At 50.6% G+C, this 57671-nt stretch carries 47 protein-coding genes (1 of these 47 cut by a window edge); 39 read left to right on the top strand and 8 right to left on the bottom strand.

All coding sequences use genetic code 11. From position 1 onward, the window contains the following. Positions 1 to 27 precede the first annotated feature (27 nt). The 18 genes from rnpA to ACJJII_RS06200 all read left to right on the top strand — a co-directional run bounded on the left by rnpA (position 28) and on the right by ACJJII_RS06200 (position 17611). Positions 28 to 414, top strand: a complete 387-nt coding sequence (gene rnpA / locus ACJJII_RS06285; protein ID WP_413663877.1) for a ribonuclease P protein component — start codon at positions 28 to 30, stop codon at positions 412 to 414. Then, positions 411 to 644 (top strand): membrane protein insertion efficiency factor YidD, encoded by a 234-nt coding sequence (gene yidD, locus ACJJII_RS06280; protein WP_108735100.1) that lies wholly within the window; start codon positions 411 to 413, stop codon positions 642 to 644. The genes rnpA and yidD overlap by 4 nt, the downstream gene beginning before the upstream one ends. Before the next feature lie 8 nt (positions 645 to 652). Then, complete coding sequence (gene yidC, locus ACJJII_RS06275) at positions 653 to 2323, top strand: membrane protein insertase YidC (RefSeq protein WP_444918643.1); 1671 nt, start codon at positions 653 to 655, stop codon at positions 2321 to 2323. 79 nt (positions 2324 to 2402) lie between these two features. Then, positions 2403 to 3779, top strand: a complete 1377-nt coding sequence (gene mnmE, locus ACJJII_RS06270) for a tRNA uridine-5-carboxymethylaminomethyl(34) synthesis GTPase MnmE (RefSeq protein WP_444918642.1) — start codon at positions 2403 to 2405, stop codon at positions 3777 to 3779. Between the two features lie 866 nt (positions 3780 to 4645). Next, positions 4646 to 6535, top strand: a complete 1890-nt coding sequence (gene mnmG / locus ACJJII_RS06265; RefSeq protein WP_444918641.1) for a tRNA uridine-5-carboxymethylaminomethyl(34) synthesis enzyme MnmG — start codon at positions 4646 to 4648, stop codon at positions 6533 to 6535. 85 nt (positions 6536 to 6620) lie between these two features. Further along, positions 6621 to 7250, top strand: a complete 630-nt coding sequence (gene rsmG / locus ACJJII_RS06260) for a 16S rRNA (guanine(527)-N(7))-methyltransferase RsmG (protein WP_444895609.1) — start codon at positions 6621 to 6623, stop codon at positions 7248 to 7250. 126 nt (positions 7251 to 7376) lie between these two features. Continuing rightward, a complete protein-coding gene (locus ACJJII_RS06255; protein ID WP_444895610.1) occupies positions 7377 to 8186 on the top strand; it encodes a ParA family protein in 810 nt (269 codons plus the stop codon). A 12-nt stretch (positions 8187 to 8198) separates the two neighbouring features. After that, positions 8199 to 9101, top strand: a complete 903-nt coding sequence (locus tag ACJJII_RS06250; protein ID WP_444906807.1) for a ParB/RepB/Spo0J family partition protein — start codon at positions 8199 to 8201, stop codon at positions 9099 to 9101. Positions 9102 to 9303: 202 nt separating this feature from the next. Beyond that, the gene (locus ACJJII_RS06245) at positions 9304 to 9666 is read left to right on the top strand and encodes an ATP synthase subunit I (protein ID WP_282930569.1); all 363 of its coding nucleotides are present in this window, start codon (positions 9304 to 9306) and stop codon (positions 9664 to 9666) included. A gap of 49 nt (positions 9667 to 9715) precedes the next feature. Continuing rightward, complete coding sequence (atpB, locus tag ACJJII_RS06240) at positions 9716 to 10642, top strand: F0F1 ATP synthase subunit A (RefSeq protein ID WP_282930570.1); 927 nt, start codon at positions 9716 to 9718, stop codon at positions 10640 to 10642. A gap of 59 nt (positions 10643 to 10701) precedes the next feature. Then, positions 10702 to 10947, top strand: a complete 246-nt coding sequence (atpE, locus tag ACJJII_RS06235) for a F0F1 ATP synthase subunit C (protein WP_020413895.1) — start codon at positions 10702 to 10704, stop codon at positions 10945 to 10947. Between the two features lie 52 nt (positions 10948 to 10999). Next, complete coding sequence (locus ACJJII_RS06230; protein ID WP_282930571.1) at positions 11000 to 11470, top strand: F0F1 ATP synthase subunit B; 471 nt, start codon at positions 11000 to 11002, stop codon at positions 11468 to 11470. A 12-nt stretch (positions 11471 to 11482) separates the two neighbouring features. Continuing rightward, entirely contained in the window at positions 11483 to 12019 is a 537-nt protein-coding gene (locus ACJJII_RS06225) for a F0F1 ATP synthase subunit delta (protein ID WP_108735091.1), read from the top strand. Between the two features lie 48 nt (positions 12020 to 12067). Beyond that, positions 12068 to 13612, top strand: a complete 1545-nt coding sequence (gene atpA / locus ACJJII_RS06220) for a F0F1 ATP synthase subunit alpha (protein WP_108735090.1) — start codon at positions 12068 to 12070, stop codon at positions 13610 to 13612. A gap of 77 nt (positions 13613 to 13689) precedes the next feature. Next, positions 13690 to 14550 (top strand): F0F1 ATP synthase subunit gamma, encoded by an 861-nt coding sequence (atpG, locus tag ACJJII_RS06215; RefSeq protein WP_282930573.1) that lies wholly within the window; start codon positions 13690 to 13692, stop codon positions 14548 to 14550. 53 nt (positions 14551 to 14603) lie between these two features. Continuing rightward, positions 14604 to 16007: a F0F1 ATP synthase subunit beta gene (gene atpD, locus ACJJII_RS06210; RefSeq protein ID WP_282930574.1), complete on the top strand. Its 1404-nt coding sequence runs from the start codon at positions 14604 to 14606 to the stop codon at positions 16005 to 16007. Positions 16008 to 16025: 18 nt separating this feature from the next. Continuing rightward, complete coding sequence (locus ACJJII_RS06205) at positions 16026 to 16445, top strand: F0F1 ATP synthase subunit epsilon (protein WP_108735087.1); 420 nt, start codon at positions 16026 to 16028, stop codon at positions 16443 to 16445. 179 nt (positions 16446 to 16624) lie between these two features. After that, on the top strand, positions 16625 to 17611 hold the full coding sequence (locus ACJJII_RS06200) for a hypothetical protein (protein ID WP_444918640.1): 987 nt from the start codon (positions 16625 to 16627) through the stop codon (positions 17609 to 17611). A 1-nt stretch (position 17612) separates the two neighbouring features. Here the strand turns inward: ACJJII_RS06200 and guaD are convergent, their stop codons facing one another. Next, positions 17613 to 19007: a guanine deaminase gene (guaD, locus tag ACJJII_RS06195; protein WP_444918639.1), complete on the bottom strand. Its 1395-nt coding sequence runs from the start codon at positions 19005 to 19007 to the stop codon at positions 17613 to 17615. A 239-nt stretch (positions 19008 to 19246) separates the two neighbouring features. On the opposite strand from guaD, the gene ACJJII_RS06190 reads away from it, so the two are divergent. After that, positions 19247 to 19675 (top strand): VOC family protein, encoded by a 429-nt coding sequence (locus ACJJII_RS06190; RefSeq protein ID WP_444918638.1) that lies wholly within the window; start codon positions 19247 to 19249, stop codon positions 19673 to 19675. A gap of 115 nt (positions 19676 to 19790) precedes the next feature. Further along, the gene (locus ACJJII_RS06185; RefSeq protein ID WP_444918637.1) at positions 19791 to 20429 is read left to right on the top strand and encodes a glutathione S-transferase family protein; all 639 of its coding nucleotides are present in this window, start codon (positions 19791 to 19793) and stop codon (positions 20427 to 20429) included. A 78-nt stretch (positions 20430 to 20507) separates the two neighbouring features. Here the strand turns inward: ACJJII_RS06185 and ACJJII_RS06180 are convergent, their stop codons facing one another. Together ACJJII_RS06180 and ACJJII_RS06175 are read right to left on the bottom strand one after the other, a co-directional pair. Further along, positions 20508 to 21506 (bottom strand): hypothetical protein, encoded by a 999-nt coding sequence (locus tag ACJJII_RS06180; protein WP_413663867.1) that lies wholly within the window; start codon positions 21504 to 21506, stop codon positions 20508 to 20510. A 23-nt stretch (positions 21507 to 21529) separates the two neighbouring features. Beyond that, on the bottom strand, positions 21530 to 22876 hold the full coding sequence (locus ACJJII_RS06175) for a methyltransferase (RefSeq protein WP_413663866.1): 1347 nt from the start codon (positions 22874 to 22876) through the stop codon (positions 21530 to 21532). Between the two features lie 409 nt (positions 22877 to 23285). On the opposite strand from ACJJII_RS06175, the gene ACJJII_RS06170 reads away from it, so the two are divergent. The 5 genes from ACJJII_RS06170 to ACJJII_RS06150 are packed head-to-tail and all read left to right on the top strand — an operon-like array spanning position 23286 to position 31980. Continuing rightward, positions 23286 to 24515: an NAD-dependent epimerase/dehydratase family protein gene (locus tag ACJJII_RS06170; RefSeq protein WP_444918636.1), complete on the top strand. Its 1230-nt coding sequence runs from the start codon at positions 23286 to 23288 to the stop codon at positions 24513 to 24515. Positions 24516 to 24530: 15 nt separating this feature from the next. Then, positions 24531 to 25508: an SDR family NAD(P)-dependent oxidoreductase gene (locus ACJJII_RS06165; protein WP_444918635.1), complete on the top strand. Its 978-nt coding sequence runs from the start codon at positions 24531 to 24533 to the stop codon at positions 25506 to 25508. Then, positions 25498 to 28629, top strand: coding sequence for a glycosyltransferase family 4 protein (locus ACJJII_RS06160; RefSeq protein WP_444918634.1), 3132 nt, complete (start codon positions 25498 to 25500; stop codon positions 28627 to 28629). The genes ACJJII_RS06165 and ACJJII_RS06160 overlap by 11 nt, the downstream gene beginning before the upstream one ends. Positions 28630 to 28642: 13 nt before the next feature. Further along, positions 28643 to 30745, top strand: a complete 2103-nt coding sequence (locus tag ACJJII_RS06155) for a glycosyltransferase (protein ID WP_413663862.1) — start codon at positions 28643 to 28645, stop codon at positions 30743 to 30745. Continuing rightward, positions 30742 to 31980 (top strand): glycosyltransferase family 2 protein, encoded by a 1239-nt coding sequence (locus ACJJII_RS06150; RefSeq protein ID WP_444918633.1) that lies wholly within the window; start codon positions 30742 to 30744, stop codon positions 31978 to 31980. Before ACJJII_RS06155 ends, ACJJII_RS06150 begins: the two co-directional genes overlap by 4 nt. Positions 31981 to 32050: 70 nt before the next feature. Here the strand turns inward: ACJJII_RS06150 and ACJJII_RS06145 are convergent, their stop codons facing one another. Then, positions 32051 to 35404, bottom strand: coding sequence for an amidohydrolase family protein (locus tag ACJJII_RS06145; protein WP_444918632.1), 3354 nt, complete (start codon positions 35402 to 35404; stop codon positions 32051 to 32053). A gap of 226 nt (positions 35405 to 35630) precedes the next feature. Between ACJJII_RS06145 and glmU the strand changes: the two genes are divergently transcribed. From glmU to ACJJII_RS06090, 11 genes are all read left to right on the top strand, one after another. After that, entirely contained in the window at positions 35631 to 36992 is a 1362-nt protein-coding gene (gene glmU, locus ACJJII_RS06140) for a bifunctional UDP-N-acetylglucosamine diphosphorylase/glucosamine-1-phosphate N-acetyltransferase GlmU (RefSeq protein WP_444918631.1), read from the top strand. Between the two features lie 125 nt (positions 36993 to 37117). After that, positions 37118 to 38209 (top strand): pyruvate dehydrogenase (acetyl-transferring) E1 component subunit alpha, encoded by a 1092-nt coding sequence (gene pdhA / locus ACJJII_RS06135; RefSeq protein WP_444918630.1) that lies wholly within the window; start codon positions 37118 to 37120, stop codon positions 38207 to 38209. Further along, positions 38209 to 39204, top strand: coding sequence for an alpha-ketoacid dehydrogenase subunit beta (locus ACJJII_RS06130; protein ID WP_444918629.1), 996 nt, complete (start codon positions 38209 to 38211; stop codon positions 39202 to 39204). Before pdhA ends, ACJJII_RS06130 begins: the two co-directional genes overlap by 1 nt. Further along, complete coding sequence (locus ACJJII_RS06125) at positions 39201 to 40418, top strand: dihydrolipoamide acetyltransferase family protein (protein WP_444918628.1); 1218 nt, start codon at positions 39201 to 39203, stop codon at positions 40416 to 40418. The genes ACJJII_RS06130 and ACJJII_RS06125 overlap by 4 nt, the downstream gene beginning before the upstream one ends. Before the next feature lie 123 nt (positions 40419 to 40541). Next, the gene (locus ACJJII_RS06120; protein ID WP_444918627.1) at positions 40542 to 41366 is read left to right on the top strand and encodes a DeoR/GlpR family DNA-binding transcription regulator; all 825 of its coding nucleotides are present in this window, start codon (positions 40542 to 40544) and stop codon (positions 41364 to 41366) included. Between the two features lie 2 nt (positions 41367 to 41368). Continuing rightward, the gene (gene glmS / locus ACJJII_RS06115) at positions 41369 to 43198 is read left to right on the top strand and encodes a glutamine--fructose-6-phosphate transaminase (isomerizing) (protein ID WP_444915136.1); all 1830 of its coding nucleotides are present in this window, start codon (positions 41369 to 41371) and stop codon (positions 43196 to 43198) included. Positions 43199 to 43222: 24 nt separating this feature from the next. Then, positions 43223 to 44101, top strand: a complete 879-nt coding sequence (locus ACJJII_RS06110; protein ID WP_444911820.1) for an alpha/beta fold hydrolase — start codon at positions 43223 to 43225, stop codon at positions 44099 to 44101. A 157-nt stretch (positions 44102 to 44258) separates the two neighbouring features. After that, complete coding sequence (locus ACJJII_RS06105) at positions 44259 to 45275, top strand: zinc-binding alcohol dehydrogenase family protein (protein ID WP_444918626.1); 1017 nt, start codon at positions 44259 to 44261, stop codon at positions 45273 to 45275. 310 nt (positions 45276 to 45585) lie between these two features. Continuing rightward, the gene (locus tag ACJJII_RS06100; protein ID WP_413663852.1) at positions 45586 to 46401 is read left to right on the top strand and encodes a class II aldolase/adducin family protein; all 816 of its coding nucleotides are present in this window, start codon (positions 45586 to 45588) and stop codon (positions 46399 to 46401) included. Between the two features lie 188 nt (positions 46402 to 46589). Further along, the gene (locus ACJJII_RS06095; RefSeq protein ID WP_444918625.1) at positions 46590 to 48209 is read left to right on the top strand and encodes a Na+/H+ antiporter; all 1620 of its coding nucleotides are present in this window, start codon (positions 46590 to 46592) and stop codon (positions 48207 to 48209) included. Between the two features lie 44 nt (positions 48210 to 48253). Continuing rightward, positions 48254 to 48604, top strand: coding sequence for an AraC family ligand binding domain-containing protein (locus tag ACJJII_RS06090; RefSeq protein ID WP_444918624.1), 351 nt, complete (start codon positions 48254 to 48256; stop codon positions 48602 to 48604). A 14-nt stretch (positions 48605 to 48618) separates the two neighbouring features. Here the strand turns inward: ACJJII_RS06090 and ACJJII_RS06085 are convergent, their stop codons facing one another. Next, on the bottom strand, positions 48619 to 50475 hold the full coding sequence (locus ACJJII_RS06085) for a monovalent cation:proton antiporter-2 (CPA2) family protein (protein ID WP_444918623.1): 1857 nt from the start codon (positions 50473 to 50475) through the stop codon (positions 48619 to 48621). Between the two features lie 13 nt (positions 50476 to 50488). Then, the gene (locus ACJJII_RS06080; RefSeq protein WP_282930598.1) at positions 50489 to 51790 is read right to left on the bottom strand and encodes a cation:proton antiporter; all 1302 of its coding nucleotides are present in this window, start codon (positions 51788 to 51790) and stop codon (positions 50489 to 50491) included. A gap of 519 nt (positions 51791 to 52309) precedes the next feature. Here ACJJII_RS06080 and ACJJII_RS06075 point away from each other — a divergent pair. Both ACJJII_RS06075 and gstA read left to right on the top strand, forming a co-directional pair. Further along, on the top strand, positions 52310 to 52705 hold the full coding sequence (locus tag ACJJII_RS06075; RefSeq protein ID WP_413663848.1) for a DoxX family protein: 396 nt from the start codon (positions 52310 to 52312) through the stop codon (positions 52703 to 52705). 114 nt (positions 52706 to 52819) lie between these two features. Then, positions 52820 to 53425 (top strand): glutathione transferase GstA, encoded by a 606-nt coding sequence (gstA, locus tag ACJJII_RS06070; RefSeq protein WP_413663847.1) that lies wholly within the window; start codon positions 52820 to 52822, stop codon positions 53423 to 53425. A gap of 10 nt (positions 53426 to 53435) precedes the next feature. On the opposite strand, the gene ACJJII_RS06065 is transcribed toward gstA, so the two are convergent. Together ACJJII_RS06065 and hexR are read right to left on the bottom strand one after the other, a co-directional pair. After that, entirely contained in the window at positions 53436 to 54695 is a 1260-nt protein-coding gene (locus ACJJII_RS06065; RefSeq protein WP_282930601.1) for a multidrug effflux MFS transporter, read from the bottom strand. 117 nt (positions 54696 to 54812) lie between these two features. Further along, positions 54813 to 55667: a transcriptional regulator HexR gene (gene hexR / locus ACJJII_RS06060; RefSeq protein WP_282930602.1), complete on the bottom strand. Its 855-nt coding sequence runs from the start codon at positions 55665 to 55667 to the stop codon at positions 54813 to 54815. 144 nt (positions 55668 to 55811) lie between these two features. Between hexR and uvrD the strand changes: the two genes are divergently transcribed. Beyond that, a protein-coding gene (gene uvrD / locus ACJJII_RS06055; RefSeq protein WP_444918622.1) for a DNA helicase II crosses the window boundary here: on the top strand, positions 55812 to 57671 show its 5' portion. Its footprint extends 345 nt past the window's final position; only the first 1860 of its 2205 coding nucleotides appear in the window; its start codon is at positions 55812 to 55814; the stop codon falls past the right edge of the window.

The following is a 57671-nucleotide window of genomic DNA, read 5'->3' as shown; positions in this document are numbered from 1 at the left end:
TCTCTTCCCTTTTAGAGATATCTCTTTATGCAGCAGGTGCGCAGCAGCTTCGGATTTGCCAAGACGCTGCGCCTGCTCAATGCGGCGCAGTATCGCTTGGTATTCAATGAAAACCAGGTGCGCGCCGCACACCCTCATCTGTTGATCCTCGCCCGTCCAAACTCCTTGGAACACCCGCGTCTCGGTCTCGTTATTGCTAAAAAGCATGTACGCAACGCCTCCGACCGCAACCAAATCAAGCGTATAACCCGGGAAACCTTCCGTCTGCAGCAATACGATTTGCCGCCGCTGGATGCCGTGGTGCTCGCGCGCCCTGGGGTCGCAGATCTGGATAAGGCCGAGTTGGCGAAACTACTGAATAAACTCTGGCGTAAACTGGCCAAGCGGGCTCGACAGCCGCAACCCCGACCATGAAGTGGATACTGATCAAGCTGATCCATGTATACCGCTACCTGGCCAGCCCCTGGGTAGGCAACCAATGTCGCTTCTACCCCACCTGCTCCCGGTACTCTGAAGAGGCCATTGAAACTCATGGAGCGATAAAAGGGGGTTATTTAACTCTGCGCCGCCTTATAAAATGCCACCCCTGGCACCCTGGTGGATTGGACCCGGTTCCCCCCACCAGACACAAGAACACGCTCTAGGTAATAAGATGGATTGGCAACGCTATACGCTGCTCGGCGGAATTCTCGCGGTTCTCCTGGCACTTATCTTCCAGTGGAACGCATTTCAAGAGCAACACACTCCTGAACTCGACCGCGAAACCGTCGTGCAGACTGGCGGCGAGACTGTCAGCCAAATACCCCCCGAAACACCCGCAAGCACCGGCGACAGTGATGTTCCCCAACTTCGCTCCCAGGTGCCCGCATCCAATGAAGGCAGCAGTACTGAGAGCAAGCTGATCAGTGTCACCACCGACGTTTTTGATCTGCTCATCAATCCTCGTGGCGGCGATATCGTCAAAGTGGCGCTGCGCAAACAGCAAGAGAAGTTGGATACCCCGGACCAACCCCTGATCCTGTTGAACCAGACCCGCAACCATACTTATATTGCCCAGAGTGGTCTTATCGGTAAAAACGGGACCGACAGCGCCGCTGGCCGCCCGGTTTTCAAGGTGGCAAAAACCGAATATGCGATGGTTGAGGGCGACGATACCCTGATAGTAGACCTGACTCTGCAACAGGAAGGCGCCAATATCACCAAGCGCTTCACCTTCAAGCGTGGAGACTACCTGATCCAAGTGGCCTACCTGGTGGATAACACCAGTGACAAACCCTGGTCCGCGGCCATGTTTGGTCAGATTAAGCGCGATGCCAGTGAACCCGCAACCGACACCGGTTTCGGTATGTCGCCTTTCCTCGGCGCTGCCATCCGCACCAACGAAAAGAACTACTTCAAGCAGGACTTCGAGGAGATTGCTGAAAGCCCCACCCGCGAAACCATCGAAGGTGGTTGGGTAGCTATGGTTCAGCACTACTTTATCAGTGCCTGGATTCCCCCCCAGGACGAGCGCAATACTTTTGAATTGAAGGAGCTATCCAACGGCCTCTTCCGCATGGGTTTTACCGCACCTCAAGTGCAAATCCCCGCTGCCACCCAAGGCGAGCTGAGCGCTTCTTTCTACGCTGGCCCCAAAGATGTCTACCGTCTGGAAGAAATCTCTCCCGGCCTCGACCTGACCGTCGATTACGGCTGGCTCTGGTGGATCGCCAAACCGCTGTTCGGTGTTCTGCACTTTATCCAGGAACATATTGTCAGCAACTGGGGCTGGGCGATTATCCTGCTCACCGTATTTATCAAGACGCTGCTTTTGCCTCTGTCCGCCGCTGGCACCAAATCCATGGCGCGTATGCGCAAGTTTGCGCCGCAGATGAAAAAGCTGCAGGAACAGTACAAGGATAACCGGCAAAAGCTGGCGGAAGAGACCATGAAGCTCTACCGCCGCGAGAAGATCAATCCGATGGGTGGCTGCCTGCCGATCCTGTTGCAGATGCCGGTATTTATCGCGCTCTACTGGATGCTCACCGAAACCGTTGAGCTGCGCCACGCGCCCTGGATCTTCTGGATTCACGATCTGTCAGCGAAGGACCCCTACTTTATCCTGCCGGTACTGATGGGCCTGTCTATGTGGTTTATGCAAAAGCTTAACCCGGCTCCCACCGATCCAACCCAAGCCCGCATCATGCAGCTGATGCCGGTAATGATGACAGTGTTCTTCCTGTGGTTCCCAGCGGGTCTGGTTCTGTACTGGATCGCCAACAACCTGATTACCATTGCGCAAACCTGGTATATCAATAAACAGGTGGATGCCGGTAAGTACTAACCAGTACCGATCTGCAGCAACACAATAAACAAGGGCCGCTAATGCGGCCCTTTTCCGTTCTGTCGAGTAAACTCAGCCGATGACACAAGAAAGCCTCAATCGCGACACTATTGCCGCTGTTGCCACCGCGCCCGGGCGCGGCGGCATCGGCGTTATCCGACTGTCGGGCGCAAGAGCCCTGCAAATTGCCCAACAAATCTGCGGGGAAAATTCCCTCCAGCCCCGTTCTGCCCACTACCGGAACTTTACCCACAAAGAGCAGTTAATCGATCAGGGATTGGCACTCTTTTTCCCCGCCCCCAACTCCTTTACCGGGGAGGATGTGGTGGAACTCCAGGGACACGGCGGCCCAGTGATTCTCGATCAGTTACTTCAAGCAACTATCGAGTTGGGCGCTCGACAAGCCCGACCCGGAGAATTTTCCGAGAGGGCTTTCCTCAACGACAAAATGGATTTAACTCAGGCCGAAGCGATCGCCGATTTAATCGACGCCGGCAGTGCCCAGGCAGCGCGTAATGCCATGCGTTCACTACAGGGCGCGTTTTCCGAGAAAATCGAAGACCTGGTGGAAAACCTCACCCACCTGCGTATCTACGTGGAGGCCGCCATTGATTTCCCCGAAGAGGAAATTGACTTCCTCGCCGATGGCAAAGTGGCAGCTGATATAGAAACCTTACTGGCACAAATGGTGGGTGTGGAAACCCAGGCGCGTCAGGGCGCGATAATGCGCGAGGGAATGCGAGTTGCTATCGCAGGCCGCCCTAATGCAGGGAAATCCAGCCTGCTCAACACACTGGCCGGACACGACGCCGCTATTGTCACCGATATCGCCGGTACCACTCGGGATATCCTGCGTGAACATATTCATATCGACGGTATGCCCCTCCAGTTTGCCGATACTGCGGGATTAAGAGATGCCCCGGATAGAGTCGAGCAAATTGGTATCGAACGCGCCTGGGAGGAAATCCACGGCGCAGATAGGGTACTACTTGTCATGGATGCAGAGCAGCTCCACTCCCTGGACCCCACACAAGTTTGGCCAGAATTTACCAGTCAGCTGAGAGATCTCAACAAACTGACATTAGTACTGAATAAGATTGACCTCACCGACTACAGCGCTGGACTTCAGGCACACACTGAAGGCGTGCCAGTGATTGCCATCAGTGCAAAAACAGGTGCCGGGCTCGATGCGTTAAAAGAGCATTTAAAACAGAGTATTGGTTTCAGCGGCGCTGGAGAGGGAACATTCAGTGCCAGGCGCCGACACCTGGACGCACTGGGCCGGGCACAAGCTTTTATACATCAGGGCCAGCGGCAACTTCACACTAGCGGTGCAGGCGAACTGCTCGCCGAAGACTTACGCCAAGCCCAGCAGGCTCTGGGAGAAATTACAGGCACCGTCAGTGCCGATGAATTACTCGGCAAGATCTTCGGCAGTTTTTGTATCGGTAAGTAAACGCTCCATCCCAACTTCCAAGTTATCCCAAGGGGGAGGCTACTTTATCCTCCCTCGCTTCTCTCCTTCCAGCTTCCCAACATATTTCTCACTTCTTTTACACAGGCTTAACCCCGACTTTCAGGGCGGGTAAATTAAATCCCCAATTTTTCCCGATCTTATTAAATAGATTCGCGAAAAAATCTGGCAAAAAACTCTGCAAAATAAGATATGGCGCCGATCGAGTTATACATGTCCACGGGGATTTCCCGTGGATATCTTTTCACTTGCTTCAATCACCTATAAATCACATAGATACAGCAACAAAACTCACAGACTTATACAATATTCACTCTTACGCACAATTAACCCCCAAGTCTTATCACCCTCTACGCACAAGCTAAAACCTGAAATTGCCAGGTGTGAGTAAAAAAGGGGATAAACACCTGCGTAAGCAACGAATGCTATGATGATAACTTTCCCGCCAGCACGAGGCGCGCAAAGTTGTCCCGGCTTTCCACAATCGTCTACCGGGGTTGCCCCCCCTTCAGCCAAGGGGTTATTGCCCATGTTTTCATTAATGTATCCTATTGATTTATAAGATTTTTTTTTGCTTATACATGATTTGCCGGGCACTAATAAAAACAACTAAATCAAAAACCTCTCTCTAAGAAATACATTTATTCATTTATATAAACTTAAGAGAGTCGAAAAAAATGATTTCCTTAGAAAAAGAGCTCGATATGCAGGGAACTGGATAGTCTCCGTTTTTACAGCTTTACAAGGGTCTACCAACTAGAGTGCAGGAATATGCTTGTAGCCAATTGCTGACTCATACCTACTGCCTATAAAATGTGCGCCCCCAGTTGTAACCAGTAGCACCCACTATGGAATTCCCTAAGACCTATGATGTGATCGTGATCGGCGGAGGCCACGCAGGTACCGAAGCCTCACTGGCAGCGGCACGTATGGGAGCTTCCACTCTGCTGCTGACCCACAATATCGAGACCCTTGGACAAATGTCCTGCAACCCGGCGATCGGCGGTATCGGCAAGAGTCATCTCGTGAAGGAAGTCGATGCCCTCGGTGGCGCTATGGCAACGGCAACAGACCTGGGCGGAATTCAGTTCCGGGTCCTCAATGCCCGCAAAGGCCCCGCAGTAAGGGCAACTCGTGCCCAGGCCGATAGAGCCCTGTATCGCGCCGCTATCCGTTCAATCCTGGAAGCACAGGAAAACCTGGAGATCTTCCAACAAGCGGCGGATGACCTGATTGTCGAAGGTGAACGGGTTGTGGGCGTTGTCACCAATGCGGGGGTGCGCTTTCGCGCCAAGACAGTGGTACTGACCGCAGGGACTTTCCTCGGTGGGCGTATACACATTGGCTTGGATAACCATGCCGGCGGCCGCGCTGGAGACCCGCCCTCGATCGCCCTTGCAGATCGTCTGCGCGAGTTGCCTTTCCGCGTTGATCGCCTCAAAACCGGTACCCCTCCCCGTATTGATGCCCGCTCAGTAGATTTCAGCGAGCTGGAGGAACAGTGGGGAGATAGCCCCACACCGGTAATGTCTTATTTGGGTAGCCGCGATCAACACCCGCGCCAGGTCTGCTGCTGGATTACCCACACCAATGCCCGCACCCACGAAGTTATCCAGGGGGGGCTCGATCGCTCGCCCATGTATTCCGGCGTGATTGAGGGGATTGGCCCGCGCTACTGTCCTTCCATCGAGGACAAGGTGCACCGTTTTGCGGACAAAGACAGCCACCAGGTGTTTATCGAGCCTGAAGGGTTGACCACCAACGAGCTGTACCCCAATGGTATTTCCACCAGCCTGCCCTTCGATGTACAGATTGAGCTGGTGCACTCCATCAAAGGCTTTGAAAAGGCGCATATCACCCGCCCTGGCTATGCAATTGAGTACGATTTCTTCGACCCGCGCGACCTTTTGCCGTCCCTGCAAACCAAATTTATCCAGGGGCTCTACTTTGCCGGCCAGATCAATGGCACCACCGGCTACGAGGAAGCGGCTGCCCAGGGACTCCTGGCTGGCGCCAATGCCGCCCTACAGGCCCAGGAGCGCGAAGCCTGGTCCCCGCGTCGGGATGAAGCCTACCTGGGCGTGCTTGTGGATGATTTGATCACCAGCGGCACTAAAGAGCCCTACCGAATGTTTACCAGCCGCGCGGAATATCGCTTGCTGCTCCGTGAGGACAATGCTGACCTGCGCCTGACCGAAAAAGGTCGCGAATTGGGCCTGGTCGACGATACCCGCTGGGCAGCGTTCAGTGAAAAGCGCGAGGCGATCGCTCGGGAGACCCAGCGACTACAAGATACCTGGGTGCACCCAAAGACGCCCCAGGCCGCCTCTGTAGAAACCAAACTGCCGCAGCCATTGGCGCGGGAATACAGCCTGATGGACCTGCTGCGCCGTCCGGAACTGGGCTATCAGGATGTGGCGGGCCTCAAAGGGGAAGCGGTAACCGACGAGCAGGTTGCCGAACAGGTGGAAATTTCGGCCAAGTACGCCGGTTATATCGATCGCCAGCGCGAGGAAATTGAGCGTTTGCAGGCCTACGAAGATACCCCGATCCCGGCGGACTTCGACTACAGCGATATTTCTGGTCTGTCCAATGAGGTCAAGCAAAAACTGGGAGAGACCCGCCCGGATACCCTGGCGCGGGCCTCGCGGATTCCGGGTGTGACGCCCGCATCCATATCCCTGCTGCTGATCCAGTTGAAAAAGCGCGGGCTGCTGAAGCGCAAAAAAGCGGTATAAATCGGTTTTCCACAGGGTATCCCGCGAGGCCCTGCGGGGTTTGAGTTTCGCGGGACTACTGGGGGATAGACCCATTTCTCACTCAATGGAACAGTTTCGTCCGCGCCTGTTAGAGGCGGCGGCACAGATGTCGGTGGTACTCAGTGACCGGCAGCAGAATCAGCTACTGGAATACCTGGCGCTTTTTGCCCGCTGGAATAGTGCCTACAACCTGTCCGCCATACGCGACCCAGAGCAGATGCTGGAGCGCCATATTATCGACAGCCTCAGTGTGGTAAATCTCTGTGGCGAAGGCTCTTTAATCGATGTGGGTAGCGGTGGCGGCCTGCCTGGAATTCCCCTGGCAATTGTGCATCCGGAGCGCGCCATCACCCTGCTCGACAGCAATGGCAAGAAGACCCGCTTCCTGTTCCAAGTGGCCAGCACCCTGCCCCTGCCCAATATCACGGTAGTCAATGAGCGGGTAGAAGCCTTTGTGCCAGAACAGCCTTTTGCCGGTGTGGTGTCCCGCGCCTTTGCCTCCATCGAAGATATGGTCAATGGCAGTGAGCATATGTTGGCACCCAAGGGTCGTTTTTATGCCATGAAGGGCAAGCTGCCTGAGGATGAGTTGAGCGCTCTGCCAAAAGGCATTAAGGTCGAGCAGGTGCACCGGTTGTCGGTGCCCGGCTGCGACGGTGAGCGACATATGATTCAGCTCTGTCGCACAGAGTAAGATGATAGTTTGGCGGGTTTGTCGCCCGCCTAATCCTGCTCCCCTATCGTGGGGCACAACAGCCGCCGCCCGAAGCCGAGCCGGCGTCGGGGCAAACGCACCCGGAAACAACAAAGGACAAGAATCTTGAGCAAGATATTTGCTGTGGCCAACCAGAAAGGCGGGGTTGGCAAGACCACTACCTGCGTCAACCTGGCCGCATCTTTGGTTGCCAACAAGCGGCGCGTATTGCTGATCGACCTGGACCCCCAGGGTAATGCCACCATGGGCAGTGGTGTGGATAAAAGTGACCTGGAGGTGTCCGGTTACGATGTGCTGGCCGCTGAATTACCCGTTGAGCGGGCCATTGTATCCACAGAGAGCGGTTTTGATTTGATCCCGGGCAACGGTGACCTGTCTGCGGCAGAGGTGGAGTTGCTGAATCTGGAGGGCCGCGAATCCCGCCTGCGCCGCGCCCTGGCTGCGGTGAGTAATCGTTACGACTACGTGATTATCGACTGTCCGCCATCGTTGAATATGCTGACCGTAAACGCCCTCTGTGCAGCTCACGGCGTATTGATTCCCATGCAGTGTGAATACTATGCCCTGGAGGGGTTGTCAGCACTGGTGGACACCATCACCCAGATCCAGCAGGCCGCCAATCCGGACCTGAAAATCGAGGGTATCTTGCGCACCATGTACGATCCGCGCAACAGCCTCACCAGCGAAGTGTCGGCGCAGTTGCAGGAGTTTTTCGGCGATCGTCTGTATCGAACCTGTATCCCGCGCAATGTCCGTTTGGCAGAGGCTCCCAGCTTCGGCAAGCCGGCGCTGGATTACGACCGCCATTCGAAAGGGGCTATTGCCTACTTGGCACTGGCTTGCGAAATCAATCGCCGCCATCCCGCCAATCAATCTTCCAATAAGAAAAGCCGCCCTGTGGCGGAAGCCGTATAAGGGGTAATTACTATGGCCGCCAAACGCAAAGGACTGGGCCGGGGTTTATCCCACCTGATCAGCAATAAAAACAGCACCGCGATCGCCGAGGCTACCGGTGAAGCTGAAACCGAAACCGCCGTGGTCGACGGTGAGCTGAAGGAATTGCCGATAGAGTTTTTGCAGCGCGGCCGCTACCAGCCACGCCGGGATTTTCCACAGGAATCCTTGCAGGAGCTGGCGGACTCGATACGCGCCCAGGGCATTATGCAGCCGATCGTCGTGCGCGGTATCGGTGAGCAGAGCTATGAAATCATCGCCGGTGAACGGCGCTGGCGCGCGGCCCAATTAGCCGGCCTGGATAAAGTGCCGACACTGGTACGCAGCGTTTCCGATGAAGCTGCCATCGCTATGGCGCTGATTGAAAATATCCAGCGTGAAGACCTGAATCCGGTAGAGGAAGCTGTAGCCCTCAAGCGTTTACAGGATGAGTTCAAGCTGACCCAGCAGGAAGTGGCCGATGCGGTGGGCAAATCCCGTACCGCAGTAACCAACCTTTTGCGACTGTTGAGTCTGAGTGAAGAGGTACGGACTTTCCTGGAGCGTGGCGATCTGGAGTTGGGGCACGCCAAAGCTCTGCTCGGTCTATCCGGTGCCACCCAGCGCTCCGCTGCGCGCCAGGTGGTCGAGCGCAGCCTTACCGTGCGCCAGACAGAGGCGCTGGTGCGCCGTTTACAACAGCCGGCTGCCCCCGCACCGGAAAAACCGAAGCCCGACCCCAATATCCGTCGCCTGACTGAGCGCCTGGCAGAAAAAGTCGGAGTGCCTGTATCTATCGATCACAACGATAAAGGCAACGGCCGCCTGATACTCAAATACACCACTCTGGAAGAGCTGGATGGAATCCTCGCCCACCTGGGTTACGCCGAGGACTGAGGCCACAGGGAAATGCGCGTCCTAGTGGCGCGCGCAATAACTGTTGGCAAATACTCACTGCGGCGAGTAATTCCGTGCAAAACCTCCTGAAAATCAAATAAGTTGACGACATTTGCCGGTTGAATCGGCGATGCTGTTGCCGCATAATTCGCACGCCCAAATTTTGGGCGGACAGCGCAAAAAAAGTCGGCTTATCCCGTCTATGACAAAACCCCCGGTATTACGAATAGCCGCGGTACAGCTTCTGCTGATATCGGTGGCCAGTGCGGCACTGCACTTGAGCGGTAAACCGGTGACTGCGCTCTCCGTATTTATCGGCGGTGCCCTGTGTGCACTGCCCGGAGCATATTTTGGCAGGCGCGCCTTTCGCGATAGCGGTGCGCGCGCGGCCCATCGCGTGGTAGGCAATTTCTACCGCGCGGAAACCGGCAAATTTATATTGACCATGGCAGGTTTTGCAGCGGTGTTTGCCACCGTCAAGCCACTGAATGCCGCGGCGCTTTTTATCAGCTACGTCCTCTGTGTAATCGTGCAGTGGATCTTGGTAGCGCGCATGGTCCGCTAGCCGGTGGATAAGAAAAAAGAATTCTTACTTTTACGATTGTTGAGGAACTATGGCAGGCGAAGCTCAAACCGCGACGGGGTATATCCAACACCACCTGCAAAACATGACTTACGGCAAGCTGCCGGCCGGGTATACCCGCGCCGACGGTACTGTGCTGAATGAGTCTACTTGGACTATGGCGCATTCCTCCCAGGAAGCTGCGGATATGGGCTTTTGGGCCCTGCACGTAGATACCCTGGGCTGGTCTATCGGCCTTGGTCTGATTTTTTGCTTCCTGTTTGCCCGCGCAGCCAAGAAGGCCAGTGTGGACAAGCCCACAGGCTTCCAGAGCTTTGTGGAGCTGGTTACCGACTTTATCGACAAGCTGGTTAAGGAAACCTTCCCCCACCGCAACACCATGGTTGCCCCGATGGCTCTGACCATCTTTGTGTGGGTTTTCCTGATGAACCTGATGGATTTGGTACCGGTGGACTGGCTGCCGATGGCTGCCGCCAAGATCTCCGGCAACGATCACCTCTTCTTTAAAGTGGTCCCGACTACCGACCCGAACGCCACCCTGGGTATGGCCCTGGCGGTGTTTGCGCTGATGATTTTCTTCAGTATTCGCGAAAAAGGTGCTATCGGCTTCCTTAAAGAGCTGACTCTGCACCCTTTCCATACCGGCAAGTTGTTCTTTGACATCCTGCTGATCCCGGTGAACTTCCTGCTGGAAGCAGTATCCCTGATCGCCAAGCCGATCTCCCTGGGCCTGCGTCTTTTCGGAAACCTCTACGCCGGTGAAATGATCTTTATCCTGATCGCGATTGTCTTTGGCGTTGGCGTTCTTGGCTTTATTGGTGCGGGCCTCCTGCACATGGGCTGGGCGATCTTCCACGTACTGGTAATCGTGCTGCAGGCGTTCGTATTTATGGTATTGAGCACCGTGTACATGGCGATGGCACACCATCGCGACGATGAGCACGAGCACGATCAATAAGTTTTTAACCCTTTTTTCGACCTTTACAACAACTCTTTAACTTTGATTTGGAGAACACAATGGAAGCATTAGGTCTGGTTTACATCGCAAGTGCACTGCTGATCGGTCTGGGCGCCCTGGGCACCGCAATCGGTTTCGGTACTCTGGGTGGCAAGCTGCTGGAAGGTTCCGCTCGTCAGCCTGAACAGGCTCCGGCTCTGCAGGGCAAGATGTTCCTGATGGCTGGTCTGCTTGACGCGGTTCCGATGATCGGTGTTGGTATCGCTATGTACCTGATCTTCGCCGTAGCTCCTGGTCTGGTTTAATTACGCCGTTCCAATTGCCCTTAACCCTATTTAAAGAGCAAGAGGTGTCGGAGTGAATATCAACCTGACTCTAATCGGCCAGTCGATTACTTTCCTGTTTTTCGTCTGGTTTTGCTGGAAGTTTGTTTGGCCGCCGCTTTTGGGCGTGATGAAAGAGCGTGAGCAGAAGATCGCAGATGGTCTCGCTGACGCCGAACACGCACAGAAAGATCTGGAACTGGCCAAGCGTAAAGCTGCCGAGCAGTTGAAGGAAGCCAAAGATCAGGCTAACGAGATCATTGATGGTGCCAACAAGCGCGCCAACCAGATTCTCGATGAAGCCAAGCAAGCGGCTCAGTCTGAAGGCGATCGCCTGAAAACTGCGGCCAAAGCTGAGATCGACCAGGAAGTGAATCGCGCTAAAGAGCAACTGCGCAGCCGTGTGGCAGACCTGTCTGTCCTGGGTGCGGAGAAGATTCTCGCGGTCAATATCGACGCTAAGGCGCACGACGACCTGATCGATAAACTGGCAGCCGAGCTGTAAGCGAGGAACCCAATGGCGGAACTCAGCACACTGGCCCGGCCCTACGCTAAAGCTGCATTCTCTTATGCGCAGGAAGCCTCCCACTTAGGTGGTTGGAGCACTGCGCTGAGCACTGCGGCAGCGGTCAGCCAGAACGAAAAAGTGCGTGAGCTGCTGGATAATCCCCAGCTCACCAGTGAAGAGCGCGCAGATAAATTCCTGTCGATCTGTTCAGACGAACTCGGCGAGCACGGAAGGAACTTCATCCGGTTGCTGGCGGAAAACAACCGCCTGCAGCTGCTGCCGGAAATTTCCGAACTGTTCGAAGAGCTGAAAGCGCAAGCGGAAGCCACCCTTGAGGTGGAAGTTGTTTCCGCGCACGCCTTGAGCGATGCACAGGCGCAAGCACTGGGCCAAAAGCTCAGCGCGAAGTTTGAACGCGAAATACATCTGCACAGCTCGGTGGACGAGAGCCTGCTGGGCGGCGCGATCATCCGCGCCGGTGATACAGTCATCGACGGTACCGTACGCGGCCGTCTGGCCAAGCTCGCCGAGGCGATGAACTCCTAAATTACTCTCCCCGTTGGCGTTAGCCGGCGGGGACTTGAGGAACAGAGCATGCAGCAACTGAATCCCTCTGAGATCAGTGAAATCATCAAGAGCCGCATCGAAAATCTCGATGTGAGCACTGAAGCCCAAAATGAGGGCACCATTGTTTCCGTATCCGACGGCATCATCCGCATCCACGGCCTGGCCGATGTGATGTACGGCGAGATGATCGAGTTCGAAGGCGGCGTTTACGGTATGGCGCTGAACCTGGAGCGCGACTCCGTTGGTGCTGTAATCCTGGGCGACTACAAGGCTCTGGCTGAAGGCCAGAAGTGCCGTTGTACCGGCCGTATCCTGGAAACCCCCGTTGGCCCGGAATTGCTCGGCCGCGTTGTAGACGCGCTGGGTAACCCGATCGACGGCAAAGGCCCGCTGAACAACAAGCTGACCGACGCGGTAGAAAAAGTAGCGCCTGGCGTTATTGCCCGTCAGTCCGTTGACCAGCCTGTACAAACCGGTTTGAAAGCGGTTGATACCATGATCCCGATTGGCCGTGGCCAGCGTGAGCTGATCATCGGTGACCGTCAGATCGGTAAGACTGCTGTGGCGATCGACGCCATCATCAACCAGAAAGGCACCGGCGTTAAGTGTGTCTACGTTGCCGTGGGCCAGAAGCAGTCCTCTATTGCCAACGTAGTGCGCAAGCTCGAAGAGCACGGCGCTATGGATCACACCATTGTAGTAGCCGCTGGCGCCGCCGATCCGGCAGCGATGCAGTTCCTGGCTCCCTACGTCGGCTGTACCATGGGTGAGTACTTCCGCGACCGCGGTGAAGACGCCCTGATCGTATACGATGACCTGACCAAGCAGGCTTGGGCCTACCGTCAGATCTCCCTGTTGCTGAAGCGTCCGCCTGGACGTGAAGCCTACCCCGGTGACGTTTTCTACCTGCACTCCCGTCTGCTGGAGCGCGCCGCGCGTGTAAACGCCGACTACGTAGAGAAGTTCACCAACGGTGAAGTGAAAGGCAAGACCGGCTCTCTGACCGCCCTGCCGATCATCGAAACCCAGGCCGGTGACGTATCTGCGTTCGTACCGACCAACGTGATTTCCATTACCGACGGCCAGATCTTCCTCGAGACCGATCTGTTCAACTCCGGTATCCGCCCAGCGATCAACCCGGGTATCTCTGTATCCCGTGTAGGTGGTGCAGCGCAGACCAAGGTGATCAAGAAGCTGTCCGGTGGTATCCGTACCGCTCTGGCTCAGTACCGCGAACTGGCGGCATTCTCCCAGTTTGCCTCTGACCTGGACGAAGCTACCAAAGCCCAGCTGGATCACGGTGAGCGCGTAACCGAGCTGATGAAGCAGAAACAGTACTCTCCGCTGTCTATCGCGGACATGGCTGTTTCCGTTTACGCCGCCGACAAGGGTTACCTGAAAGAAGTAGAAGTTGCCAAGGTTCTCGATTTCGAAGCCGCCCTGCTCGCTTACATGAACAGCGAACACGCAGAGCTGATGGAGAAAGTGAACAGCACTGGTAACTACAACGACGAAATCGATGCAGCTTTCAAAGCCGCTATCGAGAAGTTCGTCGCTACTAGCAGCTGGTAAGAACTCCCTGGAGAGCGCGAGAGAGCGGCGTGTCCGCTCTTTCGGAATCTAACTTCCAGCGAACAAGGTAAATCACTATGGCAGGCGGAAAAGAAGTACGCACAAAAATTGCCAGCATCAAAAGCACGCAGAAAATTACTGCCGCAATGGAAATGGTTGCAGCCAGTAAGATGCGCAGAGCTCAGGATCGCATGGCACTGGGGCGTCCCTACGCCCAGCGCATACGCGCAGTGATCGGCCACGTCGCCAACGCTTCGGCCGAGTACCAGCATATTTACCTGCAAGAGCGCGAGGCCAAGCGGGTCGGTTTTATCCTGGTATCCACTGACCGCGGACTCTGTGGTGGCTTGAACGTCAATATGTTCAAAGCCGCTATTCGCGAGATGCAGGCGTGGTCCGAAAAGGGTGTCGACGTCGAAGTCTGCGCGGTAGGTAACAAGGCGGCCAGTTTCTTTAATGCCATCGGCAGCAAGGTTGTCGCAGCGGTACGCGATCTGGGCGATGCGCCCCAGGCCAACCAGCTGATTGGCTCAGTTAAGGTAATGCTGGACCGTTACGCAGAAGGCGATATCGATCGCCTGTTCCTGGTATCCAATGAGTTTATCAACACCATGTCCCAGAAGCCGCAGGTTGAGCAATTGCTGCCGCTGCCGAAGGACGAAGATGAAAAACTCATGCACGAGTGGGACTACCTCTACGAGCCGGATCCGGTTGAATTGCTGGATGGATTGCTGGCTCGCTACATCGAGTCCCAGGTATACCAGGCAGTAGTTGAAAACAAAGCCTGTGAACAGGCAGCGCGTATGATCGCGATGAAGAGCGCCACCGATAACGCCGGTGAGCTGATCGATCAGTTGCAGCTTGTCTACAACAAGGCGCGCCAGGCGGCCATTACCCAGGAACTGTCCGAAATTGTCGGCGGTGCGGCGGCGGTTTAATCCGCTGCCAGTAATGGTCAGCCTAGAAAGAATTTAAAGCTGAGGATCCGGAAATGAGTAACGGGCAAATTGTGCAAGTGATCGGAGCGGTCATCGACGTGGAATTCCCACGCGATTCTGTTCCGAATGTATACGACGCACTGGTGGTTGAGGACAAGAACCTCACCATGGAAGTGCAGCAGCAGTTGGGTGACGGCGTGGTACGCGCTATTGCCATGGGTTCATCCGAAGGTGTCAGCCGCGGTCTGTCCGTGCGCAATACCGGCGCTCCGGTTTCTGTACCGGTTGGCCTGGAAACCCTCGGTCGCATCATGGACGTGCTCGGCAACCCGATTGACGAGTGTGGCCCTATCGGTGAGAAAGAGCGCTCCTCTATCCACCGCGCTGCACCGACCTACGAAGAGCAGTCCAGCTCTACCGAACTGCTGGAAACCGGCATCAAGGTAATCGACCTGGTTTGCCCGTTCGCCAAGGGTGGTAAGGTTGGTCTGTTCGGTGGTGCTGGTGTAGGTAAAACCGTAAACATGATGGAACTGATCAACAACATCGCTACCGAGCACTCCGGTCTGTCCGTGTTCGCAGGTGTTGGTGAGCGTACCCGTGAAGGTAACGACTTCTACTACGAGATGGCTGAATCCGGCGTTGTTGACCTGGAAAACAAAGCCAACTCCAAAGTGGCGATGGTTTACGGCCAGATGAATGAGCCGCCCGGCAACCGTCTGCGCGTAGCCCTGACCGGCCTGACCATGGCGGAGAAATTCCGTGATGAAGGCAAAGACGTACTGTTGTTCGTCGACAACATCTACCGCTACACCCTGGCCGGTACCGAAGTATCCGCACTGCTGGGCCGTATGCCTTCTGCGGTAGGTTACCAGCCGACCCTGGCGGAAGAGATGGGCGTTCTGCAGGAGCGTATTACCTCCACCAAGACTGGCTCTATCACCTCTATCCAGGCGGTATACGTACCGGCGGATGACTTGACTGACCCATCTCCGGCGACCACCTTCGCGCACTTGGACTCCACCGTAGTACTGAGCCGTGATATCGCCGCTAAAGGTATCTACCCGGCTGTTGACCCGCTGGACTCCACCTCTCGTCAGCTGGACCCGCAGGTAATTGGTCAGGAGCACTACGAAGTGGCTCGCGGCGTACAGTCTGTACTGCAGCGCTACAAAGAGCTGAAGGACATCATCGCGATCCTGGGTATGGACGAGCTGTCTGAAGAAGACAAGCAGACCGTAGCCCGCGCCCGTAAGATCGAACGCTTCCTGTCCCAGCCGTTCCACGTTGCGGAAATCTTCACCGGTGCACCAGGTAAATACGTTTCCCTGAAAGAAACCATCCGTGGCTTCCAGGGCATCCTGAACGGTGAATATGACCACATGCCGGAACAAGCCTTCTACATGGTGGGAACCATCGACGAAGCTGTGGAAAAAGCCAACAAAGCCAAGGGCTAATCGAGAGAGGCATATACTATGGCCATGACAGTACATTGTGACATTGTCAGCGCCGAGCAGTCTCTCTTCTCCGGGCTGGTAGAGATGGTGATTGTGAGCGGTATCGAAGGTGAGCTGGGGCTCTCCTACGGTCACGCCCAGTTGCTCACCGCTCTGAAAGCCGGTCCGGTGCGCATCATCAAGCCCGGTGGTGAAGAGGAAGTACTGTTCGTCAGCGGTGGCTACGCCGAGGTACAACCTAATATGGTGACTATCCTCGCTGATGTAGCCGAACGTGAGATCGATGAAGACGCCGCGCAGAAGGCCCGCGAAGAAGCGGAACACGCCCTGCACAAGGCGCCGTCCGAAGTCGACTACGCGCGCATCTCAGCCCAGCTGGCCGAAGCCGAAGCGCGTCTGCGTACCCTGCAGGCAATTCGCAAGGCGGCCGGTAAGTAAACAGTTCTTACCTACTCGTAAGGCCTGTTTTCAGGCGACAAAAAAGCAGCTTCGGCTGCTTTTTTTAATTTTCTGGAAAACTCCAAAAGACTCTTCCCCCCCCTACCCTGCTCACACCTTCTAACGACTATAGTTACACGTGATGTTTGTATGTTTATGGATTGAAGAAGCTATCAACTATGAAATGGATGTTAGTTGTCGCGTATTTACTATTCGTGTTTGCCCCTTTGACTGCTAACTCTAACGTAGTGACTGCAGCCTCTATTAAAACTAGTAACAAACCTACTACAGCTGAAAATCTAAAGTCCCCCAAAGCGTTGCTACTTCATGGAAATATCACTTCGCCTATATATGTAAACCCAGGAAACACTGTGCCTGAACACTTAGTGGAATTTGGATTCTTTCATTCTGGATGGACTATAGATGAAATTGCTGAGGTGTCACAATTTACTACTTTTGTAGACGTCTATTTCAATGAAATCGGTATTATGAAGGCCGCAAGGGCTCATGGATTAAAAGTATGGGTACAATTAGCTCCGATCTTTTTCGATGGCTATCCTACCTTCAGAAAACGAGCTGATTATTTGGAGCGGTGGGAAATAGCAAAGAAGCGACTTGAGCCGTTTAGTGACATAATTATGGCCTTCGATTCGTTAGATGAACCATTCCATCGCTCAAAATTAAGTAATCAAACGTTAAAGCTATATCTTGAAGAAATTGCTCAATTAGTTAAAGAAAGCTTTCCTAACGCAAAAAGAGCAATTACATTTATGAATGAAACTGTGAGAAAATCGAAGTTTAAGAATTTAATCCCTAAGAAATATAATTTACTTGGTGTAAATTACTATGTAGGAGAAAACTTCCAGCAACAATTGGTAGAAAAGCTAATGATAAAGACATCGCATTTAGATGTTGAATATTACTTAATACCGAGAGCATTTAAAACATCGAATAGAGGTTTCGGTAGTATTTCAGAACCACAAATAATTAGCCAGGCACGCCAAGCTTATAATTTTGCGATAGCAAACCCCAAGATTATCGCCATTTATCCGTTTGTTTGGGAAAGCATTTATGGCAAAGACGACTACTACCTCGGGGTGGACAATCTAGAGCGAGTACAAGAAGAGTATCGAAAAATAGGACACGCGATATCAAACTCCAGATAAACTATTTTTTATTACCCATTATATAAGTGCTGTATATAGCTCTATCGTCGCCAAGAACCTGAAGTGCAAATAGTTTTTCTTCAATTGTATTTACAGACTTCATTCTAAACTTCATTAAATCAGTTGACTTTAAGTCAATGACAATAAAATCTGCTTCTTTTCCTTTTTCAAAGTTTCCAACTTTGTCATCGATATCCAATGCTTTTGCAGATCCTAAGGTTGCAAGATAAAAAGCTTTTAGCGGAGAGAGTGTCTTTATATTGTTGTTATTTCCAATCGACTTTTGTAGCTGAACTACCTTATAGGCCTCATCCATAGTCTCTAACATCGAGAAACTGGTGCCGGCTCCTACATCGGTTCCCAAGCCCACACCAACATTGATTTCTTCAGCTTTATTAAGCGGGAATAATCCGCTCCCTAGAAACAGATTAGACGTTGGACAAAAAGCTATAGCGCTACCTTCTGAAGCCATACTTTCGATCTCTTGGTCATCCAGGTAAATACCATGAGCAAACACTGAGTGGTCGCGATTTAATCCATATATGTTATAAACATCAAGATAACTATTTGCTTCTGGGAACAATGATTTTACCCAATTAATTTCATCTTTATTTTCAGAAACATGGGTATGCATATACACATCGGGATATTCATCTAGTAACTTAGCTGCCTGCTTAAGCTGCTCAGGAGTACTTGTAGGGGCAAATCTTGGAGTAATGGCATAGCTCAATCGATCCTTATTATGCCAACGTTCGATCAGCTTCTTGCTATCGGAATAGGCACTTTCGGGTGTATCTTGCAGGTATTCTGGGGCATTGCGGTCCATCAGTACCTTACCTGCAATTAGTCGCATGTTCTCCCGTTGAGCAACTTTAAAGAGAGCATCGACAGACTCTGGGTGAACGGTACCAAATACAAGTGCTGATGTTGTGCCATTCTTTAGTAACTGACTAATAAAGAACTCTGCAACCTCCTTTGCATGTTCTTCATCGGAAAATTTCCTTTCAGTTGGAAAGGTGTATTCTTTAAGCCACTCTAATAATTGCTCGCCATGAGCCGCAATCATTCCCGTCTGTGGATAGTGAATATGAGAATCGATAAAGCCGGGAAGTATTAACTTGCCGCGATAATCTACAATCTCTGCGCCTCTTTTTTTTACCGAAATTTCTGCTTCAGAAATTATTCCGGCAATTATTCCATCTTTGACAATTAATCCGCCATCCTCAATATACTCATAAGCTTCATTAGTCTTCGCCGGGTCGGAAGTAAAATGAAGTATGTCACCTTGATATATAGTTGTCTCTGCATAAACAAAGTTGCTAAAGGCTGAGAGTAATAGAAATAATTTAGCTAAATTGGACTTTATATTGCTGTTTAAGGATAAAGTTTCGACCACCAGTTCACTCCGTTAAAACAATAAGCAAACCTATATATTTAGCATTTGAAAGATAATGTGACAAATTTATTTTGGTTGTCTCTAGAAGAGCTGGAATACAAAACAACAAATTAACTCATATATTGAGTAATAACCTACTTAAAAATACAGAAATTTGATTTGTATATTTTGTATTTATAAAAAACTTAATCAATCCCATCTAAACTTGTACTTAAATCTAGATTGAAGGCTATCAATCCATGTTTAAACATCCAGATCACGTAACAGTAGTTGTTACGAAATTAGAGGAAAGTGTCAGTTTTTTTGAATTGCTGGGTTTTGAACTTCTACTCAAAAATTTTCTAACTGGCGAGAAAGCGTCGCAGTATCTTCAGGTCGATAACGTAGAAGCAGATCATTTTACGATGGTACTAAAGCAGTCATCTCCGAAGTTCGAGATACAGCTACTTCACTACCGAAATCCAGTGGTTAAAACTAATCCATCACTAATTGACTTGGCAAGGCCCGGTTATAACCATCTGTGTTTAAAGGTAGATAATTTGAATGAAGCTTTAAAGTATTTATCGAAGCAAGGAATTAGTACAAGAAGCGGAATATTGGAGTATCAAGATAAAAAATTAGCTTTTCTCTTGGGGCCAGAGAATATAACTGTTGAATTAGCCGAGTGAATTGTCCAAGAAAATAGTTAGTACTTCTACTTAACAACTTGACATGTAAATCTCTCGAAGAAATGATACTAGCCTAGCTAAAATTTATGTCTCCATATAAATTCGAGATATTGAAATGGCAAATCAAATCATCTTTTATACGAACCCTCAATCGAGAGGCTGTATTGTTCGATGGATGCTAGAGGAGATATCAGTACCCTATCAAACTAAAGTACTTGAATATGGCGAAGACATGAAATCGCCAGAGTATCTTGCTGTGAATCCTATGGGAAAAGTTCCAACACTAGTGCACGACAACAAAATAATAACTGAAGCAGCAGCAATATGTGTCTACTTGGCAGATGTATTTTCCGATTCAGGTTTGTCTCCGATAAATAACGAAGAGCGTGCCAATTATTACCGGTGGATGTTTTATTCGGCTGGACCTCTGGAGTCCGCCATTGTGAATAAATATATCTTTGATGAAGATGTGGCTAAAGATAAACAGCAAATGTTGGGTTACGGTAATTATAAATTGGCACTAGATACGCTATCTAGTGCGATTAAATCAAACCCGTATATTGTTGGAGAACGTTTTACAGCAGCAGATGTATATATTGGTGCACAGCTGGGGTGGGGGTTACAGTTTGGAACTATAGATAGACGTGAAGAGTATCAGGAGTATGTAAATCGTTTATCTCAACGTAAAGCGTTTCAACGAGCTCAAGAACTTGATGCAGCTTTGGAAAAAGACATGAATATAAGCCCAGCTTAAATTTAAATACATTTTGTTTGAACTAAAAGGTCAGAAACTATATTCCTGACCTTTTTGATTTATCCCAAATACTAGTTTTCAACTAAAAATTCCGCTTTTTATTTGCCGGACAGCTCTGTTGAATCGAAAACGATCATTTCTGTCTATAGAAGTATTTTCATCCATCATATGCTCATAATCACTTTCAACTACTTTGAGATAATCTAGTGCTTCATCTTTATCCCCCTTCATTGCAATAAGGTATGAGCGAGACAAGCACATTCTTAATTTATGAGCATCTGTTAGATGTTCTTTAGGATGATTATCGTGGAGCTTCAAGCATTCCTCTAGGCTAGCTTCGGTGAATGGGTCGTATTCAGCTACTTCCTTAGGAATTGGTTTTTTACACTTATAGATTGAGCTTGAGAATACTTGCCCATACCAGTCGAAATAATCTTCAAGATATCCCATGGTTACTTTAATCCATGGTAAACGATCAAAGAAAAAATCTTGATTAATGAAAAATGATTCTCCCTCAATAAGCTTTGGCATAAACTCTGCTGAAACATGTTTATTTAGGTCCTGAGTTTTACATACATCAATAAAACAAATTTCAATTGGATTATCAGGCCAGGAAAACTCATTAAAATCACCGATATTTAGTTCAATTAATGACTGAAATGGAGAAATACTATTTTCTAGTATTGGAACAAAAGATTCACCAAACTTATAGGTTAGTGAGTCACACTCCCAAACACGATCCGAACCATTTGCAGGTTTAGGTAGAAAACCCAATTCATAACTACTAATAGGTTTACTATCCAATATATTTGAGTTTCTGTTGTTTGAAAAATCTGAGTTACTCATCAACCCATGTGCGAGAGAAACCACAGATGCTCCCATAAAGCTTCCGGCATCAACAATATACCCTTTTTGCTGGAAGTTTTTTGACGCCAATGAATAGAGTAATTTGCGTTCGGCAATCGAAACCATTCCTGGTGTCTCAAATACGCTCTGTGGAACTTCAGTTTTAGAAAATGAAATTTCTGGGTGTACATAACAACCCCTTGCAATTTCCGCATCATCAATTTCGTACATTATTTTGCTCCGGAAAAAATTGATTACTTAGCGTAAGCTACACAAAAAACAACATTTGTCTTCATTTCATCCAGTGTAATATCAGGAATTTCTTCTCTTACCCTGGTCTCTATTTCCGGAGTTAAACGCTCTAAAACATTACTATGGGAAGGCTGTAGTTCCCAGGTTTCGATATTAAAATACTTACGTGTTAATGCGCGTAATTCATCGATTCGAATGCGATTTAGATGTGTGTGTAAATAGTGGTCATGTGGCAAATGGCGAACAATATTAATATGGTTCCAATCACAAAACTTAAGATGATCTGGATTCCCTTCATCCAAAACTGATGGATTATGAGGAGGCATATGGTGCCCACTCCAGCCATAAAAGTTGTGATGCAGAAATATAATTTTTCCTCCTTTGGTTAACAACCCCGCAATATCCTCGAATACACCCTCAATTTCCAATAGGTGCTCAGTGACATTGTGTAGGCAAACTGTATCAAAGGTCTTTATACCGACGAGATCGCGGGTAGAGCACTGGCGTAGATCAATATCCGGGATCAAATCCATGATGTCCTGGCCGGACATTGGAGCGTTAACCCACTTTCTTATCCTTTTATTGCGAACCCTCCTGGAGTCTAAAGACATTGCTGGGTCTACACCGGTATAACTGTTTGCTCCAGCACAGAGGTAGCCCATGGCATAGCCGCCAAAACCACAACCGACATCTAAAACATTGCACCCTTGTACATATTTATGTAATTTTCTTGGCCATGAGCAGTAGCCGAGTTCAACGGCACTAGTGATGAGATCCGAATCAAAATTCTTCAGTGCATGGCGTATATTAGTGCAGTTGTGGAAAAATGCGATTTTAGCCTGTAATTCATGATTATCCCAATCTTCTAAAGGTTCTATTTTCTTAAGTTGTTTTGCTGCCTTTGAGCGGGAAAGTTTTGAAAATGCAGGGTGAGAACGGGAAGTGTCTAAAATTTCAATCGCTTCCCTGGCGTTATTTTCGATTCGTATCAGTTTGACTTGGTCAAAGACTTTCAGAGCTCGTTTATGTTCTGGATTGCACTTGATTGCTATTTTTATATCTTTTTCAGCTTGATCTATGTCTCCTTTAGCTATATTTAGCATAGCGGAGATTATTCTCATGCCTACATGGTGTGGATGTCTTGAGATGAAGGTCAGCGCATACTTATCACAATTTAGAATCGAACCATTTTTTGATTCGGCATAGCACAGAAAATAAGTAGCCGGATGAAAAGGGTTGAGATCGGCAATTGGACGCAATAACTCTCTCGCCAGGTCTATTTCTCCAGCTAATGCAGCTTGCTTCCCTTGTTCAAAGTTATCCAGCTGATTGATTTCTAAAGTAGACATTTAATTTTCCAAGTAATGGTAACCAGGTTTTTTGGCGTGGATATTGACTTGCATGCTGCAAATAGGTGCAGTTGCGCTCGATTTAAATCAAATATAATAAGATTGCTTATTATTGAGTACATGCTCGCAGCTAGCACTGATTTTCTTAAGCTATGAAAATATTCATAAATGTGAAAGTTGGAGCTGTCAAATAATAAATTTATTTTCTCTGAGAAAACTATTCAAGGTGCAATCTATAAAAGTTGGCGCGGATGCTAACTCGTATAATCGGTAAAGCTGGAAAGCCTGTGTTATAAATTGGATTTTGTAAGATTCACGTTATCCAATTAAGCAGCAGACGATAACACCTCAACCCTGAATAAATTGATCTGCCAACGGCCTGGTTGGCAAAACTTGTGGAGGTGGCTCTTTGAAACTGATAATAGTCGGTGGCGATGGCTTTTGTGGATGGCCAACCTCATTACATCTGAGTAATTTAGGTCATGAAGTTATTATTATTGACAATTTTTCTAGAAGAAAAATTGATAGTGAGCTCAATGTAGAATCATTAACACCGATTCGAGAACTGAAAGAGCGTATTGATACCTGGTTTGAATTAACGGGAAAGGTTATTCGCTTTGTCGAGTTGGATGTTTCCCAGAAATTTAACGATCTTGTAAATCTCCTAGAGGAGGAAAAACCAGATAGTATAGTCCATTTTGGTGAGCAGCGCGCTGCGCCCTATTCGATGAAAAGCAGCGCTACTAAAAATTATACAATCGCTAATAATATTTGTGGTACTCATAATATTCTCAATGCGATTGTAGAGACGCAGCTTGATATTCACTTGGTTCACCTCGGTACAATGGGAGTGTATGGTTACGGCCATGAGGAGCCCATACCAATACCTGAAGGTTACTTGGATGTAAAAATAGAGACAGTTGATAATCGTCAAATTTCAGACTCTATCGTTTATCCGCCTAATCCCGGCTCTATTTACCATATGACCAAGACGATGGATTCGCAGATGTTTCAGTATTATGCGAAAAATGACAGGATTCGTATTACTGACCTTCACCAGGGGATTGTTTGGGGAACGCAGACTGAACTCTCTAGTTTGGATGAGCGTCTGATAAATCGTTTTGATTATGACGGGGACTACGGCACAGTCCTAAATAGATTTCTAATGCAAGCGACTGTCGGTTTCCCGCTGACTGTTCATGGCACAGGTGGTCAAACTCGTGCATTTATCCATATCTCTGATACTTGCAAATGTATTGAGCAGGCACTTTTACATCCACCGGAGCTCGGTGAACGGCCACTGATTCTCAATCAGATGGCGGAAACGCAAACACTTTCCGATCTTGCACAATTAGTTCAATCACTGACAGACTGTGAAATAAGTTATCTGCCAAACCCGAGGAAGGAGGCAGAGAGAAATGATCTCAATGTAAAAAATGATTTACTTCGTTCATTTGGATGGCAGCCGATTCTTATTAAAGATAGTCTTCTACAAGAAATTACAGATATAACAATGCAATATCAAGATCGGGCTGATCATACAAAAATACCTTGCGTTTCTTATTGGACAAAGGGTAATAAACTTGCCGATATTTCCTATCGGGAAAAAACTAGTGAAGTTACTGAAACCATTTCCTAGTGGGTAGCTTTAGCTATGTCTACGCGAATCCTTATTACTGGTGGATGTGGATTTATAGGTTCAAATTTAGTCAAATATCTCAGTACTTTGAGTATATATGACGAAATTTTAGTTTTAGATAATGAGGTCACTGGCACTACCGCAGCATTAGCCGGAATACCTCACCAATTTATTAGAGGAGATGTTAGGAATCAACGGGATGTAGATGAAGCTGTAAAGCAAGCTGATGCTGTTATACATTTAGCTGCAGATACACGTGTTATTAATTCAATAAATAACCCCGTCTATAATTTTGAAGTAAATGTACAGGGGACTGTCAATCTTCTGGAAGCAATGCGAAGGTATGAGGTTAAACATCTCATTAATGCTTCTACAGGTGGGGCGATCATTGGAGAAGCTGATCCACCAGTACACGAATTAATGCCAGTAAATCCCGCATCGGCTTATGGTGCGTCTAAGGCTGCAGCAGAGGCCTACTGTTCTGCATATTCTCAAAGTTATGGATTATCAATAACTTCTTTACGATTCTCTAATGTTTATGGTCCGCTTTCCTTTCACAAAGGAAGTGTGATAGCAGCCTTTATTAAAAATATTCTGAAAGGACAGGTCTGTGATGTCTACGGAGATGGCTATCAGACTAGAGACTTTATTTTTGTAGGCGATCTCTGCCAGGGAATAATTAGGGCTCTGGAAAAGAGAGAAAATGGGGTATTTCAGCTGGGTAGCGGCCAGCCGACGTCAATTAACGAAGTAATTAGTTTACTAAGGGATGTCTCGGGCTGCCATGAAGATCTTGAAATAGCTAACCACCCTTTCAGGGCAGGTGAAGTGCGCCATAACTATACGGATATTACTAAAGCAAAACAGTACTTGGGCTTTAGGCCGGAGGTATCATTAAGAGACGGTATTCAAATTACATGGGATTACTTTGTCAATAAGGAGGATGTTCTGAAGCCTAGCCTCTCGCAGAGGGCCCTACAGAATGCAGATTGACAAATTTTCAGTAGAATCATTCCCTGATTTAAATACTTATGCAGGTTTTGAGTCGGACCAGAAGCTCAGAGTTTGTATAGCCACAGAAGAAATCCTAGGTCCGGTGAGAAATGGAGGGATTGCTTCAACCTACTATCACCTAGCGAAAGGACTGGCAGCACATGGGCACGAAGTACATGTGCTCTACTTAAAAGGTGAAACAGTTGAGAATGAAACACCTGAGTATTGGGTTGAGGAATATTCCAATTTTGGTGTTTCACTGCACTATTTGGTGCACACGGATGAAACAATAATCGGCCCCTCACAGAGTTGGCAGCGACGATATAGTGCTGCATACCGCTGGTTAATTGAACAGAGATGTTTTGATGTTATCCACACTTCCGAATGGCGAGGTGGATTAATTTATGCGTTGATGGTTAAGAAGTTGGGTTTGGCGTTTAAAGATACATTATTTATTGTAAAGACATCGTCCCCGCACCTCTGGAATCGTCATTATCAAATGCAGCCATTGGTAAAAAGGGAGCTGTTACCAGCGAGTTTTGCTGAACAGAAATGTGTTGAATTTGCCGATATGGTAATTGGTGGTAGCGCACATCTACTTTGCTTTATGCGCTATGTCGGCTATAAGCTGCCAACATCAACTTATGTTCAGCCAAATATTCTCGATTTTTCTGAAGTTCCCGTTGATGATAAACGCATTAATCGACAGCCTGGTGATGTAGTTCGCACTAACGAATTGACCTTCTTTGGTCGTTTGGAAATGCGGAAGGGATTGGAGCTCTTTTGTACGGCTCTAGATTTGCTTGAGCGGACGGGAAATTGTCCTACCAGAGTTAATTTCTTAGGTAAATATGGTGAAGCCTTACCTAATCAAAACAATGAGAAGGTTGCGGACTATATTGAGCGAAAAGCATCTACCTGGAGTTTTGAAGTCAATTGCATCACAGATTATAACCAGCCGGAAGCTCTCTCGTTTTTATGTTCCAGGGATATGATAGCGGTAATGCCCTCCCTGATTGAAAACTCCACCATGGCAGTATATGAAACACTAGAGAATAATATTCCTTTTATTGCAACGCGAGTAGGGGGAACTCCAGAACTTATCGCAAAAGAAGACCATGAAAGTTGTCTTATCGCACCCTACGCTTTTGAGCTTGCGAAAAGGCTAGAAGAGGTACTGAAGAATGGGCATAGGATTGCGCATTCCAGTTTTGATAACAATTATAACCTTCAAGTTTGGTATGGTTTTCATGCCTACTTAGCAGATCTTTTTAAGCAGTATAGTGGCGCTGAAGCGATCACCAAGATTACAGGCTCTCCCACCTTAATAGCTTCTAATGAGATGGAGCTACCGACCCTAGAAGTGGTTGTTCTATTGCGGGATACTGAGAGTGTTATGGAGTTTTCTGAGGCACTTTTAGTTGATAGGCCCGACTCCATCAAATTTTTATTAATTGATCCCTATCTTGAAAATATTGCTGAGAGAGCTTCTAACTTTCTATTGGAAGCCGGTCTCAATTGTAGTTTGGTGGATTTCATTGGATTTCCAGCAGGGATTGCACTGGCAAAAAGTCTTTCTGAAAGTACTTTAGATGCTTGTATTCTCTGTGATGGTACATCCTCTCGGTTAGGTGGAAAATTTTGTGGTGAGTTACGCAAAACTCTTCAAATAAATCATGAATTCATAATCACTAGCTTTTTATCTCTACCTGAAAACAAGGTGGTAATGCCGATAGGTGTAGATATCGTGTCTGAGATCAGCTTTGGAAATGCTATAGGCACAAATATTATTTGTATTCCAAAACTGGTATCAAGCAAGGTGGGGTCAATACTCCCTTATGATATTCGCTACGGTTTGGTACAAGAATATATTTTAAGGGCGAACAAAGAATTTGGGTTTGAATTGATGGTTATTCCTGAGTGCCATCTTCGGAGCGATTACTATTTAGAAGAACTGGAAGAATCTCGAAATAACGCTAACTCAGTCTATCTTCGCTCAATGTCGTTGATTGAAAATGATAATATTGCCTATCGTAAACTAGCCCTTCTTCCTTCAGCTCAGCCTATTGGAGCTAAATTAAGACCAGCACTTTATCGGGATAAGAATCGTTTGGATGAGGAACCTGTGTGGCTTTTACATGCCGACCGGCCTCGTAAAATGAAAAACCGTAATCCGAGGGTGGTTGTAGGTTTGGACGAGAGAAATTCCCATTTGCTCTGTGTAGCCAAAGGTCCGGGAAATAGGCAATTAATCGTTAATGGCGAGCCCCAGTCAATTTCTTTGGAGCTACAAGATAATGAACTTACTTTACATAGATTCCCAATTCCAGATAAATGGGAAGAAGGTGAAAAATTTAATATTAAGTTTCTGTTAGAAGATCAAGAAATGACTTACACCCGTTTTATACGGGTTATAAAACTTTCTAAAAATGTATTTGCAGCTATCTCTGGAAGTCCAATACTTAATGAGGTAGCAGTTGAGGAGATATTTAACCAAAAATATACCTGGAGTTTCCTCTCTAAATCGGAAAATAACACAGCTGAAAGTACTCAAGGGATAGATACTGAAGATACCACTTTATATGGGCAAGATCACGCAGAGGTAGGAGAGTTTGTAGACAAGGATTATACAGTAGAAGGTAAGGATGAGCCTGAACATGATATTGCAAAAATTATCCATGAGCAGGGAAAAATCAATGAAACTGAATTTAAACCCAAGTTTAGTTTTCAGGCTGTGATTCAAAAATCAGGTACTACCTTGCAACGTATATTTAAGGGATATACTGGCTCACCTATTAAGGGGTCAATTCCACCGCGAGAGCTTTTTGCACTCGATCCACGGGTTCTTGAGGGATGGGCATGGGATAGAAGCAATATAGCTAAAAATTTAGTGATTGTCTTAGAGGTGAACGGAAATATTGTAGCTGAAGCCACGGCTAATCGTTATGTAGAACGTTTCGGTACTCGAAACCCGAAACTAGCTTGGTATGGATTCCGGTTCTCATTAACCCCTGAAATAAAGCAGGAAAACTCAGAAATTACCGTACGTGTTAAGGAAAATGGACTTGTCTTACGAAATGGCCGATTGCGTTATCTTAAACAAATGTTAGTCGCGATCTAAGGTGGCTTGAATAATGAAAGAGCTTCACGAGGATATACGCCTTGAAGCTGTTCAGAAATCTAAACGTATATGCATACTAACGGAGGATATATTTGGTCCAATAAAAAATGGTGGTATTGGAACGGCTTACTTTCATTTGGCTATTTTTCTACAGAGATCTGGTCACAAAGTCACCATCTGTTTCGTTAATGGTTTAGCAAAAAATCCTGTGAAAATGAAAATCACAAAAAAATTTTTTGCAAAACTCAATGTTGAATTTCATGGTGTTGCACCGCAAGCGCTAGCCAAAACGACAATGGCTCGTACTATGGCAATGCCCTATGCAGCCTATGAATGGCTCAAGCGAAATGATCGCTTTGATATTGTCCATGTTTCAGAATGGCGGGGAATGGGTTATATAGCGTTACTTGCCAAGAGTCTTGGTATTGCATTCCAAGATATACATTTTGCTGTTAAAGGTTCTTCCCCAACACTCTGGTCTGCCGAAGGTAATCAACAATTCCTTAAAGAGGAACGGCAATTGGGGTGGGTATTTATGGAGCGTAGAAGTGCCGAGATGGCAGATACTCTGATCTGTGGAAGTCAACACTTAGTCTGCTGGATGGAAAATAATAAATACCGCCTGCCTGAGCGCAGTTACTATTGGCCAAATGTATTTTTGGACGATCTTTTATCTGATAATGAAGCCATAAAAAGTAGTAATTTGGAGACAAAAGAATGGGTGTTTTTCGGGCGGCTTGAGCCTCGCAAGGGGATTATTCTTTTTGTAAATGCATTAAACACTCTTGCTAAAAGAGGAGTTAGATTACCATCGATTACTTTTTTGGGAGGACACTCTTATCGATTTGATGCGCGAAAATTCATAGAGGAAAACCAAAAGCATTGGAGTACAGACGTCTCCTTTATGAATGATTGTAATGCTATACAGGCTGTAGAGTATTTGAGTGGAGAAGGACGTTTGGCTGTTATTCCAGCTTTGTTAGAAAACTCTCCGATTTCTGTCTACGAATGCCTTGCAACTAAAGTACCATTTATTGCTGCTGATACTGGTGGTACTCGAGAGTTACTTGATGACGAAAATGGAAAAAAAATCCTCTTCAAGCCAAATCATATTGCTTTAGCGAGAAAGTTGGAATTACATGTAAAGAAACTTCCTGCACCGGGTATAAAACACCAGAGGCTTAAGAAGTCGCTAGATGTGTGGAATAAGTGGCATGGCCAAGAGCATTCAATTATTAAAAACGCCCGATCTTCCAATAGGCATGATCCCTTGGTTTCTATATGCGTAACTCATTTTGAGCGTCCAGACTTTCTCTATCAAGCGTTAAAAAGTGTTGAAGATCAGACTTATAAGAACATAGAAGTTATTGTGGTTGATGATGGTAGTCATTCACAAGAAGCGCTACACGCGCTGGAAATTATAGAAAGTCACTATCAGAAGAAGGGCTGGCAGTTTGTATACCAGGAAAACCGATATGTAGGGGCTGCTAGAAATACTGCAGCACAAAATGCAAGCGGAGATTATCTACTTTTTTTTGACGATGACAATGTCATGATGCCGGAAATGGTAGATAAGTTGGTTAGCGCGGCAACTTTTGCAGATATTGATTGCCTGACTTGTAGCTCTATCCGATTCAGCGGCAAGGGGGCACCTAATACTCCAGAAGGTATGCTCGGAACTCAAATTCGTTTTATGGGGCCAGCTAGAGCCTGGGCAACGAAAGTAAATATAGTCGGTGATGCGACGTGTCTGATAAAAGCTACTAAGTTTAGAGATCACGGAGGTTATACAGAGAGATATAGAACAGGTAAGGATGATATTGAATTCTATAGCAAGCTAATTTTAGCAAAGGAAAATGTATCCTATTATCCTGATCCTTTATATTACTATCGCACCGGTGACAACTCTATGAAATCCAGAAATCACCTTCAAGAAGAAGGAGATTTCAGGCAAATAAGTCCTTACCTTGAAGGGCTCGACTCGGAAGAGAAAAGCCTCCTACTACTAAGAAAACAGCAAAAAGAAGCCAAAAAAAATAAAGGGGGAAAATATAAGCCAGGGTTTTTAAAGCGAACGATTCGAAGGCTGCGTAAATTCGCTAGGGTGAAAGTTTGAAAGTAGTTAAGTACATTGAAAGTGCTAGTGAAACACGCTTCCCTCTTATTTGTATCTTCCGAGATGAATTGGATATTCTCCCAGCTTTTCTTGACCATTACCGGTCTTTAGGTGTGACATGTTTCCATTTGGTGGATACGGGAAGTAGCGATAACTCGGTAAGCTATCTACTGAAGCAGAATGATGTCCAGCTATACGAAGTTGATTGTGGCTACCCCCAGGCAAACGCAGGTGTAGATTGGGTTAACCGAATTGCCCGGAATTATTGCCAGGGAAAATGGACTCTTGTGGTAGATGCTGATGAGTTTCTCTGGTTACCTGAAATTTCAGGTAAAGCTTCCCTGAAAGTTATGACTCAGCTTATGCAGGGTGAATTAGCTTTTGCTCTATATACTCCACTAATAGATTTCTTTAGCGACAACCTTCAAGGGAATACATATGATATAAGAAATCTTTCCGAGTTAATGGAATCAACGCCTAACTATGTATCTTATAAAAGCTTTAAGAAAAAAAGCATATTAGCTTTTCCTTTTTTTGAAATTCGCTCCAAAGCCAGAGCGCAAATATCTGGTATTTCTGATTACTTTGTTAAATCCTATAAAATTCCGCTGGTTTATTGGCGGGCGGGTTTTCAATATTTACGTTCAACCCACTCATGTACGCCGGTTCCTCTCAGTAAAAATTGCGCTCATCTTCTCCATTTCAAATTTCGGTCAGGCTTTCAGCAAAGGCTGATTCGGGAATTGCAGAACCCTGACCGGATGAATGCTGATGTATATCGTATTTCCAAGGCCATCATTAAAAATCAGATAACTATCCCTCAATACACATCGGATCTGCGCAAGATAGATGGATTCGGGGAAAGCGATTGGCTAACAAAGATGGATTTTGATACTGATTGGCAGAACGAAAATAAGTCCAAAAGCCACTATTTCGAACTGCTCACACAGCAAAAGATAGCCTCTGAGAGCTTTCTCGCCGATAACTTAAACCGTATAACCAAGTCTTTTAGTTGGCGACTGAGCCGGCCTTTACGCAGATTTCTGTTTCATCGAGGCATATTACGACACGATCACTATCCAGAAAGGCTCGACCAGGATCATCCATTAGTGGATCAGACGATTGCCATCTATGAGTCATTTTGGTGGCTGGTTACAGGAATCTTTAGACTGCCTGTCGCAATCTATCGCGCCATTCTCTGGCATAAGCTGGGAGGACGTCGCCGGACCAGGTAGGGCTTTATACAAAAAAGGCAGGGGAGGTTTGTCCCCGGCCTTTTGTTTGCATCTCAGTTTGTGCCTGAGGTTAGTGTACCCAGTGGTGGCGTTCCATCTTCTCCTGTACCGCTTCTGCCGTAGGAGCGGGCATAGCGCTGATAGGCAGGCGTTCGTGGAAGAATGCCAAGCGTTCGCCAGCCCCTACTTCGTTCATGGTTTCCGCCTCAAACACACGGCCATTAATTACCGTGTAGGTAATGTTCTCTGACAGGCGCAGGTTATCCAAGGGGTTGCCGTCAACCACGATCAGGTCAGCCAGCTTACCAGCCTCAATGCTGCCGATATCACTGTCCATACCCAAGTAGCGGGCACCATCGATGGTACCGGCGCGGAAGGCTTCCCAGGGAGTAAAGCCGCCCTGCTCCATCATCCACATTTCCCAGTGGGCTCCAAGCCCTTCGCGCTGGCCGTGGGCGCCGATATGTACGGTGACACCTTCGTCGCGCAGCTGCTTGGCCTGACGGGCCACATTAAAGTGGTTGTAGTGGGCATCCGGCGCAGTGGGGCGACGGATAGAGCGGGGGTTAACGATAAAATCGGGGGTAAAGCGGGTCAGGCGCTCGTTCTTCCATACCTCCGTGCGGTCATACCAGTACTCCTCACCCCAGAGACCGCCATAGGCCACGACGAAGGTCGGTGTATAACCCACTTGGGTTTGGCTCCACAGCTGCTCCACATCGCCGTAGACATTGGCGATCGGCAGTGAGTGCTCGATACCGGTGTGCCCGTCCACAATCATGTTCATATTGTGCTGGTACTTACCGCCGCCCTCGGGCACTACCATAATGCCGGCTTCGCGGGCTGCCTGCAGCACTTGCTGGCGCTGGTCGCGGCGGGGCTGGTTGTAGCTCTTCACCGAGATGGCGCCCATTTCCTTGAGGCGGTTCACGTGGAACTGAGCGTCCTCCAGGGAGTTGATCTTGGCTTTGTAGCCTGGACCTTTGGCGCCATAGAGGATGGTGCCGGTGGAGAAAATACGCGGCCCAGTAATCAGGCCGGCCTTTTGCATTTCAGCGGCGGAGAAGATCTCGCTGCTGTCATTGGAGGGGTCGTGAATAGTAGTCACTCCAAATGCCAGGCTGGAGAACAGGTTCCAGTTCTGCTGCGGGATAATTTCTTCGCGACCCTGAGCACCGTGGGCATGAGCGTCAATAAGCCCCGGTAAAACGGTTTTGCCGGTGATATCGATACGCTTCGTTTCGGTGGGAATCTCCACTTCCGCTGCGGGTCCCACGGCGACAATACGGTTGCCCCGGAACAGAACCACACCATTGTCGATAATTTCACGGGTGTTTTCCGCATCGCGCATAGTGACAACCTTGCCGCCTGTGAGGGCAACGAGACCTGCGCGATTGTCGAAGGACTGTTCAAAGCTCAGGTCGATGCCTTCAGAAACTGGCTCTGGCAGTTCCTCCGGAGCGCCGGCGACAAATTCGAAGGCGTCCTTCAGTTCACGCTCGAACAGTTTGGGGCCGTGTGCCCAGCCCAAAGTGTCGCTATCGGCAGACCAATGCAGGTTTTCACCGGCTCGCTTGGATACCTGGGTGACTTTGACTGCTTTGCTATTGGGGCCGATAACCTCGGATTTGCCAGTATGCATAAAGGGCGCGACAAAGGCTTTGAAGTCCTGGGTGAAGGCAACCCACTTGCCGTCTGGAGACAGGCGGAAGGAAGTAATCTCAGCGCCGTGCAGGTGCTCGCGCTCATCCTTGCCTTCCAGGTTGGTGCTCTTCAGCACGCGCTTGCCGCCGTCAGCGTTTTGGTACTCGGAGAAATAGATACGATCTTCGCTGGCGCCGAAATGAGGCTCATAGCCAGACTTCACGACCCGGCGCTGCCAGTCGCCGTCGGCGTCTGCCAGGTAAATGCCCGGTTCCAGGGAGTACTCGGGGCTGAGCAGATAGCCGCCGGTAAAGCGACGGTAGGCCACTGCGTCACCACTTGGAGAAAAGCTTGGTTCAACGTACAGGCCCGGCTGCTTGGTGATGTTTTTACCGCGACCGTTGCGAGCGGAAACTACCCTCACATGGCCCAGGTTTTGGTCGTCCCAAGAGACATAGGTGATCTCGCGACCATCGCGGGACCAGCTGGGATAGAACTCAAAGTGGTCGTCCTGGCGGGTCAGACGACGACGCTCACCACTGGCGACATCCTGAATATAAATCTTGCCCAATGCCTGGAAAGCGACCTGCTTGCCGTTGGGGGATTTCTGCGCCCAGCGAATCATCTTCACATCAAAGGTTTCCGGCGCTACGTCTACCGGGAAGCGCACCGCATCCGCTACCTGTTTTTCAACTTTCACATGGGCCGCAATCGGTGCGACGCTGTCGCCGTTGATGGAGATGCGCAGGAATTTACCGCCAGTCCAAACGACCAATGATTCACCATCGGGCATCCAGTCGTATTGAACGTAGTTGCCATGGGGGCCAAAGATTTCCTGCAGGTCGCGTTCGAGGCCGGAGTAAACCGGTGTTTCCAGTCCTGTATCCAAATCTTTCAGGAACAGGGAGGTCTGGTTGTCCTGGCGGCGAATGAAGGCCAGTTTACTGCCATCCGGGGATGGTACAGGTGCCACTGCGCCACCGGGACCGGAGACAAAGGTCTCCTCTTCACCATCCTGGAGGTCATAGCGGTTGATGGCAAAAATTTCCTGGGTGGAGTTTTTGTTGTACTTCCACACTGTGCCGGGGGTGGTATCGATGGAGTAATAGACATAACGTCCATCTGGAGAGAAAGCTGGATCGGCAATATTTTTCTGGGCGATATCGCCACCGATGCGCTCTTTCAGTTGGCGACCTTCACCCCCACCGTAGTGGTACATCCAGATTTCACCGGCGGGGATACTGCGGCCAGACATAAAGCCTTTACGCGCTACCAGGTACTGGCCATCGGGGCTCCAGTTAGGTGAGTGCAGCAAGTTTTCCTTCTCTGTCGTGAGCTGGCGAAGGTTGTCGCCATTGCGATCCATCAACCAGATGTTGTCGGCGCCGTCACGGTCGCTGATAAACACGATGGTCTTGCCATCCGGGCTGAAGCGCGGCTGCATATTCCAGGCGATTTCATTGGTCAGGGCTACCGCCTCGCCGCCTGCTACCGGCACTGTGTAGATATCGCCGAGCATATCGAACAGGATGGTTTTGCCATCTGGGCTGATATCCAGGTTGCTCCAGGTGGTCTCGCGGGTGTCTAACTGGATCGGTTTGAATTCGTAGGGTGGCTTGTTGATATCCCAGGATTGGGCTTCCGCCTTTTCTACTTCCTTTTCTTTGGTAGCTTCGAGAGCGCTTTCGGCTTCTGCCACAGCACCCATCGGCAGGGTCAGTGCCAGGACAGCCAGAGCCAACAAATGGTGGCGCGGCTTGTTCTGCTTGGTGGTGTTCATTGAAATATCCCTCCGCCCGATTCTGTGTTTGGCGGCTATATTTGTTTTGTTGGGTTGAGTAACCGGTTGATTTCACAGGGGGTAAATTACCGGGATCAAAGCGGCGCAGCAATCTTAATGCGTTGAATACCAGGGCCCCGGGGCGAACTGTTGTTCGCTTGAGTAAACCGGGTCTAGTGGCCACAATGCACTCAAATTTTGTAGACGATTGGAATATCGACCCGTTATGACTATCGATGTTGTGATTTTGGCCGCTGGAAAAGGCACCCGCATGCACTCTGACCTGCCTAAAGTGCTGCATCATATTGGCGGTATTCCCATGCTTGAGCGGGTAATTGATACCGCCATGTTGTTGGGAGAGGTACAGATTACCGTGGTAATCGGGCATGGCGCAGACCTGATACGTGACCGCTTTGCTGATCGTGGTGTCAGGTTTGTGGAGCAGGAACAGCAATTGGGTACCGGGCATGCCGTGGCCCAGGCGGTGCCCTATTTCCGCGAAGGAGCCACCGTTTTGGTGCTCTATGGTGATGTGCCTCTGGTCAGGGCCGGCAGTTTGCAATCACTGCTATCGGCAGCGGATCACGGACCTGCCCTGCTGTCAGTTGAAATGGCAAATCCCGCCGGTTACGGGCGCATCGTGAGGGATAACAGCGGCTGTGTGCAGTCGATCGTTGAGGAAAAGGATGCCGATGCGGATACCCTGGCTATCCGTGAGGTCAATACCGGCATTTTGGCGACTCCTGGAGCACTGTTGGCTCGCTGGTTACCGGAGTTGTCCTGTGACAATGCTCAAGGTGAATACTACCTGACCGATATTATCGGTCGTTCGGTCAGTGAGGGGATTCCTGTAACGGGCGTAATTGCCAGTGATCCGCTGGAAGTAGCGGGAGTAAATAGCCGTGCGCAGCAGGCGCAGATGGAGCGCGCATTGCAGCATAACCATGCGACCAGTCTAATGAATGCGGGGGTGACTTTATTGGACCCCATGCGTATAGATGTTCGCGGCAGCCTGGAGTGCGATACCGATGTCTCTATCGATATTAACTGCATTTTCGAAGGGACAGTTTCACTGGGTAAGGGGGTACAAATTGGACCTAATTGTCTGCTAAAAAACTGTCGCCTGGCAGATGGCACCAAGGTAGAGGCCAACTCCATCATCGAAGGCGCTGAGATTGGTGAGGCTTGCACTATCGGTCCCTTTGCACGTTTGCGTCCGGGCACAGAGCTGGCCACCGGTGCCAAGGTGGGTAACTTTGTCGAAACCAAAAAAGCCAAAATTGGTGAGGGCAGTAAGGTTAATCATCTCTCTTATGTCGGTGATGCCCTGGTGGGCGAAGCGGTCAATATTGGTGCTGGCACCATTACCTGTAATTACGACGGTGTGAACAAGTCCCTGACCGAGATCGGCGATAAAGCTTTCATTGGCTCTAACACGGCTCTGGTAGCCCCGGTAACTGTGGGCGCCGGAGCCACAGTGGGTGCTGGCTCCACCATTACCCAGGCTGTGGGGAGCGAAGAGTTGGCGGTAGCGCGCAGCAAGCAGCGCAATATTACCGGCTGGCAACGTCCGAGTAAGAAAAGCTAAATAACCCTTACCGTAATTGGGTTGCCCCTCGGAAACTATAATTCCGGCGGGCCTTCCCTCTCCACGCCTGTTGATAGCCACCCTATCCATTAAACTTGCGCTTCGGGAACAAAAGGAATGGCCCGATGCACAAGCCCAGATTACAGCTGCTTGCCAGTTTTGATATTGCTTCGCTGCAATATTTGGATGAACAGGGACAGACGACCCAAGCCCTACCGGAATTTGCCACCCCGGATACCCTGATTGCTTACTACCGCCAGATGACGTTGGCTCGTATGGTGGATGATCGCGCGGTAAAAATGCAGCGTACCGGTCAACTTGGCACCTATCCCTCCAGCCTCGGCCAGGAAGCTATTGGTGTTGGTCTCGCAGCCGCCATGGCCAAAGAGGATATCTACTGCCCCAATTACCGGGAGACAGGCGCTCTTCTGGAGCGGGGCGTTACTATCGAGGAGATCTACGCAATCTGGGGGGGCGATGAGCGGGGGCAGAACTTTCGCCATAGCCGCGAAGATTTGCCCTTGAGTGTGCCTATAGCCACCCAGATGTTGCACGGTGCCGGTGTAGCCTTTGCCCTGAAATATAAACATGAGCATTTCGGTGAACCCATGCGCGTCGCTGTTTCGACCGGCGGCGATGGATCTACTTCGCGGGGAGACTTTTACGAGGCGATAAACCTGGCTGGGGATTGGCACCTGCCTTTGGTGATCGTTATCAACAACAATCAATGGGCTATTTCCCTACCGCGAGATGAGCAAACTGCCTGTAAGACCTTGGCACAGAAGGCTGTTGCCGCCGGAATACCTGGCTTGCAGGTAGACGGCAACGATGTGATTGCCGTTCGTGAGGCGGTGGGTGATGCCGTGGAGCGGGCGCGCAGTGGTGCTGGCCCAGCTCTGATCGAAGCGATCAGCTATCGCCTGTGTGACCACACCACCGCCGATGATGCCAGTCGCTACCAGCCCAAAAAAGATGTCAGTGAAGCCTGGTCCCGAGAGCCTCTGCGGCGCCTGCGATCCTACCTGGAAAACTGCGGTGCCTGGGATGATGCGCAGGAAGAAGAGCTGCAACGGGAGCTGACCCAGAAGCTGGAGAGAGCGGTCCATATCTACCGGGAAACCCCCAGAGATGCCGCCACGGCAATATTCGATCACCTCTATGCAAAGTTGCCGGAGCCTTTTCTGGAGCAGTATCAACAGTTGCAGGGAGATAGCTAATGGCTGAGATAACTTTGGTCGAAGCTGTCACCCAGGCTCTGGCTTACGAGATGCAAGCAGACCCGATGGTGGTTCTATTTGGTGAAGATGTTGGTCTGAACGGTGGCGTATTTCGCTCTACCGAGGGGTTGCAGGCCAGGTTTGGCCGGGACCGGGTGATGGATACCCCCTTAGCCGAGACCATGATTGCCGGAATGGCTGTCGGTATGGCGGTGCAGGGCCTGCGACCGGTGGCCGAATTCCAGTTTATGGGTTTTATCTATCCCGGTCTCGATCAGATCCTTAGCCACGCCTCGCGCTATCGCAATCGCACTCGCGGCCGCCTCTCCTGTCCGATTGTCTACCGGGCCCCCTATGGAGGTGGAATCCATGCACCGGAGCATCACTCTGAGAGCACCGAGGCCCTGTTCGCCCATATTCCAGGTCTGCGCCTTGTGGTGCCCTCCTCTCCTGCACGGGCCTACGGTTTACTATTGGCGGCGATTAGAGACCCGGACCCGGTAATTTTCCTGGAGCCTAAACGTATTTACCGAGCAGTTCGTCAGGAAGTGCCCGACTCTGGTGAAGCTCTACCGCTGGATCGCGCCTTTGTGTTGCGGGAGGGCTGCGATATTACGCTTATTGCCTGGGGCGCTTCCCTCAAAGAGACCCTGCAAGCCGCAGAGCAGCTCGCAGAGGAAGGGGTAGAGGCTGAGGTTATCGACCCGGCCACTCTGAAACCCCTGGATATCCACACGGTAATAGACTCCCTGGAGAAAACCGGGTGCTGTGTCGTTGTGCACGAGGCGGCCAGGTTCTGTGGCCTGGGTGCCGAGTTGGTCGCACAGATTAATGAGTATGCCTTCGATCTTTTAAAGGCACCGGTACAGAGGGTGACCGGTTTCGATACGGTGATGCCCTACTATCAACTGGAGGATGAGTATCTACCCGGAGTGCCGCGTATTTTGTCGGCCGTACAGGAAGTGCTGGACTACGCCAACGGAGGGCCACAATGAAGACTTTTACCCTTCCGGATCTCGGCGAAGGTCTGCCCGATGCGGTAGTGCGGGAGTGGCATGTCAAAGAGGGAGACACCATAGCCGCCCATGAAACTCTGGTGACAGTGGAAACCGCTAAGGCCTTGGTGGAAGTGCCGGCTCCTTGGGGCGGCACTATTGAGAAGCTATTTGCGGCAGTGGATGAGACTGTGAATGTTGGCGATCCCCTGGTGGGATTTATGGCCGAGGGAGAAGTCGCAGTTGAAAGCCCGCCCACTAAAGCTGAAGAATCGGAACAAGAGATTAGTCCTCGGGCCGACAGCGGCACGGTGGTGGGAAAAATAGAGCAAGGGCAAGGTGTGTTGGGGGCTGAGCGGGGGCCGGAGGTGGGCTTGAAGCGACTGGCCACCCCGAGAGTACGGGCCCTGGCCAGGCGTTTGGGGGTAGATTTACAGTCAATATCACCTGCGGGTGCACTGGTAACGGAAGCTCAGGTACGCACTGGGGCGGGGCCGGGAGCAAAGGCCAAAACTGTGGCGAAGGGGCAGCATCCATCACCTGCCCGCGCTTCTGCCGAACAAACTACAGCCGTTGCACCCCAATTCGATTCTGAGTCTGAAGTCATGACGCCTGCACGTCGCGCAATGGGTTTGTCCATGAGCCGAGCGCGGGATGAGGTAAAGCAGATAACGCTGTGTGACGATGCGGATATTTCCAACTGGTGGGGTAGTGCTCCGGCGCTGCTGCGATTGATTCGTGCAGTACAGGAAGCTTGTGAGGCGGAACCTACCCTCAATGCCCTGTATCAGGATGATAAGCTGGCGCCGCAGGGCAGTATCAATATTGGCTTGGCAGTGGACTCTCCGCGAGGGCTCTATGTGCCGGTACTCAGGGATGTCGCCCAGCGTACTGATGAAGATCTGCTCCAGCAGGTGGCGGACTTTAAACACCAGGCCCGCGAGACTGGGATCGCCCAGCGAGACCTCCAGGGGGCAAGCATACTTCTCTCCAACTTCGGCTCCATAGCCGGTCGTTATGCCACTCCGGTAGTCATGCCGCCCACTGTTGCCATTGTCGGTGCCGGGCGGGTGTGCCAGGGAGTTGTGGTGGTAAATCGATGGCCCGCACTTCGCCCCCTACTCCCTCTCTCTATCAGTGCCGATCACCGGGCCGTTACCGGTGGAGAGTTGGCGCGCTTTCTTCAGACAATGTTGGAAACTTTGTCTCTCTAGCAGACAGTCTGAGTGGGTCCTATACCGGTATCTAATCTGTTGAGTAGTGGTTGTTGATAAAAGTTGTGGGAACTTTAGTTTCGTTTTGCTATCTTTAAGTTTCGAAATGAAACTTATCTACCTATGTCCAAACGCAACACCCAACAGCGCCGCCACGGTATTCTCCACTTGCTAAATGAAGTAGGAGAGACCACTGTCGAGCAATTGGCGCGGCAGTTCGAAACTTCGGAAGTTACGATTCGAAAGGATCTGACGGCAATGGAAAATCACGGCTTGTTGCTGCGCCGCCACGGTGGTGCTATCCCAGTGCCGAGGGAGTTGGTCCATGAAGAAGGGCCCTCAGGGAGCAAGCGGGCCATTGGCCGAGCCGCTGCTGAGCTGATACCGGATCACCACCGGATTGTGATCGATTACGGTCGTACCACGGCGGCAATGATTCCAGAGCTTGAAAGCAAACGGGGTCTGGTGGTGATGACTAACTCGCTGCATGTGGCCAATGCACTGCGCGAACTTGAAAACGAACCGACGCTGTTGATGACCGGAGGCACCTGGGACCCACACTTTGAGGCCTTCCAGGGGCAGGTTGCAGAACAGGTACTGAGAGGATACGACTTCGATCGCGCTTTTATTGGTGCCGATGGAATCGATTTGCAACGCGGTACCTGTACGTTTAATGAACAAATTGGCCTCTCCCGTGTAATGGCGGAAGTTGCGCGGGAAGTGGTTGTACTGGCGGAGTCCAGTAAAGTAGGGAAGCGGATTCCCAATCTGGAATTGTCCTGGGAGCAGGTCGATATCCTGGTAACTGATGATGGCCTGGCAGATGCCGTGGGCCAAAAACTGGAGCAGCTGGGTATCCAGCTCATTTGTGCCGCTGAAGATAGGAGCAGAGGCGCTCAGCCTGAAATTTTAATGGGCGGCGAGACTCCCGGGTTAATGAGGAAATAATTATGTGCGGAATCGTAGGTGCGCTGGCACAGCGCAATGTGACGGGGATTCTTCTGGAAGGGCTGCGCCGCTTGGAGTACCGCGGTTACGACTCAGCCGGAGTCTGCTTAAGCAGTGGAGATGGCCAGCTGCAATTGCGCAAAAGCCTGGGCAAGGTCGCAGATTTGGAGGCCAAATTAAGTGAGGAGAGCGCCGAGGGCCATATTGGCATTGCCCATACGCGTTGGGCTACCCACGGTGTTCCCTCCGATGAAAATGCCCATCCCCATCTGTCAGGCCATATCGCTCTGGTTCACAACGGCATTATCGAAAACCATCAGGAATTGCGTTCAGAGCTTCAGGGAAAAGGTTATGAGTTTGAGTCTGAAACCGATACTGAAGTTGTGGTTCACCTTATTCACTCATTAAGTTCTGAGGGCCGCAGCCTGGTCGACTCTGTGACTGAAGCCACGCATATACTGGAAGGTGCCTACGCCCTCGCGGTTGTTAGTCATGAAGAGCCGGAAGTTTTGGCCTGTGCCCGCTCTGGTAGTCCGCTGGTCCTGGGAGTGGGTATTGAAGAGAACTTTATTGCCTCTGACCCTATGGCCCTGCGGCAGGTGACTGATCGCTTTATATTCCTCGAAGAGGGCGATGTGGCGGAAGTGCGTCGCGGTGGCATCGCAGTTCGAGACAAGTTGGGAGAGGAAGTCAGTCGCCCGGTGCACAAGTTGACCGGCGGTCATGAAGCTACCGATAAAGGGCGCTACCGCCACTTTATGCAGAAAGAGATTTTCGAGCAGCCCCAGGTGGTCGCAGCCACTCTGGCGGGCCGTATCGGTGAGCGCTCGGTGTTGGCCCAGGCCCTTGGTGCCCGCGCCCAGGAGATTTTGCCCAAGGTGCAGCAGGTACAGATAGTAGCCTGTGGCACCAGTTACCATGCGGGAATGGTAGCCCGCTATTGGCTGGAGGACTGGGCCGGTATTCCCTGCTCGGTGGAGGTGGCCAGTGAACTGCGCTACCGCAAGAAAGTGGTGCGCCCGGGAACCCTGTTTGTGAGTATTTCCCAATCCGGGGAAACGGCCGATACCCTCGCCGCCCTGCGCCAGGGCAAGGACCTGGGCTATCTGGCCTCCATGACCATCTGCAATGTGCCCAATAGCTCATTGGTGCGAGAATCTGAGCTATCGCTAATGACTGAGGCGGGCCCCGAGATTGGTGTGGCCTCGACCAAGGCCTTTACGACCCAATTGGTAGCATTACAACTGTTCTGTATCGCCCTCGCCAAGGTCAACGGCCTGTCGGCGGAGCGTGAAGCTGAGCTGGTCAGCGCCTTGCACCAGTTACCTGAGCTAATGGAGAGTTTTACCGGTCTGGATAAGGTGGTTAAAAACACCAGCAAGGCCTTTGCAGAGAAGAACCACGCGCTTTTCTTGGGGCGTGGTGTCGAATTCCCCATTGCTCTGGAAGGTGCTCTAAAACTGAAGGAAATTTCCTATATCCACGCAGAGGCCTATCCTGCCGGTGAATTGAAGCACGGCCCCCTGGCACTGGTGGACGGCGATATGCCCGTGGTTGTCGTTGCCCCCAATGATGAGCTGCTGGAAAAACTCAAATCCAATTTGCAGGAAGTGCGTGCGCGGGGTGGGCAACTGTTTGTTTTCGCCAGCCCCAAGGCCGGATTTACCAGTGAAGAAGGTGTTACCGTGGTGGAAGTTCCAGATTCCCCAGAGAGTCTGGCGCCGATTCTCTACACCGTGCCGCTGCAGCTATTGAGTTACCATGTGGCGTTGCTGAAAGGTACTGATGTGGATCAACCCAGAAACCTGGCTAAATCAGTCACGGTTGAATAACCGTTTACCTGCCGCAAAAGGTTTATGCACAAGCGAGTAAAGCTGTGTGAATTTACTACCTCTGATAGCGTCACCCTGCGCTATCTAGAGGCCGGCAGCGGCCCCATATTATTGATGCTACACGGCTGGTCCCAGGGGGCGGTGTTGTATAAACATCAGCTTGCTGGGCTCAGCGATCAGTTTCGTGTGATCGCGCTGGATATGCGTGGTCATGGTCAGTCTGACAAGCCCAATCATGGCTATCGAATTTCCCGCCTCGCCAAGGACTTGCAAGAGCTGATCTCAAGTCTGCAACAGGAACCCCTTCATTTACTCGGCCACTCCGCCGGCTGCTCGGTGATATGGAGCTACCTGGAAATGTTTGGTGGGGATAGGGTCAGTGCACTAGTGCTAATCGATGAACCCCCCTGTCTACTGGCAGATCCCGCCTGGAGTGAAGCGGAGCGATTGGCAGCTGGAGGCATACTGACCCCGGAGAGCCTCTTCCAGTTTGTGGATAACTTGGTTGGAAAAAAAGGTGCTGAGGCCACCCGCCAAATTCTTATGTCTATGGTCACGCCTTTAATGGGGAAAACCCAACGGGATGAGCTGGTTGCGGTTAACCTGCAGTGTCCCCGTCGCTGGGCTGCAAAGCTTTTTGTGGATAACGTAACAAAGGACTGGCGGGATTTTATCCCCAGGATTGATAAGCCGACGCTAGTGGCTTTCGGTCGTGCCAGTCCACACCCAGTAGAGTGCCAGCAGTGGATTCACCAGCAAGTTGCGGGCTCCAGGCTTGAGATCTTTGATGTGGCGGAAGGAGGAAGCCATTTCCTGTTTCTGGAAGCAGCTCAAAGATTTAATGCCTTGGTGAGTAAATTTCTTCTCAAGTTTTCCACAGATAGCCATTTCCCCGTGCCCTAGTTCAGCTTTGTGGATAACTGTGGATAGAGTTATCCATAGTTACTGGAATTTAAAAAAATAATTGAAACAGCTTCTGCAAGAAGGCAGTTTTTCCTGTGGATATTCCTTTTTAAGATACCTTCACACTAGTTACCCCATTTGGAAAAGGATAAAACTGATGATGAAGGCCGTCGGTTATCAACAGTCTCTGCCAAGCAGTGATAAAGAAGCGCTACAGGATATAACCCTCCCCATACCGCAAGTCTCCGGCCAGGATCTGCTTGTAGAAGTACAGGCCGTTTCAGTTAACCCGGTAGATACTAAGGTGAGGCAGCGGGCCAGCCCGGATACCGGTCAGTGGAAGGTACTTGGCTGGGATGCTGTGGGCATAGTGAAAGCGGTAGGCCCGGAAGCGGGACTCTTTAAGGTTGGCGATCGGGTTTGGTATGCGGGCGATATCTCCCGTTCGGGCAGCAATGCCCAGTACCATCTGGTGGATGAGAGAATCGTTGGTACTGCCCCCAAGACGGTTGGCTGTGCCGAGGCAGCGGCGCTGCCTCTCACTGCGATTACCGCTTGGGAAATGCTATTCGACCGCCTGCAAGTTGCGGTGGGTAAAGGGGCAAACAACAAGTCACTGCTGATCATTGGTGCCGCTGGTGGCGTAGGTTCGATTATGGTCCAGTTGGCTCGTCGTCTGACCAATTTGACTGTGATAGGTACTGCCTCCCGCCCCGAAACCAAAAGCTGGCTTGAAGAGCTTGGAAGCCACCATGTGATCAATCATCGGCAGTCTCTTAGCGAACAGTTAAGTCGCGAGGGTATCGATGGCGTCGACTATGTTGTTAGCCTCACTAATACCGAAGAGCACTTGACGGAAATTATCAAAAGTATCAGACCTCAAGGCAAGTTTGGTTTGATTGACGACCCCGCCTCCTTGGATGTTATGGCACTGAAGCAGAAGAGTCTGTCCCTGCACTGGGAGTTTATGTTTACTCGCGCGCTGTTTTCTACCGAGGATATGGTTGCCCAGCATGTTCTGTTGAATGAACTTGCGGAATTAATTGACCAGGGATTAATTAAAACCACTATGGGGCAGAATTTTGGGAAAATAAATGCAAATAACCTTTTAAAAGCACATCAGCTTATCGAATCCCAGGCTGCAAAAGGAAAGATAGTCCTGGAAGGTTTTTGATAGAGTAAACTCTCTCCTACTCAGAGTCATATCTATGACATCTGGGTGGGAATTTACTTTGAGTAAACAGTCCTAATTATTCAGTAAAAGAAACTAAGTGCAAGATACTAATTTTTCATTATTTGGCAGTAAATTTTTGCTTATATTTCTACCGCACGAAAATAAACTGATAGAAAAGACATCAAAGTCACTTTTATATTTTTCCGCATTAAGCAGTCACCATTTTATTAAGTTATTAATCCTCGTATAGAAAATAAAAGTCATGCTATAACCATGCCTCGGCATTTTCCAAAGATGAGAGGGCCGCTAGGTGGCTACAACAGAAAAAAATAAAACAAAAACCGGTATTGATGCTGCTGTTATGAATGGCGACATCAATATGTTGCTTGGCGAGCCAACCCAGCCGCCAGAACAAGTTCGTGAAGAGCGTAAGAGGAAGCTGACGGCGGCTTTTCGGCTGTTTGGAAAATTTGGTTTTGATGAAGGCGTAGCCGGTCATATCACTGTCCGTGACCCGGAATATGACGATCATTTTTGGGTCAACCCCATGGGGGTTTCCTTTAAACAGATGACGATGTCACAACTGTTGCTGGTCAATCATCAAGGAGAGGTGGTTGAGGGGGATGGTTACCTTAATGGCGCAGCCTTTACTATTCATTCTCACATCCATAAAACCCGCCCGGATGTGGTAGCCGCTGCGCACGCTCATTCCCTTTATGGGAAAAGTTGGTCTACTCTCGGGCGCCTTCTGGATCCCATTACCCAGGATGCTTGTGCCTTTTATCAGGACCACGGTTTGTTGGACACTTTTTCCGGCGTGGTATTGGAAATGGGAGAAGGTGCGGCCCTTGCTAAAGCCTTGGGTAACCACAAAGCACTGATATTGCAGAATCACGGCTTACTGACGGTGGGTAAATCCGTTGATGAAGCTGCCTGGTGGTATATCACTATGGAAAAAAGCTGCCAAGCTCAGTTACTGGCGGAAGCAGCTGGGCAGCCTATTTTGATCGATCCAGAGGTGGCAATACGAACCCGGGCGGTTGTGGGAACTGAACTGGCGGGATTATTTAGCTTTCAGCCTCTTTACAATGTAATTGCAAAAGAACAGCCGGATATGTTTGAGTAAAGAAACTCCAAAAACTCTGCCAAATTTGCAGAGTAATTTTTTAGAGCGCTGCAAAGCGCCGGCACTTTTTCTCAGAATTTATTCCCTGTTTTCTATTCTCGCATAAACTTCCTGATATTGAGTGAGCAGCAATAGTTGCTCGATAGAGATCTATTTCAATAAGGCGTCACAGGGAACTGTAGCGAGTAATGCACTATCTGGTTATTGCGCTGGTGCTGTTGTTAGTTGTGGCCATTACCCTGGTTATTGCGCGCCTGTTGCCTTTACCTATTCCACTGCCTCTATTGCAAATTGCTGCGGGAGCAATACTGGGTAGCTTTTTGGGAATAGAAATATCCCTCGAGCCAGAAATTTTTTTCCTGCTGTTTGTTCCGCCCTTATTGTTTATTGCCGGTTGGCGAATACCGAAAGGCGCCCTGTTTCGTGATATCGGTGCCATTGTTACCTTGGCTATTGGCTTGGTGCTTTTTACCGTTGTGGGTATGGGATATTTTATTTCCTGGTTGGTGCCTGTCATGCCACTGGCGGTGGCTTTTGCAGTAGCGGCAATTTTGGCACCGACCGATCCCGTGGCGGTATCGGTGGTCCACGGTGGAACTTCTATGCCACCACGGCTGGAGCATATCCTCGCCGGAGAGTCCCTGTTTAATGATGCCTCGGGATTGGATATTTTCCGTTTTGCAGTGATTGCTGCCCTCACCGGGACCTTTTCATTTCCCCACGCACTGGCTGGTTTTTTCTGGGTCGCTATCGGCGGTGTGGTTATTGGTGCTGGAGCTGCATTTGCCTGTGGATATATTTTGCGTCTGCTGGTCAGAATTGGCGGTGAGGACACTACTGTACAAGTTCTAGTGAGCTTATTAGTGCCCTTTGCGGCATATATCGCCGCCCATACTTTACAGGTATCGGGTATTTTGGCGGCTGCCAGTGCTGGAATTGCGACTCACTATACCACCTTACACGGCGCGGAAATGTCGACTACACGGATGGACCGCCGTGCAGTATGGAAAACAGTACAAGCAGTTCTTGACGGTATTATTTTTGTTCTGTTGGGAGAGCAATTGGTTCGAATTACCGGAGCGGATTTCTCCGGCGCGCGCCACACTGGTGACTTAACAATTATTTTTTATGTCCTGGCAATATTTGTTGTACTACTTCTCCTGAGATTTGTGTGGGTATGGGTCTCCCTATATCTCTCACGTTTTGGGCAGAAAGTAGAATCTTTTGGTACCCATTTTTTATTGGTTAGCGTGTTGACCATCGCCGGGGTAAGAGGGGCGATTACATTGGCGGGAGCCTTTTCCCTTCCCCTCGCTATGACAGATGGAAAGCCGTTGCCCGGCCGTGATTTAGCCCTGATTATTGCAATGGGCGTTATCTTGCTTTCCTTATTGCTGGCAAGTTTTTTATTGCCTGTTCTACTGCGCCGTTTACCCGAAGCCCCCAATTTTGCCGCTATTGGTGATGAAAAAGGTGCGCGAATATCTGCTGCCACAGCGGCAGTGAATCAGCTGATGAATATGCGTCATGATATTGATCGAGGCGAAAAAGATCGCGATCTTGCTTTTGAGGCGGTGGATCACCTTTTGGCGATTTATCGGCGGCGCATAACCCTAGGAGAAGATGAAAGCGAGGATATTATCTGGATGCGTTCCAGGGTTGAGCGTCATTACCACCTTGCCGCACTTTCTGCTGAGCGCGAACAGCTGTTGGAATTGCGTGTCTCCAGGAAGATTGATGATGAACTCCACCGCAAATTGGTTTTGGAGGTCGATCTGGTAGAGGCGAGCTTAATTAACAAAGAATAAATTTTCTCTTGTAATAGACACGCTTAAATTGGTGAAAACTTGATATGGAGTTTGTAGAGCTGTGTTCAGTTAATGGGGTTTCCCGTTTTCAGAAAAGAAAAATAGACAGTCCCCAGCGCGAGCCCCTGGGTAATTACTCAATCCCCTATCCCGCCAAGCAGGTGCAGTTCCGGGAGTTTAGCGAGGGGCAGCGTTTTGATTGGCACTGTGCCCCGAAGGCGCAGTTTATTCTTTATCTTGAAGGCAGGGTGAAGCTCACGACCAGCTCCGGTGAACAATATATCTTTGCTCCCGGAGATATCTTATTAGCCAATGATTTACACGGAAAGGGGCATATCAGCGAGAGTCTGAGTCCTGGCAGGGCTGCCATTGTCGTGCTTAATGACAACCCCTAGGGCCAATAAGCGGCTTACTGTTTTTCCATCTCGGGCCTGGCTTCTTCCCAGTAGTGATCCAGATGCAGGTCCTTGTCGCGGCGGTCTTGTTGTAACGCCTGTAAAAGCTGCTCGCGATAGATTCGGCTTTGTGCAATATGCTGGGACTCATCGCGCCAGTAGGGGAAAAGTGCCTCCAGCATACGCTGGTCGTGCTGCTTGAACTTCAAGGCGGCGCGGCGCGCCTGTATGGGACTGAGCCCCAATAGTTCCAGCGCCTTTTCGCCGATGGTCAGGGCCGAGTCCACGGTCTCGCGGAAGATATAGCGGACCCCGGCTTCCATCAAAGCATATTGGTGCATACGGTTGCGGGCCCGGGCGAGGATGGTCACATTGGGGAAGTGTTTTTGCAGCTGGGCCACAATTTCCAAACAGGCGGCCTGGTCGCTCAAGGTCAGGATAACCAGCTTTGCATTTTGGGCTCCGGCGGCGCGCAGTAGATCCTCTCGCGAGGCATCTCCGTAGTAAGCCTTGATGCCATAGCGGCGCACCAGGTCCAGTTGTTCTGCATTGCGTTCGAGTAAAGTGGTATTGAAACCGCAGGCATTTAGAAGTCGCCCGGCGATTTGCCCGAAGCGCCCGTAACCAATAATGATTACCGGTGAGCCGGAATCCACAGGCGGTGATGTATCTATGTTGGCGGGAACCTCTGGGCCGGTGACAAACCGCGGCTGGATAAACTGTTCGTAGATCAGCAGCAGCACTGGTGTCAGGGCCATGGTCAGAGCAATTTGAGCTACTAACAGGTTGCCGATGTCCGCACTCAGGACCTGAAGCTGGGTAGAGAACGCTACCAATACAAAACCGAATTCACCGGCTTGCGCCAATGACAGAGCGAACAACCAATCCTCGCCCTTTGACATTCGCAAGGTGCGCGCCAGGGCAAACAGCACGGTAAATTTAACCAGCACCAACGCCAATGCTAATCCGATAAGCACCAGCGGGTTGTCCGCGATCAGGGAGAAATTCAGGCTGGCACCCACGGCGATAAAGAAGAGACCCAACAGCAGGCCCTTAAAAGGCTGTATATCCGCTTCCAGCTCATGGCGGAACTCGCTCTCGGCCAGCAGTACCCCGGCGAGGAAAGTACCCAGTGCCGGCGATAGGTCCAGCCAGGTCATTACCGCAGCTGCGGCAAATACGATAAGTAGCGCGCTCACGGTAAACAGTTCGCGCACTTGGCTGCCTGCCATTAGACGCAGTAAGGGACCGAGCAGGTAACGTCCGGCGAAAATAAAAGCCAGCATGGTGCCGATAACTGCCGATGCGTAATACCAACCACTCAAGCCACTTTCATGGGGGCTGGCAGCGGTACCTGCCAGCAGTGGCAATAGCGCGAGGATGGGAATAACAGCGATATCCTGGAACAAAAGTACTGCAAATGCAGCGCGCCCGCCCTGGCTTTTCAGCAGGCCCTTTTCACTGAGGGATTGCAATACGATCGCAGTTGAGGACAGTGCCAGGATCAGCCCGATAGCCACCGAAGAGCGCCAATCCATCTCGGAAAAGGCGAGAACCAATCCAGCGATGGCCGCAGCGGAAAACAGTAGTTGGGCACTACCGGTGCCGAGGATAGCACCGCGCATTTTCCACAACTTCTTCGGCTGCAGTTCCAAGCCGATTAGGAACAGCATGAGTGCAACACCAAACTCGGCAACGTGCATCTCATCGCTGGCATCGCCGACCAGGCCTAGGGCACTTGGGCCAATGGCCACACCGGCGAGTAAGTAACCGAGGACTGAGCCCAGGCCCAGGCGTGTGGCAATGGGTACCGCAATCACTGCGGCAGCCATGAAAATTACTGCCTCAATAAGGAAGCCGGAGTGTTCCATTTAATCGTTATCGCTATTTGGCTGTCGGTTGCTGGGGCTCGTCGCGTTCGGGCTCAGAAAACTCCCGGCTGCGACGAATCAATGGCGCTATGGTAGAGCCCTGTACGACGATAGAAAAGAGCACCACGCCATAGGTCATGACCACCCACAGGTAGCGAAGGTCCTGTCCCTGGACGAAGGCACTGCCGGCGGGAATAGACATCGCCAGCGCCAATGCCAGACCACCTTTCAGCCCTCCCCAGATCAAAATCCGGTTGGTATAGGGGTGGTACTTGCGGCGACTTTTTAAATACAGGAAGGGTATGCCGACAGCGAAAACCCGGGCGGTAAGAACAATGACAATGCCCACTGCCATCAGCAGGTAGTCGGAAGGGCGCAGGTCGATTGTAATCAGGAACAGGCCCACCAGCAGGAAGAGCAAACCGTTGAGGAAGTCCTCGGTGATGCTCCAGAAATTATCCAGCTCGTGTTGGCTCACCCGGGAAAAGCCGCGCTCTCGGGTAAAGTTGCCAATAATAATGCCACTCACCACCATTGCCAGGGCGCCGGAGACCCCGAGTACATTGGCCAGGGAAAAACCGGCAGTGGGAATAACCATGGTCAGCATCAATTCCAGGCTGTGATCATTGGTACAACAAATAGCCCAGTGGAAAACGCCACCAATGATCAGTCCCAGCAATATGCCCCCCAGTGCCTCGATGGCGAATAGCTCAGCCACTGCCGGTACCGTAGGTTGGCCGCCTTCGAAAGCGAGTGCGTAAATCACCGCGAAGATCACGATACCGAAGCCATCGTTGAACAGGGACTCACCTTCCACCTGAATGGAAACCTGCTCCGGGGCCTTCAGGTTTTTCATAATTGCCAGTACGGCGATAGGGTCGGTGGGAGAGATCAATGCACCAAATAACAGGCAGTAAACAAAAGCCACCGGCATATTGATCAGCATCAGGAACCAGTAAAGAAGGGCCCCGACCACAAAGGTGGAAATGAGGGTACCGACAATGGCGAGAAGACCGATCTCCAGTTTCTGGTTGCGCAGTTCCAACAGATCGATATGCAAACTGCCGGCAAAAAGCAGAAACCCGAGCATTCCCTTGAGCAGAATATCCTCAAGGTTGAGCAGCGGCAGAAGCTGATCTGCCCAGGTGCGCAACTCCACCACCCCCAACTTGCCCAGGGCGGTGACCAATAGTGATAGGGCCAGGGCACCGGCGGTAATAGCGATCGTGGTTTGGGCGCGCAATACGTATTGGTTCAAGAAGCCCAGAAAAACTGATACGGCGGCAAGAAAACAAAAGGTGTAATAAACTTCCATGCCGTGTGTGGACTCCAGCGCTGAAATATTCTCGGATGGTTTAATGCCATTTTGGGGAGCGCCCCGGCGGCAATTTATATGATGGTGAGTGTGCCGTTATTGTAGTCGTGCAGAGGCTGCTCGATTTCCCTTGGAGTGGATCTAGGGCAACAGGATTACACCGGGGCGGGCCGCGCAGGCACAAGCGGCCAACTCCCTTTTATATGGGCGCGCAATTGTAGCGGCTCTAGGGCGCCACACAACTGCATTTTTCAGTTTTGCGCTCAAACGGATCGACTTCCCCTACCCACTAAAATTCATTAATGCCTTAGCTTTTTAAACATTACATCATTACTTTCTAACTGCCAATTAGTAGATTCCTACTGACTATTGAAAATAAAAAGGATGATTATCACGCCAATCTAGTGGTTTTTATCCCTCCTGAGTAAAGGCAGCTACCGACTATCTCATGAATTTTCACGACAGTGTCTACACTGGTTGATAGTCCATACCCATAAATGCGCAATTGAGGAAGTAGTAGTGAAGCATTCGATGTTGTGCGACACCTCAAAGCTGATCGGTCGGGTACTGATGTCGCTGATCTTTATATTTGCCGGCTGGAATAAAATTGGCGGCTACGAAATGACAGAGGCCTTTATGGTTTCCATGGGGATACCCGGCTTCATTTTGCCCCTGGTCATCGTTATTGAGTTGGTGGGAGGACTCGCGGTGTTACTGGGGATATTCACCCGGATTTCTGCTTTTGTCCTTTTCCTGTTCTGTCTCGCTTCGGCCTTCCTGGTACACCTGTCCCCTGGTGATGCAACAGAAATGACCAGCTTTATGAAAAATATCACGATTGCCGGTGGTTTCCTGATTCTGACCTGTGCCGGTGCCGGTCGCTTTAGCCTGGACCATTGGATACGCGGTAAGTAGATTTCAGCAACAGTTGTAGAGAGGAATTCAAGCCAGTTTCAGTCGAGCTTCAGTGGGGAGAAATTAGCCGGGCCTATACTGCCTGGATATAGGTAATGACTCTACAGGATTACCATGAAGCTTTTTTATGCACCGGGTGTTTGCTCTCTATCGCCTCATATTGTCGCTTGTGAAGCAGGGATCAATCTGGGCCTGCAAAAGGTCAATCTAAAAACCCACGAGCTGGAAAACGGCGACGACTTTACAAGGATTAGTCCTAAAGGGTACGTGCCGGCACTGCAACTGGAAGGCGGAGAAGTACTGACAGAAGGTCCGGCAATCGTCCAGTTTTTGGCGGAGCAAAAGCCCGACGCGCAACTGGCGCCACCAGTGGGCACCCTGGCCCATTACCGGCTTCTCGAATGGCTCAACTTCCTCAGTGCTGAAGTCCACAAGCTATTCAAACCACTGTTCTGGCATGGTACAGAAGAAGAGCAGGAGGACTCCCGGGTTAGGCTTATCCGCTGGTTTGACTATATCGAAGGGCAGCTTGATAAGGACTACTTAATGGGAGACGGTTTCACGGTTGCCGATGCCTACCTGTATGTTCTCTCTCGCTGGCTGAAACATCAGCAGTTTGATATGCCCCGGTGGCCCCGGCTTCAAGCATTCCAAAAGAGAATGGAAGAAAGGCCCGCAGTGCAGCGGGCGCTTCAGGAGGAAAGTTTAGAGCCGGTGTAAAGAGCTGCCGTTAACGCGGGGTAAAGCGCCGGGTCGCAGGGATATCGGACTCGATCGGTTGGCGAACCTTCGCGACAAATAGTGCAGAGAGTAGTGCCACAAAAGCACAGCCCGCCATAGATCCTGCAATAGGTGTCAGGGTTCCGGTGTGCAGGCTGCTCGCCAGTCCACCCAGTATCCCCCCGGTAATAAAAAGAGCGGCGCCGTATAGCGCGTTGGCACTACCGCTGATTTTGGGGAAGAACTCCAAATAACAGGCGGCGGCATTGGGGCCGGTAATACCGATACAGCTCATCACCAGTACCAGGGGAATCATCCACAGGGTCAGTTCTTTGACTCCTGTCATAGTTCCCAGCAGCAGCAGGCCGCAACCCAATAGCTGCAACACAATACCCGCCAGCAGGATATTGCGCGGCTCAAAAAAGTTCAGCAGGCGGATATTCACCTGAACCATGCAAATTAGCCCGAGTACGCAGATACCGAAAAACAGTGGGAACTGATTCGCGCTAACACCGAAGTAATCCATAAACACAAAGGGCGCGGTGGTGATGTAGATAAACATCGAACCGCTGACACAGGCCTGTGCAATCAGGAATCCAATAGCGCGGGGATTGCGCAAAACCTGGCCGTAGCTGCCCACGAGAGACTTTAGCGGCATCATCTGGCGGCGTGCGCGGGTAAATCGGGAGACGGTCTCCGGTAGCAGCAACTGTACTAGTACGAGCATTGCAAGAGCGTACAGTAACAAAAAGACGAAAATACTTTGCCAGCCGCCAACGGCTAGTAGTGCAGAGCCGATCACCGGGGCGATCAGCGGTGCAATCAGCATGATGGTGCTAATCAGGGAAATAATTTTTGCCGCCTCACGGCCACTGTGTAGGTCGCGCACAATTGCAGCACAGATTACTGTGGCAAAGCCGCCGCCAACTGCCTGGCAGAAGCGCAGGATAATCAGTTGGTCTACATGGTCGGTAAACAGGACTAACAGGGAGCTGGCTATATAGATACTGAGGCCGATAGTTCCTACAAGGCGCCGTCCCCAGCGATCTGATAATGGTCCGCCAAACAGCTGCCCGAGGGCAAAGCCCAGCAGAAAACTGGACACTGAGTACTGCATCCGCTCGACTTCTGTATCCAGGGCCGCCGCCATCGCCGGAATGGCCGGCAGGTAGCTGTCGATGGAAAAAGGTGTCAGGGAAACGAGTGCGGCCAGCCACACCACTAGCCAGCGCGGGGCTTTCTCGTCCGGGTTAGAAGCGATGGATGTCATTATGTTGCTCAGGTACAGCCTGGAAGGATCTTCCCGGCAAAGCCCAATTGGCGGGAAATGGCTTTGGTAGAAACGGGCGGGCACATTGTCCCTTGCCCGCTTTGGATATCAGGGAGTTTAGTGCTTGTCTTCCCGCAATGTGTACAGTCCCTGTTTCAGTTTCAACAGGTGCTCCTGTAGCTGAGGACCTTTGCGCTGGGCTACGCCGATAGCGAGGACATCGATTACCACCAGGTGGGCGATGCGCGAGGACAGCGGCGTATAGATCTCAATATCCTCTTCCACATCCACTTCCAGTGGGATGCTGGCTTGTTGTGCCACCGGCGAGCCGCTGGGTGCCAAACCAACCACCAGAGCGCCCTGCTCTTTTGCCATGCTCATGGAGCGAAGTAACGCCTTGGTGCGACCGCTCTGGGAGATAGCTACTACTACATCCCCCGCTTGCATGGACATGGCCGACATATTCTGGATGTGGTGGTCTGAGTGAGCAGCGGTGGCCAACTGTAGGCGGAAGAACTTGTGCTGGGCATCGGCGGCGACGGCACCGGAGGCACCAAAACCGAAGAATTCCACCCGCTTGGAAGCGGCCATCGCAGTGACAGCGGCCTCGAGGGCACGGTCGTCAATTCTATCGCGGACTTTCAGCAGGGTATCCACCGTGGAGTCGAAAACCTTGCGCTTGTATTCGGCAATGGTATCCGTTTCTGTAACCGCAATCTGGCCGAAGCTGGGGCTGGAAGCCAGCTGCTGCGCCAGGTTCAGCTTGAACTCCTGGAATCCGGAGCAGCCCACGGCGCGGCAAAAGCGCACCACGGTCGGTTCACTAACCTGGGCTTCAGTGGCCAGGTCGACGATGCGCATATGAATGATTTCATCGGGGTTGGCGAGAATATACTCCGCCACCTTGCGCTCTGATTTGCGCATGGATGACAGTTGTTCACTGATTCGTTGCGTTACTTCCGCCGGTTTCACAGGACTTCCTTCTCTATGCCAGATGGCGCAGTTTAGCCGCTGTGCCCTCCGCTGGCGAGCGACATCACATTACATTGTCAGGCGGGACAAAATCCTGTTTATTTACACAGGTCTTGTGCATCAGCTCTGGTACAATCTTCGCCCATGGACGTATCTCAGATTTTAGACCCCCTCAACGAGGCCCAGCGCGAAGCAGTAGCTGCCGCGCCCGGCAATCAATTGGTTCTGGCCGGTGCCGGCTCGGGCAAGACCCGGGTGCTGGTACACCGCATCGCCTGGCTGATGCAGGTGGAGGGCGCCTCGCCCTACTCCATTATGGCGGTAACCTTTACCAACAAGGCGGCCCGCGAGATGCGCGCCCGTATCGAAGAGCTGCTGGGGGTGAACACTTTTGGCATGTGGGTGGGCACCTTCCACGGCCTGGCTCACCGCCTGCTCAAGGCTCACTGGCAAGAAGCCAAGTTGCCGCAGAACTTCCAGATTCTGGATTCCGATGACCAGCTTCGCCTGATCAAGCGGGTACAGGCAGATCTGGGGCTGGATGATAAAAAGTGGTCACCGCGTGAAACCCAGTGGTGGATTGGCGCGCAGAAAGATGAAGGCCTGCGCCCGCAATATATCAATGCCGGCGCCGATCCCTGGTTGCAGACCATGGTGCGAATCTACTTCGCCTATGAAGAGGCCTGTCAGCGCGGTGGATTGGTGGATTTCGGCGAGCTGCTGCTGCGGGCCCACGAGCTCTGGCTGAATAACGACGCTATTCTGGCCCACTACCGCCGGCGCTTCCCCCATATCCTGGTGGATGAGTTCCAGGATACCAACACGATTCAATATGCCTGGCTGCGCCTACTTGCCGGTGAGCAGTGCCATATCACCGCCGTGGGTGACGATGACCAGTCTATCTACGGTTGGCGCGGTGCCAAGATCGAGAATATCCAGCACTTTTCCACAGATTTACGAGAAGTGCAGACGGTGCGACTGGAGCAGAACTACAGATCCACCTCCACCATTCTGAACGCGGCTAATGCGGTGATCGCTAATAACAGCGGTCGCTTGGGCAAAGAGTTGTGGACCAAGGGTGAAGAGGGTGAGCCCATCGCCGTCTACGCGGCCTACAACGAACAGGATGAGTCGCGCTTTATTGTCGAGCGCATCAATGACTGGGTGCGCGATGGCAATCGCCGCGACAGCATCGCCATCCTCTACCGCTCAAACGCCCAATCCCGGGTACTTGAAGAGGGGCTTTTGCGCGAGCAGGTTCCCTACCGTATCTATGGCGGCCAGCGCTTCTACGAGCGCCTGGAAATCAAGAATGCCCTGTCTTATTTACGCCTGATTACCAACCGCGATGATGACACTGCGTTTGAACGAGTGGTGAATACACCCACCCGTGGCATCGGTGCGCGCACTGTGGAGATGGTGCGCTCTTATGCCCGGGAGCAGGGCTGCTCCCTGTGGCAGGCGGCCAAGCTGATGTTGCAGCAACGGGTATTGGCTGCTCGCGCCGGCAATGCCCTGCAGAGTTTCCTGGACCTGATTAACCAGCTGGCAGCAAATGCAGAAGATAAAGAGTTGGATGCTATTGCTGAGGATGTGATCGAAAACAGCGGTTTGTTGGAGTTTCACGGCAAAGAGAAAGGCGAGAAAGGCCAAACACGGGTGGAGAACTTGCAGGAACTGGTCACTGCCTGTCGCGGCTTTACCGGTGCAGGCCTGCCCGAGGGAGAGGAAGATGAGGAGGAAATCCCGCTTCTTAACCAGTTCCTCGACAGCGCTGCCCTCGATGCCGGTGAAGGCCAGGCGGATGAGTTTGAGGATGCCGTCCAGCTGATGACCCTGCACTCCGCCAAAGGCTTGGAGTTTCCCCTGGTATTTATGGCAGGTGTGGAGGAAAACCTGTTCCCCCACAAGATGTCGGCGCAGGAGCCCGGCCGCATGGAGGAGGAGAGACGCCTCTGCTACGTGGGTATCACCCGCGCCATGCGCAAGCTATACATTACCTAC

The organism is Microbulbifer maximicatervae (SeqCode) (assembly GCF_052467825.1).
Note: the sequence above shows the minus strand (reverse complement) of the source record. Positions and strands in the feature narration are given on the sequence as shown.

Excerpts from the sequence above, each read along its gene's own strand:
- rnpA (WP_413663877.1), top strand. The coding sequence starts at position 28 with ATGCAGCAGGTGCGCAGCAGCTTCGGATTTGCCAAGACGCTGCGCCTG.
- yidD (WP_108735100.1), top strand. The coding sequence starts at position 411 with ATGAAGTGGATACTGATCAAGCTGATCCATGTATACCGCTACCTGGCC.
- yidC (WP_444918643.1), top strand. The coding sequence starts at position 653 with ATGGATTGGCAACGCTATACGCTGCTCGGCGGAATTCTCGCGGTTCTC.
- mnmE (WP_444918642.1), top strand. The coding sequence starts at position 2,403 with ATGACACAAGAAAGCCTCAATCGCGACACTATTGCCGCTGTTGCCACC.
- mnmG (WP_444918641.1), top strand. The coding sequence starts at position 4,646 with ATGGAATTCCCTAAGACCTATGATGTGATCGTGATCGGCGGAGGCCAC.
- rsmG (WP_444895609.1), top strand. The coding sequence starts at position 6,621 with ATGGAACAGTTTCGTCCGCGCCTGTTAGAGGCGGCGGCACAGATGTCG.
- ACJJII_RS06250 (WP_444906807.1), top strand. The coding sequence starts at position 8,199 with ATGGCCGCCAAACGCAAAGGACTGGGCCGGGGTTTATCCCACCTGATC.
- ACJJII_RS06245 (WP_282930569.1), top strand. The coding sequence starts at position 9,304 with ATGACAAAACCCCCGGTATTACGAATAGCCGCGGTACAGCTTCTGCTG.
- atpB (WP_282930570.1), top strand. The coding sequence starts at position 9,716 with ATGGCAGGCGAAGCTCAAACCGCGACGGGGTATATCCAACACCACCTG.
- atpE (WP_020413895.1), top strand. The coding sequence starts at position 10,702 with ATGGAAGCATTAGGTCTGGTTTACATCGCAAGTGCACTGCTGATCGGT.
- ACJJII_RS06225 (WP_108735091.1), top strand. The coding sequence starts at position 11,483 with ATGGCGGAACTCAGCACACTGGCCCGGCCCTACGCTAAAGCTGCATTC.
- atpA (WP_108735090.1), top strand. The coding sequence starts at position 12,068 with ATGCAGCAACTGAATCCCTCTGAGATCAGTGAAATCATCAAGAGCCGC.
- atpG (WP_282930573.1), top strand. The coding sequence starts at position 13,690 with ATGGCAGGCGGAAAAGAAGTACGCACAAAAATTGCCAGCATCAAAAGC.
- atpD (WP_282930574.1), top strand. The coding sequence starts at position 14,604 with ATGAGTAACGGGCAAATTGTGCAAGTGATCGGAGCGGTCATCGACGTG.
- ACJJII_RS06205 (WP_108735087.1), top strand. The coding sequence starts at position 16,026 with ATGGCCATGACAGTACATTGTGACATTGTCAGCGCCGAGCAGTCTCTC.
- ACJJII_RS06200 (WP_444918640.1), top strand. The coding sequence starts at position 16,625 with ATGAAATGGATGTTAGTTGTCGCGTATTTACTATTCGTGTTTGCCCCT.
- ACJJII_RS06190 (WP_444918638.1), top strand. The coding sequence starts at position 19,247 with ATGTTTAAACATCCAGATCACGTAACAGTAGTTGTTACGAAATTAGAG.
- ACJJII_RS06185 (WP_444918637.1), top strand. The coding sequence starts at position 19,791 with ATGGCAAATCAAATCATCTTTTATACGAACCCTCAATCGAGAGGCTGT.
- ACJJII_RS06180 (WP_413663867.1), bottom strand. The coding sequence starts at position 21,506 with ATGTACGAAATTGATGATGCGGAAATTGCAAGGGGTTGTTATGTACAC.
- ACJJII_RS06175 (WP_413663866.1), bottom strand. The coding sequence starts at position 22,876 with ATGTCTACTTTAGAAATCAATCAGCTGGATAACTTTGAACAAGGGAAG.
- ACJJII_RS06165 (WP_444918635.1), top strand. The coding sequence starts at position 24,531 with ATGTCTACGCGAATCCTTATTACTGGTGGATGTGGATTTATAGGTTCA.
- ACJJII_RS06160 (WP_444918634.1), top strand. The coding sequence starts at position 25,498 with ATGCAGATTGACAAATTTTCAGTAGAATCATTCCCTGATTTAAATACT.
- ACJJII_RS06155 (WP_413663862.1), top strand. The coding sequence starts at position 28,643 with ATGAAAGAGCTTCACGAGGATATACGCCTTGAAGCTGTTCAGAAATCT.
- ACJJII_RS06145 (WP_444918632.1), bottom strand. The coding sequence starts at position 35,404 with ATGAACACCACCAAGCAGAACAAGCCGCGCCACCATTTGTTGGCTCTG.
- glmU (WP_444918631.1), top strand. The coding sequence starts at position 35,631 with ATGACTATCGATGTTGTGATTTTGGCCGCTGGAAAAGGCACCCGCATG.
- pdhA (WP_444918630.1), top strand. The coding sequence starts at position 37,118 with ATGCACAAGCCCAGATTACAGCTGCTTGCCAGTTTTGATATTGCTTCG.
- ACJJII_RS06130 (WP_444918629.1), top strand. The coding sequence starts at position 38,209 with ATGGCTGAGATAACTTTGGTCGAAGCTGTCACCCAGGCTCTGGCTTAC.
- ACJJII_RS06125 (WP_444918628.1), top strand. The coding sequence starts at position 39,201 with ATGAAGACTTTTACCCTTCCGGATCTCGGCGAAGGTCTGCCCGATGCG.
- ACJJII_RS06120 (WP_444918627.1), top strand. The coding sequence starts at position 40,542 with ATGTCCAAACGCAACACCCAACAGCGCCGCCACGGTATTCTCCACTTG.
- glmS (WP_444915136.1), top strand. The coding sequence starts at position 41,369 with ATGTGCGGAATCGTAGGTGCGCTGGCACAGCGCAATGTGACGGGGATT.
- ACJJII_RS06110 (WP_444911820.1), top strand. The coding sequence starts at position 43,223 with ATGCACAAGCGAGTAAAGCTGTGTGAATTTACTACCTCTGATAGCGTC.
- ACJJII_RS06105 (WP_444918626.1), top strand. The coding sequence starts at position 44,259 with ATGATGAAGGCCGTCGGTTATCAACAGTCTCTGCCAAGCAGTGATAAA.
- ACJJII_RS06095 (WP_444918625.1), top strand. The coding sequence starts at position 46,590 with ATGCACTATCTGGTTATTGCGCTGGTGCTGTTGTTAGTTGTGGCCATT.
- ACJJII_RS06090 (WP_444918624.1), top strand. The coding sequence starts at position 48,254 with ATGGAGTTTGTAGAGCTGTGTTCAGTTAATGGGGTTTCCCGTTTTCAG.
- ACJJII_RS06085 (WP_444918623.1), bottom strand. The coding sequence starts at position 50,475 with ATGGAACACTCCGGCTTCCTTATTGAGGCAGTAATTTTCATGGCTGCC.
- ACJJII_RS06080 (WP_282930598.1), bottom strand. The coding sequence starts at position 51,790 with ATGGAAGTTTATTACACCTTTTGTTTTCTTGCCGCCGTATCAGTTTTT.
- gstA (WP_413663847.1), top strand. The coding sequence starts at position 52,820 with ATGAAGCTTTTTTATGCACCGGGTGTTTGCTCTCTATCGCCTCATATT.
- ACJJII_RS06065 (WP_282930601.1), bottom strand. The coding sequence starts at position 54,695 with ATGACATCCATCGCTTCTAACCCGGACGAGAAAGCCCCGCGCTGGCTA.